Source organism: Streptomyces sp. NPDC034099, from assembly GCF_055575415.1.
Genome location: NZ_JBVISR010000007.1, coordinates 281,940 through 338,753, shown reverse-complemented (window position 1 = coordinate 338,753; position 56,814 = coordinate 281,940). Strand labels below are relative to the sequence as shown.

Annotated in this window: 52 protein-coding genes (2 of these 52 running past the window's edge); 27 read left to right on the top strand and 25 right to left on the bottom strand. The window is 72.7% G+C overall.

Annotation, left to right across the window (positions count from 1 at the left end):
* Window positions 1-2,999, top strand: the 3' portion of a protein-coding gene (locus ACZ56V_RS22210; RefSeq protein ID WP_468944555.1) for a bifunctional glycosyltransferase/CDP-glycerol:glycerophosphate glycerophosphotransferase. 964 nt of this gene lie to the left of the window's left edge; only the last 2,999 of its 3,963 coding nucleotides appear in the window; its start codon lies off the left edge, out of view; its stop codon occupies window positions 2,997-2,999.
* Window positions 3,000-3,067: 68 nt separating this feature from the next.
* Here ACZ56V_RS22210 and ACZ56V_RS22205 read toward each other — a convergent pair whose 3' ends face one another.
* A complete protein-coding gene (locus tag ACZ56V_RS22205) occupies window positions 3,068-3,979 on the bottom strand; it encodes an endonuclease/exonuclease/phosphatase family protein (RefSeq protein WP_468944552.1) in 912 nt (303 codons plus the stop codon).
* A 353-nt stretch (window positions 3,980-4,332) separates the two neighbouring features.
* Here ACZ56V_RS22205 and ACZ56V_RS22200 point away from each other — a divergent pair, with 353 nt between their 5' ends.
* Entirely contained in the window at window positions 4,333-4,611 is a 279-nt protein-coding gene (locus tag ACZ56V_RS22200) for a hypothetical protein (RefSeq protein WP_398913716.1), read from the top strand.
* Between the two features lie 77 nt (window positions 4,612-4,688).
* Complete coding sequence (locus ACZ56V_RS22195) at window positions 4,689-6,176, top strand: hypothetical protein (protein ID WP_398913714.1); 1,488 nt, start codon at window positions 4,689-4,691, stop codon at window positions 6,174-6,176.
* Window positions 6,177-6,270: 94 nt separating this feature from the next.
* On the opposite strand, the gene ACZ56V_RS22190 is transcribed toward ACZ56V_RS22195, so the two are convergent.
* The 5 genes from ACZ56V_RS22190 to ACZ56V_RS22170 form a co-directional block, all read right to left on the bottom strand.
* A complete protein-coding gene (locus ACZ56V_RS22190) occupies window positions 6,271-8,400 on the bottom strand; it encodes a 3-hydroxyacyl-CoA dehydrogenase NAD-binding domain-containing protein (protein ID WP_398913712.1) in 2,130 nt (709 codons plus the stop codon).
* Entirely contained in the window at window positions 8,397-9,614 is a 1,218-nt protein-coding gene (locus ACZ56V_RS22185; RefSeq protein WP_468944547.1) for a thiolase family protein, read from the bottom strand. The genes ACZ56V_RS22190 and ACZ56V_RS22185 overlap by 4 nt, the downstream gene beginning before the upstream one ends.
* Before the next feature lie 246 nt (window positions 9,615-9,860).
* Window positions 9,861-11,147, bottom strand: a complete 1,287-nt coding sequence (locus tag ACZ56V_RS22180) for an HRDC domain-containing protein (RefSeq protein WP_467380793.1) — start codon at window positions 11,145-11,147, stop codon at window positions 9,861-9,863.
* A gap of 176 nt (window positions 11,148-11,323) precedes the next feature.
* Window positions 11,324-11,986, bottom strand: coding sequence for a helix-turn-helix transcriptional regulator (locus ACZ56V_RS22175; RefSeq protein WP_059298226.1), 663 nt, complete (start codon window positions 11,984-11,986; stop codon window positions 11,324-11,326).
* Between the two features lie 292 nt (window positions 11,987-12,278).
* A complete protein-coding gene (locus ACZ56V_RS22170) occupies window positions 12,279-12,968 on the bottom strand; it encodes a DUF3000 domain-containing protein (protein WP_398913708.1) in 690 nt (229 codons plus the stop codon).
* A 195-nt stretch (window positions 12,969-13,163) separates the two neighbouring features.
* Between ACZ56V_RS22170 and hemE the strand changes: the two genes are divergently transcribed.
* Window positions 13,164-14,231 carry a uroporphyrinogen decarboxylase gene (gene hemE / locus ACZ56V_RS22165; protein WP_398913706.1) on the top strand — a complete coding sequence of 356 codons (1,068 nt, stop codon included), beginning with the start codon at window positions 13,164-13,166 and terminating at the stop codon, window positions 14,229-14,231.
* 25 nt (window positions 14,232-14,256) lie between these two features.
* On the opposite strand, the gene ACZ56V_RS22160 is transcribed toward hemE, so the two are convergent.
* Entirely contained in the window at window positions 14,257-15,777 is a 1,521-nt protein-coding gene (locus ACZ56V_RS22160) for a glycoside hydrolase family 3 protein (protein ID WP_468944541.1), read from the bottom strand.
* A gap of 416 nt (window positions 15,778-16,193) precedes the next feature.
* Here ACZ56V_RS22160 and ACZ56V_RS22155 point away from each other — a divergent pair, with 416 nt between their 5' ends.
* The 9 genes from ACZ56V_RS22155 (at window position 16,194) to ACZ56V_RS22115 (ending at window position 25,938) form a co-directional block, all read left to right on the top strand.
* The gene (locus ACZ56V_RS22155) at window positions 16,194-17,276 is read left to right on the top strand and encodes a phytanoyl-CoA dioxygenase family protein (protein WP_398913702.1); all 1,083 of its coding nucleotides are present in this window, start codon (window positions 16,194-16,196) and stop codon (window positions 17,274-17,276) included.
* Window positions 17,258-18,583, top strand: coding sequence for a DUF6271 family protein (locus ACZ56V_RS22150; RefSeq protein WP_468944538.1), 1,326 nt, complete (start codon window positions 17,258-17,260; stop codon window positions 18,581-18,583). Before ACZ56V_RS22155 ends, ACZ56V_RS22150 begins: the two co-directional genes overlap by 19 nt.
* A complete protein-coding gene (locus ACZ56V_RS22145; RefSeq protein ID WP_468944535.1) occupies window positions 18,580-19,788 on the top strand; it encodes a type III PLP-dependent enzyme domain-containing protein in 1,209 nt (402 codons plus the stop codon). Before ACZ56V_RS22150 ends, ACZ56V_RS22145 begins: the two co-directional genes overlap by 4 nt.
* Window positions 19,781-20,350, top strand: a complete 570-nt coding sequence (locus ACZ56V_RS22140) for a GNAT family N-acetyltransferase (RefSeq protein ID WP_468944533.1) — start codon at window positions 19,781-19,783, stop codon at window positions 20,348-20,350. Before ACZ56V_RS22145 ends, ACZ56V_RS22140 begins: the two co-directional genes overlap by 8 nt.
* A 6-nt stretch (window positions 20,351-20,356) precedes the next feature.
* A complete protein-coding gene (locus ACZ56V_RS22135; RefSeq protein WP_467380803.1) occupies window positions 20,357-21,568 on the top strand; it encodes an MFS transporter in 1,212 nt (403 codons plus the stop codon).
* Between the two features lie 89 nt (window positions 21,569-21,657).
* Entirely contained in the window at window positions 21,658-22,503 is an 846-nt protein-coding gene (locus ACZ56V_RS22130) for an RNA polymerase sigma factor SigF (RefSeq protein ID WP_467380805.1), read from the top strand.
* Window positions 22,504-22,595: 92 nt separating this feature from the next.
* Window positions 22,596-23,864 (top strand): PP2C family protein-serine/threonine phosphatase, encoded by a 1,269-nt coding sequence (locus ACZ56V_RS22125; RefSeq protein ID WP_398913691.1) that lies wholly within the window; start codon window positions 22,596-22,598, stop codon window positions 23,862-23,864.
* Complete coding sequence (locus ACZ56V_RS22120) at window positions 23,861-25,498, top strand: sensor histidine kinase (protein ID WP_467380808.1); 1,638 nt, start codon at window positions 23,861-23,863, stop codon at window positions 25,496-25,498. Before ACZ56V_RS22125 ends, ACZ56V_RS22120 begins: the two co-directional genes overlap by 4 nt.
* On the top strand, window positions 25,495-25,938 hold the full coding sequence (locus ACZ56V_RS22115; RefSeq protein ID WP_356372622.1) for a response regulator: 444 nt from the start codon (window positions 25,495-25,497) through the stop codon (window positions 25,936-25,938). Before ACZ56V_RS22120 ends, ACZ56V_RS22115 begins: the two co-directional genes overlap by 4 nt.
* On the opposite strand, the gene ACZ56V_RS22110 is transcribed toward ACZ56V_RS22115, so the two are convergent.
* Window positions 25,932-26,315: a DUF2267 domain-containing protein gene (locus tag ACZ56V_RS22110; RefSeq protein WP_356372624.1), complete on the bottom strand. Its 384-nt coding sequence runs from the start codon at window positions 26,313-26,315 to the stop codon at window positions 25,932-25,934. The two genes, ACZ56V_RS22115 and ACZ56V_RS22110, sit on opposite strands and share 7 nt — an antisense overlap.
* Before the next feature lie 441 nt (window positions 26,316-26,756).
* Between ACZ56V_RS22110 and ACZ56V_RS22105 the strand changes: the two genes are divergently transcribed.
* Window positions 26,757-27,188 (top strand): MarR family transcriptional regulator, encoded by a 432-nt coding sequence (locus ACZ56V_RS22105; protein ID WP_468944526.1) that lies wholly within the window; start codon window positions 26,757-26,759, stop codon window positions 27,186-27,188.
* A gap of 44 nt (window positions 27,189-27,232) precedes the next feature.
* Here ACZ56V_RS22105 and ACZ56V_RS22100 read toward each other — a convergent pair whose 3' ends face one another.
* Complete coding sequence (locus ACZ56V_RS22100; RefSeq protein WP_398913683.1) at window positions 27,233-28,051, bottom strand: rhomboid family intramembrane serine protease; 819 nt, start codon at window positions 28,049-28,051, stop codon at window positions 27,233-27,235.
* Window positions 28,052-28,186: 135 nt separating this feature from the next.
* Here ACZ56V_RS22100 and ACZ56V_RS22095 point away from each other — a divergent pair, with 135 nt between their 5' ends.
* On the top strand, window positions 28,187-28,534 hold the full coding sequence (locus ACZ56V_RS22095; protein ID WP_398913681.1) for a hypothetical protein: 348 nt from the start codon (window positions 28,187-28,189) through the stop codon (window positions 28,532-28,534).
* Window positions 28,535-28,547: 13 nt separating this feature from the next.
* Here the strand turns inward: ACZ56V_RS22095 and ACZ56V_RS22090 are convergent, their stop codons facing one another.
* Together ACZ56V_RS22090 and ACZ56V_RS22085 are read right to left on the bottom strand one after the other, a co-directional pair.
* Window positions 28,548-29,945, bottom strand: a complete 1,398-nt coding sequence (locus ACZ56V_RS22090; RefSeq protein ID WP_468944523.1) for an FAD-dependent oxidoreductase — start codon at window positions 29,943-29,945, stop codon at window positions 28,548-28,550.
* A 27-nt stretch (window positions 29,946-29,972) separates the two neighbouring features.
* Entirely contained in the window at window positions 29,973-30,965 is a 993-nt protein-coding gene (locus ACZ56V_RS22085) for a DUF4349 domain-containing protein (protein ID WP_468944521.1), read from the bottom strand.
* Between the two features lie 157 nt (window positions 30,966-31,122).
* Here ACZ56V_RS22085 and hemG point away from each other — a divergent pair, with 157 nt between their 5' ends.
* Together hemG and hemQ are read left to right on the top strand one after the other, a co-directional pair.
* The gene (hemG, locus tag ACZ56V_RS22080) at window positions 31,123-32,607 is read left to right on the top strand and encodes a protoporphyrinogen oxidase (protein WP_468944518.1); all 1,485 of its coding nucleotides are present in this window, start codon (window positions 31,123-31,125) and stop codon (window positions 32,605-32,607) included.
* Window positions 32,608-32,611: 4 nt separating this feature from the next.
* The gene (gene hemQ / locus ACZ56V_RS22075; protein WP_398913673.1) at window positions 32,612-33,343 is read left to right on the top strand and encodes a hydrogen peroxide-dependent heme synthase; all 732 of its coding nucleotides are present in this window, start codon (window positions 32,612-32,614) and stop codon (window positions 33,341-33,343) included.
* A gap of 126 nt (window positions 33,344-33,469) precedes the next feature.
* Here hemQ and ACZ56V_RS22070 read toward each other — a convergent pair whose 3' ends face one another.
* The 4 genes from ACZ56V_RS22070 to ACZ56V_RS22055 form a co-directional block, all read right to left on the bottom strand.
* Complete coding sequence (locus ACZ56V_RS22070) at window positions 33,470-35,053, bottom strand: alpha/beta hydrolase (RefSeq protein ID WP_468944515.1); 1,584 nt, start codon at window positions 35,051-35,053, stop codon at window positions 33,470-33,472.
* Between the two features lie 115 nt (window positions 35,054-35,168).
* Window positions 35,169-35,966: a TIGR04222 domain-containing membrane protein gene (locus ACZ56V_RS22065; RefSeq protein ID WP_398913670.1), complete on the bottom strand. Its 798-nt coding sequence runs from the start codon at window positions 35,964-35,966 to the stop codon at window positions 35,169-35,171.
* Window positions 35,967-36,082: 116 nt separating this feature from the next.
* Window positions 36,083-37,399, bottom strand: coding sequence for an MbnB/TglH/ChrH family RiPP precursor modification enzyme (locus ACZ56V_RS22060; protein WP_468944679.1), 1,317 nt, complete (start codon window positions 37,397-37,399; stop codon window positions 36,083-36,085).
* Between the two features lie 89 nt (window positions 37,400-37,488).
* Window positions 37,489-38,241, bottom strand: coding sequence for an aminoacyl-tRNA hydrolase (locus ACZ56V_RS22055; protein ID WP_468944511.1), 753 nt, complete (start codon window positions 38,239-38,241; stop codon window positions 37,489-37,491).
* 112 nt (window positions 38,242-38,353) lie between these two features.
* On the opposite strand from ACZ56V_RS22055, the gene ACZ56V_RS22050 reads away from it, so the two are divergent.
* Entirely contained in the window at window positions 38,354-39,208 is an 855-nt protein-coding gene (locus ACZ56V_RS22050) for an ABC transporter ATP-binding protein (RefSeq protein WP_468944508.1), read from the top strand.
* Window positions 39,205-39,879 (top strand): ABC transporter, encoded by a 675-nt coding sequence (locus ACZ56V_RS22045; RefSeq protein ID WP_467380822.1) that lies wholly within the window; start codon window positions 39,205-39,207, stop codon window positions 39,877-39,879. Before ACZ56V_RS22050 ends, ACZ56V_RS22045 begins: the two co-directional genes overlap by 4 nt.
* Here the strand turns inward: ACZ56V_RS22045 and ACZ56V_RS22040 are convergent.
* The 9 genes from ACZ56V_RS22040 to zapE all read right to left on the bottom strand — a co-directional run bounded on the left by ACZ56V_RS22040 (window position 39,871) and on the right by zapE (window position 48,873).
* Entirely contained in the window at window positions 39,871-40,101 is a 231-nt protein-coding gene (locus tag ACZ56V_RS22040) for a hypothetical protein (protein WP_398913662.1), read from the bottom strand. The genes ACZ56V_RS22045 and ACZ56V_RS22040 overlap by 9 nt on opposite strands.
* An 18-nt stretch (window positions 40,102-40,119) precedes the next feature.
* The gene (locus tag ACZ56V_RS22035) at window positions 40,120-40,980 is read right to left on the bottom strand and encodes a polysaccharide deacetylase family protein (protein ID WP_467380825.1); all 861 of its coding nucleotides are present in this window, start codon (window positions 40,978-40,980) and stop codon (window positions 40,120-40,122) included.
* 86 nt (window positions 40,981-41,066) lie between these two features.
* Window positions 41,067-42,590 carry an FAD-dependent oxidoreductase gene (locus ACZ56V_RS22030; protein ID WP_467380827.1) on the bottom strand — a complete coding sequence of 508 codons (1,524 nt, stop codon included), beginning with the start codon at window positions 42,588-42,590 and terminating at the stop codon, window positions 41,067-41,069.
* A gap of 68 nt (window positions 42,591-42,658) precedes the next feature.
* Window positions 42,659-44,041, bottom strand: coding sequence for a PhoX family protein (locus ACZ56V_RS22025; protein ID WP_468944503.1), 1,383 nt, complete (start codon window positions 44,039-44,041; stop codon window positions 42,659-42,661).
* Between the two features lie 88 nt (window positions 44,042-44,129).
* Window positions 44,130-44,906 (bottom strand): slipin family protein, encoded by a 777-nt coding sequence (locus tag ACZ56V_RS22020; protein ID WP_356372230.1) that lies wholly within the window; start codon window positions 44,904-44,906, stop codon window positions 44,130-44,132.
* A gap of 100 nt (window positions 44,907-45,006) precedes the next feature.
* Window positions 45,007-46,497: a SulP family inorganic anion transporter gene (locus ACZ56V_RS22015; RefSeq protein ID WP_468944500.1), complete on the bottom strand. Its 1,491-nt coding sequence runs from the start codon at window positions 46,495-46,497 to the stop codon at window positions 45,007-45,009.
* A gap of 8 nt (window positions 46,498-46,505) precedes the next feature.
* Window positions 46,506-47,087, bottom strand: coding sequence for a carbonic anhydrase (locus ACZ56V_RS22010; protein ID WP_356372228.1), 582 nt, complete (start codon window positions 47,085-47,087; stop codon window positions 46,506-46,508).
* Between the two features lie 78 nt (window positions 47,088-47,165).
* Window positions 47,166-47,564: a hypothetical protein gene (locus ACZ56V_RS22005; RefSeq protein WP_468944497.1), complete on the bottom strand. Its 399-nt coding sequence runs from the start codon at window positions 47,562-47,564 to the stop codon at window positions 47,166-47,168.
* 196 nt (window positions 47,565-47,760) lie between these two features.
* Window positions 47,761-48,873, bottom strand: a complete 1,113-nt coding sequence (gene zapE / locus ACZ56V_RS22000; RefSeq protein ID WP_398913649.1) for a cell division protein ZapE — start codon at window positions 48,871-48,873, stop codon at window positions 47,761-47,763.
* 231 nt (window positions 48,874-49,104) lie between these two features.
* Here zapE and ACZ56V_RS21995 point away from each other — a divergent pair, with 231 nt between their 5' ends.
* The 8 genes from ACZ56V_RS21995 to ACZ56V_RS21960 all read left to right on the top strand — a co-directional run bounded on the left by ACZ56V_RS21995 (window position 49,105) and on the right by ACZ56V_RS21960 (window position 56,244).
* A complete protein-coding gene (locus ACZ56V_RS21995) occupies window positions 49,105-49,902 on the top strand; it encodes a pyrimidine reductase family protein (protein WP_468944494.1) in 798 nt (265 codons plus the stop codon).
* A 217-nt stretch (window positions 49,903-50,119) separates the two neighbouring features.
* Entirely contained in the window at window positions 50,120-50,593 is a 474-nt protein-coding gene (locus ACZ56V_RS21990) for an indole-3-glycerol phosphate synthase (protein ID WP_356372716.1), read from the top strand.
* A 63-nt stretch (window positions 50,594-50,656) separates the two neighbouring features.
* Window positions 50,657-52,045 carry a UDP-N-acetylmuramate--L-alanine ligase gene (gene murC / locus ACZ56V_RS21985; RefSeq protein WP_468944491.1) on the top strand — a complete coding sequence of 463 codons (1,389 nt, stop codon included), beginning with the start codon at window positions 50,657-50,659 and terminating at the stop codon, window positions 52,043-52,045.
* A 13-nt stretch (window positions 52,046-52,058) separates the two neighbouring features.
* Window positions 52,059-52,466, top strand: coding sequence for a peptide-methionine (R)-S-oxide reductase MsrB (gene msrB / locus ACZ56V_RS21980; RefSeq protein ID WP_398913643.1), 408 nt, complete (start codon window positions 52,059-52,061; stop codon window positions 52,464-52,466).
* 227 nt (window positions 52,467-52,693) lie between these two features.
* The gene (locus tag ACZ56V_RS21975) at window positions 52,694-53,848 is read left to right on the top strand and encodes an ABC transporter ATP-binding protein (protein ID WP_468944487.1); all 1,155 of its coding nucleotides are present in this window, start codon (window positions 52,694-52,696) and stop codon (window positions 53,846-53,848) included.
* Window positions 53,845-54,546 (top strand): ABC transporter permease, encoded by a 702-nt coding sequence (locus ACZ56V_RS21970; RefSeq protein WP_468944484.1) that lies wholly within the window; start codon window positions 53,845-53,847, stop codon window positions 54,544-54,546. The genes ACZ56V_RS21975 and ACZ56V_RS21970 overlap by 4 nt, the downstream gene beginning before the upstream one ends.
* Window positions 54,543-55,208: an ABC transporter permease gene (locus ACZ56V_RS21965; protein ID WP_398913638.1), complete on the top strand. Its 666-nt coding sequence runs from the start codon at window positions 54,543-54,545 to the stop codon at window positions 55,206-55,208. Before ACZ56V_RS21970 ends, ACZ56V_RS21965 begins: the two co-directional genes overlap by 4 nt.
* Window positions 55,209-55,281: 73 nt before the next feature.
* Window positions 55,282-56,244 (top strand): ABC transporter substrate-binding protein, encoded by a 963-nt coding sequence (locus ACZ56V_RS21960; protein WP_398913637.1) that lies wholly within the window; start codon window positions 55,282-55,284, stop codon window positions 56,242-56,244.
* Window positions 56,245-56,278: 34 nt separating this feature from the next.
* Here ACZ56V_RS21960 and ACZ56V_RS21955 read toward each other — a convergent pair whose 3' ends face one another.
* On the bottom strand, window positions 56,279-56,814 hold the 3' portion of the coding sequence (locus ACZ56V_RS21955) for a GTP-binding protein (RefSeq protein ID WP_468944480.1). Its footprint extends 76 nt past the window's final position; the window shows 536 of its 612 coding nt (coding positions 77-612); the start codon falls outside the window, past its right edge; its stop codon occupies window positions 56,279-56,281.

The following is a 56,814-nucleotide window of genomic DNA, read 5'->3' as shown; positions in this document are numbered from 1 at the left end:
GGCTGCCCGAGCTCCTCGATGTCATCGAGTTCGAGCGCAAGGGCGGCCCGATGCCCGTCCAGCGCCGATTCCACCGCTACCTCAAGTACCCCCACCTGGGCGACCGCAGCCTCGGACTCGACAAGAAGGCCTACCGGCTCGACAAGGAACTCTCCCTGCACGGTTCGCTCTCCGACGCGGCATGGGACGGCGACCAGCTCCGGCTGACCGGCACCGCGTACGTCCGCTTCATCAACGTGCACAAGAAGCACATGTCGGTGAAGGCCCTGGCCCTGCGGAACAAGAAGCAGAAGCGGATGGTCGTCGCCGCGGCGAAGACCACCTACGCCCCGCAGGCCACCGAGCGGTCCAACCAGAATCGTTACTGCTACGACTGGGCCGGGTTCGAGGCCCGCTTCGACATCAACCGCCTCAAGCGGAAGGGCCAGTGGGTCGAAGGGACCTGGGACGTCGCCACCGGCGTACTCAGCCGAGGACTGTTCCGCTACCGGGGCATCGACCGGGGCGGCGCGGGCACCGCCGCCAATCCGCCCTACCGGTACGTCGACAAGAACACCCGGGTCCTGCCCGTCTTCTTGCAGGGCAAGCTCAAGGTCCGGGTGGAGACAGTGCGTTGCCGGATCACCGGCCACCGCCTCAACGGTGAGCACCTGGAGCTGCGCGGCGTCTACCTCGGTCCCAAGGTGCCCGAGTGGGGCAAGCTGCGGGTGGCCAGCCTGAGCGGGTCCGGACAGGCGGAGGGCAAAGTCTGGTTCACCCCGGGCGGAGAGGGCTGGTGCACCTTCGCGGCCCGGCTCCCGCTGCGTTCCCTGGTACCCGGCTTCCGTGCGGGAGCACAGGCGGGCCAGGAGATCCCGAAGTCCTGGAGCATGGGCAGCAACGGCTGGAAGACCACCTTCCACGTCGAGGGCCGCAAGATGACCATGTATCCGGTCATGGCGGAGGACACCCCCGACGGGCACTACCGCATGCCGCAGAGTCTCCAGACGCGGGAGGGTGACCGAGAGATCGTCGTCCACCGCAACGGCTCGGGCTACCTCGTGCTGTTCGAGCGCGCGACCCTGCCCATGGCGACGGCTCTGGTGTGGCAGGAGGACGGTTCCCTGGTGCTGCACGGCCGCTACGCCGCCGCCGACCGGCTGTCCGCCGAGGAATACCGGGCGGCGCACATCGTGGTCCGCTCGCGTGCGCACGGAGCGGAGCGCACGGTGCCGCTGCAGTGGAACGGAGCCGAGTTCCGCTGCGTCCTCGCCCCCGACGCCATGCGTACCCTGGCCGGTGACATCCCCCTCGCCGCCGGCCGCTGGGACTTCTTCCTCCGCCGTCAGGACCTCTCGGCCGTCGCCAGAGAGGACCGCCTCGAGGACCTGATGGTGAAGATCGACCAGGGGCTCATCCGGGAATTCCCCCGCGAGTACGAGAACAACGAGCGCAGATACGAGGTCCAGGCGGAGGCCTGGGACCGCCTCTCCCTGCTCGTCCACTCCGCCATGCCCGACGAGGCCCGGGGGCCGTACCGTCAGAAGCTGCTGCGTACCAAGGCCTATCCGGCGGCCCGCAAGTCACAGGTGCGGTCCGCGATCCTCTACGACGCCTTCAAGGGCACCCAGTACTCCGACAGCCCCCGCGCTCTGCACGAGGAACTGGTACGACGGCGCGTCCCCCTCGATCACCTGTGGGTGGTCCGCGACGACCAGGTCCAGGTGCCCCCCACGGCGACCCCGGTCCGCATGTGGTCGCCCGAGTGGTACGAGGCGCTCGCCACCAGCGCGTACGTCGTCGCCAACAACCACCTGCCCGACTGGTTCGTCAAGCGCGACGGGCAGATCGTCGTGCAGACCTGGCACGGCACCCCGCTGAAGAAGATCGGCCACGACATCGAGGCCATCCACTTCGCCGACCAGCGCTACCTGGAGCGGGTCGAGAAGGAGGTCCAGAACTGGGACTTCCTGGTCTCGCCCAACAGCTTCTCCACACCCATCCTCAAGCGTGCCTTCGGCTTCCCCGGGGAGATGGTGGAGAGCGGCTATCCGCGCAACGACATCCTCCGAAGATCCGGCACGGCGGACCGCGAGCGGGAGATCCGGCGCCGCATCGGTCTGCCCGAGGGCAAGCGCGTCGTCATGTACGCCCCCACATGGCGTGACGACCAGTTCTACGCGCCCGGCAAGTACAAACTCGACTTCCGCATCGACCTCGAGGACGCCCGTGCCCGCCTCGGCGCCGATCACGTCCTCATGGTCCGCCGCCACCCCAACGTGGTGGACCCGGTGCCGGGCGCCGGAGACGGCTTCGTCTTCGACGTCTCCGACTATCCGGACATGGCCGACCTGTCCCTGATCACCGATGTGATGATCACGGACTACTCGTCCTTGATGTTCGACTACGTCAACACCGGGCGTCCGATTCTCTTCTTCACCTACGACCTGGATCACTACCGGGACACCCTGCGCGGCTTCTACTTCGACTTCGCGAACAGCGCGCCGGGACCGCTGGTGGACACCTCCGAGAAACTGATCACCGCGATCCGTCACATCGACCGGATCCAGTCGGCCTATGCCGAGCGTTACCGGTGGTTCCAGAACGAGTTCTGCGACCTCGACGACGGCTACGCCGCCGCGCGGCTCGCCGACCGGATGCTGCTGGCGGGCGGTGACCTGACGCCGGAGGACGCGCGGGCGCCCCGTGTCGGCACCGTGGACACACGGCGCTCCGCACGCCCGATGACGCCCCTCACGGACAACGGGCAGTGGCACGCCAGCCCCCCGGCCATGACCGGGGCGTACCGGCAGGACGCCGGACCGCAGGGCACGGGACACCAGGGGGCCGGCCCGGGACACCCGGTGCAGCGCAGGGCTTTGGGGCAGGCCGCGCCCCAGCGGCAGTTGCCGCAAGGCGTTCCGCTGGGTTCCGTCCCCCGGCAGCCGGTGGCACAGCAGGGGCGCCCCCGGCCGGTCTCGCCGCCGGAGGGCCGGACGTACGAAGGCGTGATCGTGTGATGGCTTCGGCTCCGGTCCAGGCGGGCCCGCCCGGGTACTCGCCACCGGGGTTCCGCCCGGCCGGCGGGTCAGCCGGTGCGCACCTCGAGCAGGAGTGCCCGGTGGTCGGACGTACCGGTGTTCCGTACCGTGCAGGAGATTCTCGGCAGCCCGGTGAACAGGTAGTCCAGTTTGTGGCCCGAGGCGTGGGTGGGCCGTGCCGGGTACGACGACGGGGAGTTCTGGTCGCACTCCCGGTAGGCGTGGTAGGCGGCGCTCGGCCACACCCAGGCCGCAGGGTTGCGTGCGCCCGGCGGAGCCAGGTTGAAGTCCCCGCCGAAAACGGTCCGTTGCTTCGGAACCGCCGCCACGAGGGCCTTCAACTGGTCGTCGCGGTACTCCCAGGAGGGGTGCGCCGGGTCACCGTCCGGCAGCGTGAGATGGGCGACGCACACCCGTATGTCCGGGCCGGCGACCGTGGCGCAGAGGATTCCGCGCCGCAGTCCGGCGACGGGCTGCGGGGAAGGTACCGCTCTGACCGAGGTCAGGGGGTGGGCCGACAGAACCGCGAATCCCGCGGACCCGCGGCTGTTTCCCGTGCACCGCACCGGAGCGGTCCTTCCCGCCCGGTCGCGGGAGGCGTAGGGCCGGAACGCGAGATGCCAGGAGGAGCCGAGACTCCGCCGCGCGCGTTCGAGATCCCCGGAGCATGTCTCCTGCAGCAGCAGGACACGGGCCCCGTCGGCCGTGACCAGTCGCCGCAGCGCGGACTCCTTGGCGGCCGGGCTGCCGGTTTCCGAGCAGTTCCACTGCCTTACGCCGCACATGTTCCAGGTGGCCACGGTCAGTGTGCCGCCTGCCCCGTGAGCCGGGGCCGGACTCGTCGCGGAGCGCACCACCGGCACCGTGACGACGAGCGCCAGTACCAACGCCGTGATCGCGCCGATGAGTCCGCGTCGCCGGAGGCCGCGCCTCGCCGGTGGCCGGTCTGCCGGAATCATCCGGGCATCATGCCTGGTGAGGTGATCGTTTGCCAAAGCGGCGGACTGCACGGTCCGCCGGCATCCGTCACTCGTCGCGGCGCGGTCCTGGCGGCACCCCTCGTAGTGAACTTCAGGAAACGGGACGCGCACCATGGCTGAATCCGCGAAGAAGGGGCGCGCCGTACTCAAGGGGATAGACGCCTCCGGTCCCGTTCCCGTCGAGTACCGGTTCGCCCACTCCAAGGGCGGCAATCGGCACCTCACGGTGGTGTTCGCCAACCTCTCGTTCGACGGCGGCAACACCTATTACCTCTGCGCGGGCATGGAATTCTCCGTCGAGAAGTCGGTGATCGGACTCGTCCGTGGTGCGGATGCCGGAGGCGCACCAGCGACTGCCCGAGACGGTCCGGTTCGCCGGACTCGCCGCAGGTGCGGTGAGCGTGGGCCTGCGTGAAGGCGGCTACGCCCTGGGGACGTGCCCGGTGGCTGCCGACGGCACCTGGCTGTGGGACGCCGGTGGGGCCTGGCCCGAGGGAGCGCACGTCGTAGAGATCTTCGCCGTTGACGCGGTCGGACAGGAGTCCGCGCCCGTACCGGTGCCCTTCACGGTCGTGCGTGCCCAGGCCGGGGCCGTGACGTACGGGCTCTGACCTCCCCGAGGCCGGTTCCCGTGGGCCGGTGCTTCGGAGCCGGCATTCAGATGGAAGTACAGGAAGTGGAGACCGCAATGCCCAGCCCAGCAAAGAAGGGGCGGGAACTGATCCAGGGCGTCGATGCTTCGGGGACGTTTCCCGTTCAGTACCGCTTCGCCCATGCCAAGGGCGGCAACCGCCACTTGGTGGTCGTCTTCGCCAACTTCGCGGTGCCGGAGGACTACGGGTGGTCGAACGGTGTGTTCGACCCCGTCAGGGCGAACGTGCTCTGGATCAAGGACAGGTTCGACGGCCACAACTCGTACTACCTGTGCAAGGGGATGGACTTCTCGTTGGAGAACTCCGTCGCGGGCCTCATCTTCAGGGTGATGGAGGCCCTGGGCCTCACGCGTGACGACGTCACCATGTGGGGCGGCTCGAAGGGCGGCAGCGCTGCCCTGTACTTCGGTCTGCGCTACGGCTTCCGGAACATCGTCTCGCTCGTTCCCCAGTTCCTGATCGGCACCTACGTCCAGAAGGTGCATCCCAAGGTGGCCACGTTCATGTTGGGGGAGGGCGTGCCCGAGCAGAACGTGCGGGCCGTCGACGCGGTCATTCCCGACCTCGTCCGGTCGGAGGTCAACCGGACCGCGAACATCTATCTGCTGTCGTCGCCGCAGGACGAGCAGTACCCCGAGCAGGTGGAACCGTTCCTCGGGCTTTTCCAGCGCTACGAGAACTTCAACTTCGTCTTCAGCGATTCGCCCTACATCACGGAACACTCGCAGGTCACCAGGCGCAACGTGCCCTTCCTCATGGGGCTGGTGAACATGCTGGCGGACGGCATCGCACCGCGCCTGGGCATGGTGCGCAACGGTTACGAGCAACCCGACCGCGACCGGTCGGGCATCGATGCCTACCTTGCCGCCACGTCCGTGGTGAAGAGCGCCGACGTCTTCCCGCCGCCGCTGGTCACCGGCCCGGCGCAGCACTCCCAGGTCCCCCGCTCCGGGCCGCGCTTCACGGGTACCGCGCAGGGAGCGGAACGGGTCAGTGTGTGGGAGCACGGGCGGTTCCTCGGGCAGACGAACGTCGCGGCGGACGGCACCTGGTCGTGGGAACTGGGCCGGGCCTGGTCGCAGGGCAAGCACCTGGTCCGCATCTTCGGGGTGCACGCCGCGGGATTCCAGACCGAGCGGACGGAAGTTCACTTCACGGCGGTGGAAGGCGCGGCGGCGGTGCCCGCTCCGGGGCCTGCGGGGCAGACGCCGCAGGGCGGCCAGGTGCCGCGGGTGGTCGTCTCGGCGCCCGAGGCGTTGCAGCAGGTGGGTCCGGCGGTCGCCTTCCGAGGGTTCGCCGAGGGTGCCGTAGAGGTCCGCTTCTGGGAGAACGGCGTCCTGCTGGGCGCGGCGGCGGTCGGCTCCGACGGCGGCTGGGCCTGGGACTCGGGCTGGCCCTGGGCGGAGGGCATGCACGCGGTCGAGGTACGCCCGGTCGACGGGAACGGCGTCGAGGGATCACCGGCTCCGGCGCAGTTCGCCGTGCTCACCGCCTCGGCTGCCGCCGGGTACTACCGTCCCTAGCCACACTGACGCACGCGACGGCGGTCGGCTGAAAAGGGGCCTGGGCGGCGCGTTCGCGCCGCCCAGGCCCCTCAGGATCCCCGTCGCTCCGCGGCTACGCCGGAACCGACGCCACCCCCGCCTCCAGGAACCGCTTCCCGTTCACCCGCTCCGAGACGCCCTCGCGGTCCAGGTACGGCGTGATGCCGCCCAGGTGGAAGGGCCAGCCGGCGCCGGTGATCAGGCAGAGGTCGATGTCCTGGGCCTCGGCGACGACGCCCTCGTCGAGCATCAGGCCGATCTCCTGGGCCACCGCGTCCAGGACGCGGGCGCGGACCTGCTCCTCCGTCAGGACGGTGTCGCCCTGCTTCAGCAGTGCGGCGACCTCCGGGTCCAGCTCGGGCTTGCCGCTGTCATAGACGTAGAAGCCGCGCTTGCCCGCCTCGACGACCGCCTTCAGGTTCGGGGAGACCGTGAAGCGCTCGGGGAAGGCCCGGTTGAGGGTCTCCGAGACGTGCAGGCCGATCGCGGGGCCGACCAGCTCCAGGAGGACCAGCGGGGACATCGGCAGGCCGAGGGGCTCCACCGCCTTCTCCGCCACCGGCACCGGGGTGCCCTCGTCGATGACGTTCTGGATCTCGCCCATGAAGCGGGTCAGGATCCGGTTGACCACGAACGCCGGGGCGTCCTTGACCAGGACCGCGGTCTTCTTCAGCTTCTTGGCGACGCCGAACGCCGTGGCCAGCGAGGCCTCGTCGGTCTGCTCGCCGCGGACGATCTCCAGCAGGGGGAGGATCGCGACCGGGTTGAAGAAGTGGAAGCCGACGACCCGCTCGGGGTGCTTGAGCTTCGACGCCATCTCCGAGACGGAGAGGGAGGAGGTGTTCGTGGCCAGGATCGCGTGCGCCGGGGCGACCGCCTCGACCTCCGCGAAGACCTTCTGCTTGACGCCCATCTCCTCGAAGACGGCCTCGATCACGAAGTCCGCGTCCGCGAAGCCCTCGGCCTTGTCCAGGACGCCGGTCACCAGGGCCTTGAGGCGGTTGGCCTTGTCCTGGTTGACGCGGCCCTTGCCGAGCAGCTTGTCGATCTCGGCATGGACGTAGCCCACACCCTTGTCGACGCGCTCCTGGTCGATGTCGGTCAGGACGACCGGGACCTCCAGGCGGCGCAGGAAGAGCAGCGCGAGCTGGGAGGCCATCAGGCCGGCGCCGACGACGCCCACCTTGGTGACCGGGCGGGCCAGCGACTTGTCGGGCGCACCCGCCGGGCGCTTGCCGCGCTTCTGGACCAGGTTGAAGGCGTAGATGCCGGAGCGCAGTTCGCCGCCCATGATGAGGTCGGCGAGGGCCTGGTCCTCGGCGTCGTAGCCCTGCTGGAGGTCACCGTTCTTGGCGGCGGCGATGATGTCCAGGGCGCGGTAGGCGGCCGGGGCCGCGCCGTGCACCTTGGAGTCCGCGATGAAGCGGCCCTTGGCGACGGCCTGGTCCCAGGCCTCGCCGCGGTCGATCGCCGGACGCTCGACGGCGAGTTCGCCCTTGAGGACGGACGCCGTCCAGATCAGCGACTGCTCCAGGAAGTCCGCGCCCTCGAAGATCGCGTCCGCGATGCCGAGTTCGTAGACCTGCTCGCCCTTGAGCTGCTTGTTCTGGTTGAGGCTGTTCTCGATGATCACCGAGACGGCCTTGTCGGCGCCGATCAGGTTCGGCAGCAGCGTGCAGCCGCCCCAGCCGGGCACCAGGCCGAGGAAGACCTCGGGGAGGGAGAAGGCCGGGAGGGCCGCCGACACCGTGCGGTAGGTGCAGTGCAGGCCGATCTCCACACCGCCGCCCATGGCCGCGCCGTTGTAGTACGCGAACGACGGCACCGCCAGGTTCGCCAGGCGCTTGAGGACGTCGTGGCCGCCCTTGCCGATGGCCAGCGCGTCCTCGTGCCGCTTCAGCAGCTCGACGCCCTTGAGGTCGGCGCCGACCGCGAAGATGAACGGCTTGCCGGTGACGCCGACGCCGACGATGTCGCCGTCCGCGGCCTCCTTCTCGACCTGGTCGAGGGCGGCGTCGATGTTCGCCAGCGACTGCGGGCCGAGCGTGGTCGGCTTGGTGTGGTCGTGGCCGTTGTCCAGGGTGATGAGGGCGAAGCGCCCAGCGCCCAGGGGCAGGTCGAAGTGGCGTACGTGCGCCTGCGTGACGACCTCGCCGGGGAACAGCTCGGCCGCACCCTTCAGCAGCTCTGCGGTGGTGCTCACTTGTCCCCCTCGAAGTGCGGGTTCTCCCAGATGACCGTCGCGCCCATGCCGAAGCCGACGCACATGGTGGTCAGGCCGTAGCGGACGTTCGGCTGTTCCTCGAACTGGCGGGCCAGCTGCGTCATCAGGCGGACGCCTGACGAGGCCAGCGGGTGACCGAAGGCGATGGCGCCGCCGTACTGGTTGACGCGCGCGTCGTCGTCGGCGATGCCGTAGTGCTCCAGGAAGGCGAGGACCTGGACGGCGAAGGCCTCGTTGATCTCGAACAGGCCGATGTCGTCGATGGACAGACCGGCCTGGGCCAGGGCCTTCTCCGTCGCCGGGATGGGGCCGTAGCCCATGACCTCCGGCTCGACGCCCGCGAAGGAGTACGCGACCAGGCGCATCTTGACCGGCAGGCCGTTCTCACGGGCGAAGTTCTCGCTCGCGATGAGGGAGGCGGTCGCACCGTCGTTCAGACCGGCCGCGTTGCCCGCGGTGACCCGGCCGTGCACGCGGAACGGCGTCTTCAGGCCCGCCAGGTTCTCCAGCGTGGTGCCGGGACGCATCGGCTCGTCGGCGGTGACCAGGCCCCAGCCCGTCTCACCGGCTTCCTCGTTGGTGCGGCGCACCGAGATCGGCACCAGGTCGGCCTGGATCTGGCCGTTGGCGTAGGCCTTGGCGGCCTTCTCCTGCGAGCGCACGGCGTACTCGTCGGCGCGCTGCTTGGTGATGCTCGGGTAGCGGTCGTGCAGGTTCTCCGCGGTCATGCCCATGAACAGGGCGGACTCGTCGACCAGCTTCTCGCTGACGAACCGCGGGTTCGGGTCCACGCCCTCGCCCATCGGGTGGCGGCCCATGTGCTCGACGCCGCCCGCGATGGCGACGTCGTACGCGCCGAAGGCGACGGAGCCGGCCACGGTGGTGACGGCGGTCAGGGCGCCCGCGCACATGCGGTCGATGGAGTAGCCGGGGACCGAGGTGGGCAGGCCCGCCAGGATGCCGGCGGTGCGGCCGATGGTCAGGCCCTGGTCACCGATCTGCGTGGTCGCGGCGACGGCGACCTCGTCGATCTTCTTGGGGTCGAGACCGGGGTTGCGGCGCAGCAGCTCCCGGATCGCCTTCACGACCAGGTCGTCGGCGCGGGTCTCGTGGTAGATGCCCTTCGGGCCCGCCTTGCCGAACGGGGTGCGGACGCCGTCGACGAAGACGACGTCCCTGACGGTACGAGGCACGATGGCTCTCCTCCAGGGTGCGGGATGGCACTGCTGCGGCACGCATGCACTGAGCGCGCGCTCAGTCCCCATGCTACTTATGAGTAACGTAGCTGCCCAGTCCCCCCGGCGGGAGCGGCGAAGGTCACACCGCTCGTCACGCCACCGGAGGACCGATCACCCGGGCGCCCGCTCCGGGAGCGGCACCCGGACCTTGGCCGGAATCCGCCGCTCCCGCTACGACGCGTCCCGCTACGACGCGTCCCGCTACGACGCGTCCTGGCTCAGCGCCGCCACCAGCACCGGTGTCACCTGCTCCACCTGCCAGGGCCGGGCCCCGTGTCCCGCGAGGGCCGTGCCCACCGACTCGGCGTCGACCGTCGCGGGCGGTTCCCAGCAGACCCGGCGCACCGTGTCCGGCGTGATCAGGTTCTCCTGGGGCATACCGAGGCGCTCGGCCAGCGCCGTCACCGCCGCGCGCGCCGCGGTCAGCCGGGCCGCTGCGGCCGGGTCCTTGTCGGCCCAGGCCCGCGGCGGCGGAGGGCCGGTCACCGGCTGGCCGGGCTGCGGCAGCTGCGACTCGGACAGCGCCCTGGCCCGGTCGACCGACACCTGCCACTGCTCCAGCTGCCTGCGGTTCACCCGCCCGAACCCGTTCAGCGCGGCCAGCGCGTGCGCGTTGGGCGGCAGCGCGAGCGCGGCCTCGACGATGGCCGCGTCCCCGAGGACCTTGCCGGGGGAGACGTCCCGGCGCTGCGCGATCCGGTCCCGGGCCTGCCACAGCTCTCGCACCACGGCGAGCTGACGGCGCCGGCGCACCTTGTGCATGCCGGACGTACGGCGCCACGGGTCCTTGCGCGGCTCGGGCGGCGGGGCCGACGCGATCGCGTGGAACTCCTGGCGGGCCCACTCCAGCTTGCCCTGGCGGTCCAGCTCCTTCTCCAGGGCGTCCCGCAGGTCGACCAGCAGCTCCACGTCGAGCGCGGCGTAGCGCAGCCAGGGCTCGGGCAGCGGGCGCGTCGACCAGTCGACGGCCGAGTGGCCCTTCTCCAGGACGAAGCCCAGGACGTTCTCCACCATCGCGCCCAGGCCCACGCGCGGGAACCCGGCGAGCCGCCCGGCCAGCTCGGTGTCGAAGATGCGGGTGGGCACCATCCCTATTTCCCGCAGGCACGGCAGGTCCTGGGTGGCCGCGTGCAGCACCCACTCCGCGTCGGCGATCGCCGCGCCGAGACCGGAGAGGTCGGGACAGGCCACCGGGTCGATCAGCGCCGTGCCCGCGCCCGCGCGGCGCAGCTGCACCAGGTACGCGCGCTGGCCGTAGCGGTACCCGGAGGCGCGCTCGGCGTCGACGGCGACGGGGCCGCTCCCGGCGGCGAAGGCGGCGGTCACCTCGGCGAGGGCGTCCGCGTCGGCGATCACCGGCGGAATGCCCTCGCGTGGTTCGAGCAAGGGGATCGGCGCCTGACTCACAGAAGATCCGGCGTCGTCCGGAGGGGCGCCTCCGGTGGTTCGCAGTGGACGGTCTGCTGCGGTTTCGTGGGCGTCGGTCACCTGTCAAGGGTATCGGTGGATCGACCGAGCCCGCCGACGGAACGTTCCGTCGGCGGGCTCCGGGGGGTCGTAAACCAGTCAGGTCGGTGAAAGATCCGCTGCGCGGGGCGTGGGTGGGGAGGGGGAACAGGGAGCGTGGGGGAGCGGGTGAAGCGTCGGGAGCGGGGTGGTGGGTGTCAGTGGATGATGCCCGTGCGCAGGGCGACCGCGACCATCCCGGCGCGGTCGCCCGTGCCGAGCTTGCGGGCGATGCGGGCCAGGTGGCTCTTGACGGTCAGGGCGGACAGGCCCATCGAGACGCCGATCGCCTTGTTCGACTGGCCCTCCGCGACCAGCCGCAGCACCTCCACCTCGCGGCCGGAGAGCTCGCGGTAGCCGCCCGGGTGGCTCGGGGCGCCCGGGGGGCGGCGGTGCAGGCGGGCGGCGGCGGCGCCGATGGGGGCGGCGCCGGGCCGGGTGGGGAGCCCGACGTTGGTGCGGGTGCCGGTGACGACGTAGCCCTTGACGCCGCCGGCGAGGGCGTTGCGGACGGCGCCGATGTCGTCGGCGGCGGACAGGGCGAGCCCGTTCGGCCAGCCCGCGGCGCGGGTCTCCGACAGCAGGGTCAGGCCGGAGCCGTCGGGGAGGTGGACTTCGGCGACGCAGATGTCGCGGGGGTTGCCGATGCGGGGACGAGCCTCCGCGACGGACGAGGCCTCGATGACGTCGCGCACACCGAGCGCCCACAGGTGGCGGGTGACGGTGGAACGGACGCGCTGATCGGCCACGACCACCATGGCGGTCGGCTTGTTCGGGCGGTAGGCGACCAGGCTTGCAGGCTGCTCGAGGAGAACGGACACCAGGCCTCCTGGGGTGCGGGGACGGGGCCGGCTCATGGGGGTGAAGCCGGGACGAACCGTGCTTTCAAGGTCACAGTCGTCTTCGGCACCGAACGCGTCCGCCTTTAGAGAATGATCACGATCTGGTGAGTAACAATCCGAGCAATTCGGACACACTGTCGATCATTCGAAGATCGAACGGTTTCGCACTTTGTCGATACGAGCCCGAAAGTGGCCGTGTCGACAAAGTGACGGAACCTCCTCCAGGCGTACGGGCCCCTTCGCCCGGAATGATGAACGGCGGTCGGCGGCGTCAGCGCGACTGCGGGCCGCGCCGCTGCGGCAGCGTCACGATCGAGGCGTCGCCGGGCGCCGCCGGCGGCAGGCCCGCGACCTGGGCCAGCAGATCGCACCACGAGGTCAGGTGCGCCGCGGTGTCCGGGACGCCGCCCAGTCCCTCGCGCGGCGTCCAGGACGCCCGGATCTCGATCTGCGAGGCGGACGGGCGCGCCGAGAGTCCTCCGAAGTAGTGCGAACTCGCACGCGTGACGGTGCCGCTGGGCTCGCCGTACGCCAGCCCGCGCGCCTGGAGTGCGCCGGTCAGCCAGGACCAGCACACGTCCGGCAGCAGCGGATCCGCCGCCATCTCCGGTTCCAGCTCGGCCCGGACCAGCGTCACCAGGCGGAAGGTCCCGTGCCAGGCGTCGTGCCCGGCCGGGTCGTGCAGCAGCACCAGCCGCCCGTCCGCGAGGTCCTCGTCGCCGTCGACGACCGCGGCCTCCAACGCGTAGGCGTGCGGGGCGAGCCGCTGCGGTGCGCGGGTCGCCTCCACCTCGATCTGCGGCCGCAGCCGCGCGGCGCGCAGCGCCTCCACGGCGGCCGTGAAGGCCGGCGGTGCCGTACTCCCGTTGTGACTCCCCTTGTGCCGGGCCTCTTCCTCGGTCCCCTTCGCGTCGTCCATTCCGCCAGCGCCGTCCGACAGTCGTCCCTGAGCCGCAGCCATGCGGGGAACATTAAGCGGAACGGCGGCCCGGCGCAGGGAGGGACACCCGCGTGCGGGCGCGATGTCCGGATCACGCGGCCCGGCGGGGGCGCGCGGGAGCCGCCCCTCCCGTGCTCCGCGGGGTGCCCGGACCGGCTCCGTGAGCCGCCCACCCGTGGTCCGGTGCCGTCCGGGGGACATGCGAGACTTGCCGGTGTGAGTGCCAACCAGAGCCCCGCGGGCCAGCAGCCGACCGCCACGTACGACTCCGCGTTCCTCAAGGCGTGCAGGCGTGAGCCGGTGCCGCACACCCCCGTGTGGTTCATGCGGCAGGCCGGGCGCTCACTGCCGGAGTACCTGAAGGCGCGCGAGGGCATCCCGATGCTCGAGTCCTGCATGCGGCCGGAACTCGTCGCCGAGATCACCCTCCAGCCGGTGCGCCGGCACGGTGTGGACGCGGCGATCTACTTCAGCGACATCGTGGTCCCGCTCAAGGCCATCGGGATCGACCTCGACATCAAGCCAGGTGTCGGCCCGGTCATCGCGAACCCGATCCGCACCCGCGCGGACCTGGCACAGCTGCGCGACCTCACCCCCGAGGACGTCACCTACGTCACCGAGGCCTTCGGCCTGCTCACCCGCGAGCTCGGCGCCACCCCGCTGATCGGTTTCGCGGGCGCGCCCTTCACCCTCGCCAGCTACCTCGTGGAGGGCGGCCCGTCCCGCAACCACGAGCACACCAAGGCCCTCATGTACGGCGACCCGCAGCTGTGGGCCGACCTCCTGGACCGCCTCGCCGGCATCACGGCCGCCTTCCTCAAGGTGCAGATCGACGCGGGCGCGAGCGCCGTCCAGCTCTTCGACTCCTGGGTCGGCGCGCTGTCCCCCGCGGACTACCGCCGCTCGGTGCTGCCCGCCTCCCGCAAGGTCTTCGAGGCCGTTTCCGGGTACGGCGTGCCGCGCATCCACTTCGGCGTCGGCACCGGCGAGCTGCTCGGCCTGCTCGGCGAGGCCGGCGCGGACGTCGTCGGCGTCGACTGGCGCGTCCCGCTGGACGAGGCGGCCCGCCGCGTCGGCCCCGGCAAGGCGCTCCAGGGCAACCTGGACCCGGCGGTCCTCTTCGCCGGCCGGGAGGCGGTCGAGACCAAGACCCGCGAGATCCTGGACGCGGCGGCGGGCCTGGAGGGCCACGTCTTCAACCTCGGTCACGGCGTCCTGCCGACCACCGACCCCGACGCGCTGACCCGCCTCGTGGAGTACGTCCACACCCGGACCGCGGGCTGACGCACTCCCGTCACGGAGGTCCGGCTCAGAGCGCCGACGCGGCCGTCAGGACCTCCGCCGCGGCCACCCCGGAGGCCGCGCTCGCGCCGTGGGTGAAGATCTGGGCCGCCGCGACGGTGGTGGTGCCCGGCAGGCCCATCTCCACCACGATCGCGTCCGGACGGGCGGCGGTCAGGCCGGTCACGGCGCGGCTCATCCAGGTGTGCCGGGCGGCGTCGCGGGCCACGATCACCAACGGGCGCCCCACGGCCGGTTCGAGGGCGCAGCTCTCCAGCGCCACCGTCCCCTCCTCCAGTTCCTGCCCGCGCACCCGTACGGAGGTCGTACCGGGCAGCCGCTCCCGCAGCGGTCCCGCCACGCCCCACGGGGTCTCCTTGCCGATGGCCATGTTGGTCACCGGGGCCAGTTCGACCACGTGCGGCGCGGCGGTCAGCGGCAGCGCGGCCCGCGCGGCGCCGGTGAGCCGCACGGCCCGGCGCGCGGCGACATGCCCGATGCCGTCCCCGGCCGCGTCCCCCGCGGCCCCGGCCGTCCGCAGCCCGGCCGACCAGCGGGCGAACTCCCGTACCCGGCCCGCCGCCTCGGCCAGCCGCTCCTCGGGCAGCTCCCCGCCGGTCACCGCGGCGGTGAGCGCCTTGACCAGCAGCGCGACGGTGGCTTCCTCGGCGCTCTCGCCGCCCACGCAGACGGCGTCCACCCCGGCGGCGACCGCCTTCACGGTGGCGCCGTCGATGCCGTGCCGGCGGGTGACGGCGCCCATCTCGATGGCGTCGCTGACGACCAGGCCGTCGAAGCCCAGCTCCTCGCGGAGCAGGCCGTGCAGGATGCGCCGGCTCAGCGTGGCCGGCAGGTCGGGATCGTAGGCGGGCACCAGCAGGTGGCCGCTCATGACCGCGCGCACACCGGCCGCGACGGCGGCCCGGAACGGGGGCAGCGCCTGGGCGGCGATCTCGTCGCGCCCGGCCGGGTACGCGGGCAGGTCGTGGTGGGAGTCGACGGCGACGTCCCCGTGGCCGGGGAAGTGCTTGGCGCAGGCGGCGACGCCTGACGACTGGAGGCCGCGGATCCACGCGGTGGTGTGGCGCGAGACCACCTCGGGGTCCGAGCCGAAGGAGCGCACGCCGATGATCGGGTTGTCCGGGTTGGAGTTGACGTCCGCGCTCGGCGCGTAGTCGAGGCTCACCCCGGCGGTGCGCAGCTGCCGGCCGAGGTCGGCGGCGACGGCCTCGGTCAGCTCCGCGTCGTCGACGGTGCCCAGGGCGAAGTTGCCCGGCCGGGTCGACCCGGTGGCGGACTCGATGCGGGTGACGTCGCCCGCCTCCTCGTCGATCGCGACGATCAGGTCGGGGTTCTCGGCGCGCAGTCGCGCGGTCAGCCGGGCGACCTGCTCGGTGGAGACGATGTTGCGGGAGAAGAGCACGACGGAGGCCAGTCCGTCGCCGATGTCGCGCAGGATCCAGTCGGGGGCCTCGGTGCCCACGAAACCCGGCTGCAGAACGGAGAGTGCGAGCCGGTGCAACGCGCTGCTGTGCTTGCTTGAGGACATCGGCCGCGCCTTTCGGATGGTTTCTTGGTATAGACCAAGCGGGTGCGCGTTCAGGTTAACCAGACGTGTCAAGGGCGCCCTCGCTGAACTGGGAAGTAACAACTCACCTAGTCGGGCGGGGTGTTGACACCCCGTCCTGGTCTAGTCCATTGTGAGGCGCAAGTTCGGCGAGGGACGGATGTGACACCAGTTTCCGCGCCGAGCACCTGCCGCGGCCGGACTGCGAAGACCGCCGTCGTGGCACCGACTTCCGTACGACGACTTCCGTGACGACCACCCCGGACCTCGCCCCGCTCCCGCCCCGTGCCGCGAGCGGGCCCCGCTGCCACCACCCGACCTCATGTGCGACGGCCCGACCACCGTCGTCCACACCGCCGTCGCCCGCACGGGGCGACGACGAGGATCTGGAGCACCACATGGCGACGCCCGATTCCTACCTCCACCGAGCCCCGTCGGACCTGCCCTACTTCAGCGCGGACGCCGACACCTACCTGGCCCGCACCCAGCTGCGCGACCTCGACAAGACACGTCCGCTGCGGGTGCTGTCCGAGGAGGACTTCGCCCACTGGCAGACGTACGGCTACGTCGTCGTGAAGGAGGCGATACCCGCCGACTCCGCGCGCCGACTGCTCGACTTCGCCTGGGAGTTCCAGGGGCTCGACCCCGAACGCCCCGACACCTGGTACCAGGACCGCGAGTACCGCTCCGACCTGGACCGGGAGCTGCACATCTACGGCTTCGTCGAGGCCTACCACCACCAGCTCATCTGGGACAGCCGCCAGACGCAGCGCGTCTACGACGCCTTCGTCGACGTGTGGGACTGCGAGGAGCTGTGGGTCACCCTGGACCGGCTCAACCTCAACCCGCCCAACGTCGGCAACCGCGACCGCGCCCTGATCGACAAGCCGGACCGCGGCTTCGACATCGAGCTGCACTGGGACGTGGACACCTCCCTCGGCGTCCTGCCGCAGCGCGTCCAGGGCATCATCGCCCTCAACGACACCAAGCCCGACCACGGCGGCTTCCAGTGCTGCCCCGAGCTGTTCCGCCGCTTCGACCGCTGGAAGGCACTCCAGCCGGACGACCGCGACCCCATCCGGCCCGCGATCGACCGCGAGGACATGCCGGTCGTACGGCCCGACCTGGAGGCCGGCGACCTCCTCATCTGGAACGGCCTGCTGGCCCACGGCGTCGCCCCCAACGTCTCCGGCGAGGGCGTGCGCGCGGTGCAGTACCTGTCGATGATGCCCGCGCTGGAGACCCACCGCACCCTGCGCGACTCCCGGATCGACTCCTGGCGCACCCTCGCCACCCCCGACTGGAACGCCACCCTGCTCGGCGACGCCCACCGGCACGAGTCCGAGCGCTACGGTCCCGCCGAACTGACCGAACTCGGCGCCAGGCTGCTGGGCCTGAAGTCCTGGCACCCCGGCACCGGTACCGACGGCAGTGACGAGCACCAGGCCACCGGGGACGGCGCATGCGCAGCATCTGCCTGACCCTCCCCACCAACCGGCACTGCCCGGACACCGTCGCGGCCCTCGGCGAGGAAGCCGCCTACGCCGCCGACCACTTCGACATCGATGTCCACCTCCTGGTCCTCGACTCCTGCCCGCCCGCCGACCGCGCCGCCCACGCCGCCGCGTTGCGGCGACTGCCGGCGCACCCCCGGATCACGGCCCACCACCTCGACGAGGCCGCCCAGCGCGACTTCCTGACCCGGGTCACGGCACGTTCCGGCAGCGCCAAGCCCGACCTGCTCCTCGACCTGATGCTCCCCGACGGACTGTCCTACGGCGCCTGCACCAACCGCGCCTTCCTGATCGCGGCCGCGCTCGGCTGCGAGTCCGTCCACCGCCGGGACTCCGACAGCCGCTACCAGCGCGTGAACGGCCGTACGGTCTTCCCCGTCCACCACGAACTGCTGTCGCTGGGCGAACGCGCCACCGACGCGGTGGCGGGCGTCACCGAGTCGGCGCTGCCGGACCGCCTGATGGAGCGGCGGGTCGCCATGGTGGGCAGCTCCTTCGTGGGCGAACTCTCCGTCGACATCGCGCAGATACGGGACGCCGACCCCGCTGTCTACCGCGACGTCGTCTCCCTGTGGGCACCGCAGGGCTGGTCCGCCGAGCAGAAACGCGCGCTGGCCGAGGAGTCCTTCACCGGCGCGGGCACCGAACCCTTCACGGCGGACCACTCGCTGCTGACGGTGGTCGACCCCATGCGCGTGGACATGTGCAACATCGCCTTCCACGGCCCGACGGTCAGCGAACGCGTGCCGCTGCCGCCCGCCCGGGACACCATCGGCAGCGACTACTTCCTCATCCACCTCGTGCACGACGCCCGGCTGCCGGGCGTGCTGCACAACCGCAACATCGTCAACTACTACACCGGCGAACGCCGGACCGGCCCCGGCTTCCTCGCCTACCAGACGCGCTTCGCCAAGTTCCTGCTGTCGATGCTCTACTTCCACCACGTCTACGACCGCATGGCCGAAGCGGGCGACGCACTGCTGGACGAGCGGGGCCGGGTCCGCCCCGCCGCCGTCGCCGCCCTGGCCCGCGAGAGCACCGGCCTCGACACCGCGGAGAACGTCCGCCGGCTCGACGCCCTCGACACCGCCTACCGGGGGCTAGGCGGCCGGTACGCCGACTTCGCCGGCCTGCTGGCCGGCCGCCGCGCCCGCCTCCTCGACGAGGCACGCGGCGACATGGCGGACTTCGCACTGCTCACGGAGGCGTGGGAGCCGATGGTGGCCGCGGCCCGGGCCACCCCCGTCTCCCCGGCCGCGGGACAGCCGCGGTGAGCGCGGTGACGGCCGCGGACCTCGGCGAACCCCTGGCCGCCGCCCTCCGTGCCGCCACCGAGGACCGGCTCGTGTACGACCTGGCCGGCATCGAGGGGCGCCACGACGCACTGCGCCGCGAACTGCCCGGCGCACAGGTGCGGTTCGCCATGAAGGCCTGCCCGGTCGACGAGGTCCTCGCCGCCCTGGCGCGCCGGGGCGCCGGTGCCGACGCGGCGAGCCCCGGCGAGGTCGAGCAGGCGTTGCGGGCCGGAGTGCCGGTCGGCAGCGTGCACTACGGCAACACCGTGAAGTCCGACCGGAACATCGCCGAGGCGTACCGGCTCGGCGTGCGCACCTTCGCCACCGACAGCCTCCAGGACGTGGCCGCCCTCGCCGCCCACGCACCCGGCGCCCGCGTGTTCTGCCGGGTGGCGACCGGCGGGGCGGGCGCGGTGTGGGGGCTGAGCAACAAGTTCGGCTGCCCGCCCGGCGACGCCGTCCGCGTGCTGGCGGCGGCCCGGGACGCCGGACTGGTACCGGCGGGCCTGTCCGTGCACGTCGGCTCCCAGCAGATGACGGGCGAGGCGTGGCACGGCGCCGTGGAGGATCTGGGCGAGGTGCTGCGCGCACTCGGCCGGCACGGCATCCGCGTCGACCACGTCAACCTCGGCGGCGGCCTGCCCGCGCTCGGCTACCGCGACCGGCGCGGCACCCCCCTCGACCCGCCCCTGGACAAGATCTTCGCGGTGATCAGGGAGGGCATGGACGAGCTGCGCCGGATCCACGGCGGTCCCCTGGACTTCGTCATCGAGCCGGGACGGCACCTCGTCGCCGACCACGGCGCGATCCGCGCCCACGTCGCCCGCCTCACCGAACGCCGGGCCGCCGACGGTGAACGGCGGCACTGGCTGTACCTGAGCTGCGGCAAGTTCAACGGCCTCTACGAGATGGACGCCCTGCAGTACCGGCTGGTCTTCCCGGGCCACCCCGACGGCCCGTACGTCCCGGCCGTGGTCGCCGGTCCCACCTGCGACAGCGACGACGCCTACTCCCACGAGGAGGGGCTGGTCCCGGTGCCGGCCGCGCTGGCCTCGGGCGACCCGGTCTGGGTGCTGTCCTGCGGCGCCTACGCGACCAGCTACACCACCCAGGGCTTCAACGGCTTCGCCCCGCTCCCGTACGCCTTCGCGGGCGGCCCGGAGGGGAGCGGCGCCGATGACTGAGACCGTGCGCATACGCACCCTCGCCGACGGGGACTGGGCCGCGGTGGTGGCGCTGGAGCGGGACGCCTACACCGGCCTCGGCCTGTCGGAGGGCCGGGCCGCGCTGGAGTCCCGGGCGGCGGCGTCGCCGGACACCTGCTTCGTCGTGGACGTCGGCACCCGTACGGCCGGTTACCTGCTCGCGCTGCCCTACCCGCCGCACCACTACCCGGACCTGACGCGGACGGAGGCGGCCCGGGGCGCGTTCGAGACCGGGAACCTCCACCTGCACGACATCGTCGTCGCGCCCGCCCTGCGCCGCAGGGGCCTCGCGCGGCACCTCCTGCACCACCTCACCGCCACCGCACGGGCGCGCGGGGACGCGCGGATCTCCCTGGTCGCCGTGGGCGGCACCGAGGGGTTCTGGTCGGCGCGCGGCTTCGTGGCCGAGCCGGGGGTGGTGCCCGTCGGCGCGTACGGCGACGGCGCCGTCTACATGTCCAGGCCGGTCGCGGCCGCCCGGCAGACCCGGGCCCGCCCGTCCCTCTCCCCGCCCGCCCCCACCCTGCGCGAAGTGAGCTGATGGCGCGTGTCCCGTCTCCACGACCCCTTCCGGCGCGGCCAGTTGGCGATCGCCGCGCTGTTCCTGTCCCTCGGCTTCCAGTACGCCACCTGGGCCGCGCGGATCCCCGCCGTCAAGGCCGACCTCGACCTGAGCGCGGCCGAGGTGGGGGTGCTCCTGATGGCCGCGGGGGTCGGCGCCGCGGTGTCCTTCCCCGCGGTGGCGTGGCTGATGCGCCGGATGGGCTCGCGACGCCTCGCCCTGCTGTCCCAGCTGGGCCTGGCGCTGCTGCTGCTCGCCCTGGCGGCGGCGCCGAACTACCCGGTGGCCCTGCTGGTGATGTGCGCCGACGGCGTCCTCGTGGGCTGCCTGAACGTGGCCATGAACGCGCAGGGCGCGGCCCTGGAGGCACGGCACGAACGCAACACCATGGCGAAGCTGCACGCCGTCTTCAGCGCCGGCTCACTCCTGGCGGCCCTGCTTGCCTCCGGCATGACCGCCGCCACCGGATCGGTCGCGGCACACTTCGGGGTCGCCGTCGTCCTCCTCGCCGCACTGGGCGCCACGGCACGCACCGGTCTGCTCGACGAGGACGCCCCGGCCGACGCGGCAGCCCCCGCCGACGCACCGGCCTCCGCCGACCCGGAACCGGCCCGCCGTCGCTGGACCGTCCCCTCGCGCCTGACCCTGTGGATGTGCTGCGCCATGGTCTTCGGCACGGTCGCCGAGGGCGCCATGAACGACTGGTCCGCCCTGTACCTGAAGGACATCGCCGAGGCGTCGGCGGAACTCGCCCCGCTCGGCATCGCCGTGGTGTCCGGGATGATGGTCGTCGCCCGCCTCTTCGCCGACGGCTGGCGCGGCCGCTGGGGCGACGGTCGGGTCGTCCTGCTGGGCAGCGCCGTGGCCGGTACCGGTCTCGCCGTCGCCCTGGTGAGCGGCGGCGTCGCACCGGCGCTGGCCGGGTTCGCCTGCATGGGCCTGGGCATCGCGGCCGTGACCCCCTGCGTCTACGCCGCCGCCGCCCGGCAGGGCTCGGACGCGCTGACGCTGGTCGCCGCCATGGGCACCACGGGGCTGCTGGCCGGCCCGCCGCTCATCGGCTTCATCGCCGGTGCGAGCAACCTGGCGTGGGGCATGGGCGCCGTGGCCGCGTCGGCGGGCGCCGTCGCGCTGTGCAGCACCCGCATCCGCTGGACCCCGGCCCCCGTCACGCGGAGCGAGGCGAGCCCGGCCTGAGTGCACAGGAATGGATGTCGCCATGCAGGGTAAGCGGCTCTCGTAGCCATCGGCGCCCGACGGGCGTTGACGACTGGGAGGGCACAATCATGACGACCACGACCGCGCAGACGACGGCGGACACCGCGACGGGGATTCCGGAGATCGCGGACCCGTCCAAGGTGGCGCCCAGGGACGCACGGGAGTTGTCGAAGCTGTTCTTCGAGCAGCTGGCGGTCCTGGAGGAGGGCACGCCCGAGTACCAGTACGCGCGCAACACGCTGATCGAGATGAACATGTCCCTGGTCCGCTTCGCGGCCGGCCGGTTCCGCAGCCGCGGGCCGGAGGAGATGGAGGACATCGTCCAGGTCGGCATGATCGGTCTGATCAAGGCCATCGACCGGTTCGAACTGACCCGCGAGGTCGAGTTCACCTCCTTCGCCGTGCCCTACATCTCGGGCGAGATCAAGCGGTTCTTCCGGGACACCTCGTGGGCGGTGCACGTGCCCCGGCGTCTCCAGGAGGCCCGCGTCCAGCTGGCCCGGGCCACCGAGGAGCTGCGCAGCCGGCTGGGCCGCAACCCCACCACCCGGGAGCTGTCGGAGCTGATGAGCCTGCCGGAGGACGAGGTCGTCGAGGCCCGCCTGGCGGCCAACGGCTACAACTCCTCCTCCCTGGAGGCGACCGTCGGCGGCAGTGAGGACGGCGAGTCGGCGCTCGCGGACTTCATCGGTGCCGACGACGCCGCCCTGGCGCTCGTGGAGGACTTCCACGCCCTGGCCCCGATGATCGCCGAGCTGGACGAGCGCGACCGGCAGATCATCCACTGGCGGTTCGTCGAGGAACTGACCCAGAAGGACATCGGCGAGCGCCTCGGCGTCTCCCAGATGCACGTCTCCCGGCTCATCTCCCGCCTGCTGACCCGCCTCCGCAGCGGCATGCTCGACCAGGCATAAGAGGCACGCCGCCCTTGGTCTATCCTTCGTTGGTTGTCGTATGACAATCAGTACGTCGTGGCAGAGGGATGGACCGGGGAGGGATGGGGCCGATGCTGTCGGAAGGGCCTGGGGCTGCCGTCGTTCCGCCACAGTGGGCACCGCCGACGAGTGAGCCGGCGGGCGACGGTGCGGTGTGGGCGTGGCAGGAGCCGGCGGTGCTGCTCATCGAGGACGACGCCGCCGACGCGATGCTGGTCGAGGAACTGGTCGCGGACAGTGCGCCGGGCATGCGGCTGACCTGGGCGCGTTCGCTCGGTGAGGCCCAGGTGGAGCTGGCGAACGGGCGGCCGGACTGTGTCCTGCTCGATCTTCATCTGCCCGACGCGCAGGGGCTCGCGGCACTGGAGCGGGTGCTGCGGGCGGCCGACGGGGTCGCGGTCGTGGTGCTGACGGGCCTGGCGGAGGAGCAGACCGGGCTGGCGGCGGTGGCGGCCGGTGCCCAGGACTACCTCGTCAAGGGCCGCGTCGAGCCCGAGCTGTTCGGCCGGGCGGTGCGCTACGCGATTCAGCGCAAGCAGGCCGAGCAGGCCGCGGCGGCCCTGCAGGCGAGCCAGATGCGGGCGCAGGAGAACTCCCGGCTGGAACGGGGCCTGCTGCCGACACCGCTCCTGCGGTCCGACTGCCGCGTGGAGGTGGTGGCGCGTTACCGTCCGGGGCGCGCGCACGCGCTCCTGGGCGGTGACTTCTACGACGTGGTGCAGTCGGCGGACGGCACGGTGCAGGCGCTGATCGGTGATGTCTCGGGGCATGGCCCGGACGAGGCGGCCCTGGGGGTGGCCCTGCGGATCGCCTGGCGCACCCTGGTCCTCAGTGGTGCCGACACGGCGCGGCAACTGCGCATGCTGGAGGAGATCCTGAGCGCCGAGCGCTCCGGTACGGAGGTCTTCGCCACCTTGACCGTGGTGTCCCTGTCTCCGGACGGGGAGACGGCAGGCGTGACCCGTGCGGGACACCCCGGGCTGCTGCTGCGATCCGGCTCCCGGGTGGAACGGGTGGAAGTACCCGGCGGGCCGGCCCTGGGAATTCTGCCGCCCGGCGAGTTCGCCTGGCCGGTCCACGAGCTGCGGCTTCCGGCCGGGGCGGGCCTGGTGCTGTTCACCGACGGCCTGTTCGAGGGCCGTATCGGTGAGGGCAATGAACGGCTGGGCGAGGAGGGCCTGCTGCGGCTGGCCCGGGACGCGGGGACGCTGCGCCCGGAGGCGTTCGTCGACGCGCTCATCGGGGGGGCCGAGGCACTGGCGGAAGAGGACGGGGGCCTGCTCGACGACGTCGCCGTGGTGCACCTGACCCGAGAACGAGAAACGACCGAGGACCGATGACCACAGCACCCGTCCGACCGACGACCCCGCGGGGGCGCGGGCACGCCCTCACCGTGCAGGGCTGGTTCCTCCTGGTCCTCGCCTTCATGGCCGTCATGGTGGTGGCCGGCACCGCGGTGGGCGCGCACCTGCTCGACCGCACCGCACAGGTCACGGACCAGATGACCGACCAGATACAGCCCGCCCGCGCCGAGGCGTACCGGCTGCAGACGGCGTTGGTGAACCAGGAGACCGGCGCGCGCGGCTACGCCATCACCGCCGACCGCCGGTTCCTCGCTCCCTACACCGAGGGCAAGGAGGACGAGGCGGACTCGGCCGCGCGACTGGGTCGCCTGCTCGCGGGCCGCGAGGAACTGCTCGACGACGCGCAGGCCGTTCGGCGAGCCGCGGCCTCCTGGCGTCGCGACTACGCCGATCCGCTGGTGGCCAGTGTGAGGCCGGGCGATCCGCGCCGTGCCGACAGCCGGGCCGCCGAACGCGGCAAGGAGGCCTTCGACCACATCCGGGCCCTGTTCGAGACGCAGAACCAGCACCTCGCACAGGCCCGGGACGCCGGTCACGCCGAACTGGTCAGGGCGCGCACCCAGCGCAACTGGGTGCTGTCGGCACTGGTGGCCGCCTTCCTGCTCGGCGGCGCGCTCATGGCCGCTCTGATACGCGTCCTGGTGGCGCGTCCTCTGTCCCGGCTGCGCTCGGCCTCCCGCCAGGTCGCGGACGGCGACTTCGACGAGCGCATCGCGGCGCACGGCCCGTCCGACGTGCGCTCGGTCGCCGAGGCCGTCGAGGACATGCGCCGACGCGTGGTCGACGAACTCGGCGCCTCGCAGGAGGCGCGGCAGCGGCTGGTCGAACAGGCCGCCGACCTGGACGCCCACGCCGAGGAACTGCGCCGGTCCAACGCCGAACTGGAACAGTTCGCCTACGTCGCCTCCCACGACCTCCAGGAACCGCTGCGCAAGGTGGCGTCCTTCTGCCAGTTGCTGGAGAAGCGCTACGGCGACAAGCTGGACGAGCGCGGTGTGCAGTACATCGACTTCGCGGTCGACGGCGCCAAGCGCATGCAGGTCCTCATCAACGACCTGCTCACCTTCTCCCGGGTCGGACGACTCAACGACGCCCACGTGTCCGTGCCCCTCGACACGGCCCTGGACAAGGCGCTGGCCAACCTCGCCACCGCCATCGAGGACGCCGGGGCCCGCATCGAGCGCCCGGACAAGCTGCCCGAGATCACCGGCGACCCCACCCTGATCGTGATGCTGTGGCAGAACCTCATCGGCAACGCCGTCAAGTTCCGCCGGCCCGATCAGCCCGCCGAGATCCGCATCACCTGCGACGAGGTCCCCGACCGTACGGAAGGGCCGGCCTGGCAGCTGAGCGTCAGCGACAACGGCATCGGCATCCCCGAAGAGTTCACCGAGAAGGTCTTCGTCATCTTCCAACGCCTGCACGGCCGCGACGCCTACAGCGGAACCGGTATCGGCCTGGCCCTGTGCAAGAAGATCACCGAGCACCACGGCGGCAGGATCTGGATCGACACGGGCTACACCGAGGGCACCCGATTCTGCTTCACCCTGCCCGTCCCCGTCGCGGAGCAGGCCGTACCCACCCCCCTTCTGGAAGGAACCTCCTCGTGAGGAATCCCGCGCAGCCCATCGACGTCCTGCTCGTCGAGGACGACCCCGGTGACGAGTTGATGACCCGTGAGGCGTTCGAGGACAACAAGATCGGCAACACGCTCCACGTCGTCCGCGACGGTGAGGAAGCCCTCGACTTCCTCTACCGCCGCGGCCCCCACGCCGAGGCGCCCCGGCCGGATCTGATCCTGCTGGACCTGAACCTGCCCAAGTACGACGGGCGCCAGGTCCTGGAGAAGATCAAGAACGAGGAGGAGCTCGCGCACATCCCCGTCGTGGTCCTGACCACCTCCGCCGCGGAGGAGGACATCCTGCGCAGCTACAAACTGCACGCCAACGCCTACGTCACCAAGCCCGTCGACCTGGACCAGTTCATCGCCGCCGTCCGTCAGATCGACGACTTCTTCGTCCAGGTCGTCCGCCTCCCGCACCGTCACTGACGGGAGGGGTCCTCGCAGCCGAAGAGGGGCGCGTATCCCGGCGGCAGCTGGGTCAGGATCCGGCGCAGCAGCGGTCGTTCCGCCGTGGCCGCCACCGTCGGCAGGACGGCCATGACCGCCCGGCGTGCCTCGGCCGACGTGCCCGTTCCCACGGCCACCGCGTCGAGGAAGCCGGCCGGGGTCAGCGGCTCGTGTGCCGGGACGGCCTCGGTCAGCCACGGCGTCGTGGGCGGCGGCAGCAGCGACGCCAGGTCGGTCCGGTCGTCCCCCACGAGATGGGACCCCAGGGCCGACAGGACACTGCGCGCGGCGTGCGCCGCGGCGTCGTGCGTCGCGTACGCGCCGCGTCGGCAGATCTCGTCAACAAACGAATCCATCGGATTCTCCCTGTTGCTGATCGTTCGCCCGTTGTCGGGTGCCCCTTCTGATGTCCGCACATTCCGTGAGGAAACGTGCGCACGCCGGATTCGGGCCGGACGGCGGCCCGGTGTACGCCGGTCGGGCGTACGGCTCCGGAACGTCCGTCCGCGCCCACCCGTACGGGTCGTTCCGCTTGAAGGCCCGGCCCTCGACGCTGTTGTGCGGGGCCGCCCCGCGGACAGCACGTTCAGCGGTCACGAATGTGTTCACGAGGAGAAGTCCAATCATGTGCGTGGCATACCGGAATGTGCGGACATGTGCTCACGGCGGAAAGGTCCGGTGACCGAGTCTCTGCGGCCGGAGCGCGCCCCCAGTACGCTGACGGCCGTCCCAGTGTCTGCGAGAGTACGAGCGGGAGTACGACCCGCCCCGGCCCCCAGCCCGACGAGGTCGCACGCGTGACCTCGACGGCCGCGGAACTCCTGGGAGTGCTCTGGGGCCGCACCTCGACGGCTCCCGCCTCGGCCTCCCGACTGCGCGTACTGCTCATCCTCGAACACCACGAGGGCATCGACCTGCGCACCCTTGCCGACTCCCTCGCTTCCACGCCGCCCTCCACCAGCCGGCTGTGCGACCGGCTGCAGGCCATCGGGTTCGTCGACCGCGTGGTGAGTCCGTCCGACCGCCGCGAGGTGCGCCTGCGTCTCAGCGACCGGGGCCGGGACTTCCTCGACGACCTGCGCGCACGCAGGCAGCGCGAACTGCGGGCGGCGCTGGACGGTATGCCCGCGGCCAAGCGGGCCGCGCTACCCGAAGGCCTGGAAGCCTTCTTCGACACCGCGTCAGACCGGATACACCACGAGGCCGCCTCCGAAGCCCGGTCCGCCTGATCCACTTCTGTTTCGGCAGGCGCCTGATCCGGCGCGGCCGGCTCCTACGGGTCCGGTCGGGCCCGGCGGCCGAAGAGGATGCCGCGTGGTTCCGGTGGTGGGGGAGTGCCGCGTTTGAGCGGCCAGGCGAGGAGCATGCCGACCGCGAAACCGACCACGTGGGCCACGTAGGCGACGGTGCCGGCGTCGGACACGCCCTGGCCGCCGGAGTAGAGCGCCTGGAGGACGAACCACAGGCCCAGGACGATCCAGGCGGGCAGCCGCAGCGGCAGGAAGATCAGGAAGGGGACGAGGACCCAGACGCGGGCCCTCGGATACAGCACCAGGTAGGCGCCCAGCACCCCGGCGATCGCGCCCGACGCGCCGATCAGCGGGGCGCCCGAGTCGGCGTTGAGGAGCGCGAAGCCGTAGGTCGCCGCGTAACCGCACACGCCGTAGAACAGCAGGAAGGGGACGTGGCCCATCCGGTCCTCGACGTTGTTGCCGAAGATCCACAGGAAGAGCATGTTGCCCAGCAGGTGCGGCCAGCCGCCGTGCAGGAACATCGCCGTCAGGACGCTCAGCTCCGGCGACTTGTCGTAGCCGGGCGGCGCGACCACGCAGCCGGGCCCCTGCGGGCCGACCCCGACGGCACCCGTGGGCACCAGGCGGGGCATCCGGTGCTGGAGCAGCTCCTGCGGCACCGCCGCCCAGTGGTCCAGGAAGGCCTGGAGGTCACACATCTGCGCGAGGCTGCCGTCGCCCGTCGCCGACCCGGTCATGCCGGGGGTGAACAGGAACACCAGGACGTTCGCGAGGATCAGGGCGTACGTCACCCACGCGGTCCGGCGCGTCGGGTTCACGTCATGGACGGGGATGACCACGAGACACTACTGCCCGCCCGGCGGGCGGTGTACCGGTCCGTCCCGTTGAACGCCCCCGTCCGTGTGTACGTATGCCCTCTCAACCGCCCGCGGTCCGGGGAAGGCGGGGCGCGGGGACGACGTGAGGAACAGGCGATGAACGAACGGGTCACACCGGCTCCGGCGATGCACGCCCTGCCCGACGGCGAGGCCGAGGTCGCCCTCGTGCTGCGGCTGCCCTGGGAGGACGTCGCCCGGCTCGGTCAGGAAGCGGGACGGCTGGCCGCGCAGATGCAGCGGCCGGTGACCCTGGACGAGGCGGTGAGCCACCGGCTGCGCGCCACCCGGGCCGCGACGCACGCCAGGCCGGCCGGTGAGCAGCCGCCCGCCGTGGCGAGTGCCCCGACGCCGGTGACCACCCCGGGCTCGGTGTCCTCCCTGCCGTCCCGGCCCCCGGCCGAGCAGGCCCGGCAGGCCATCGACCGCATCAACGGGACGGGCTGACCGGGCAAGCCCCTCAGCGCTGCTCCTCGACCGCCCGCGCCGCCTTGCGCGCCGCCACCAGCACCGGGTCCCACACCGGGGAGAAGGGCGGCGCGTATCCCAGGTCCAGGGCGGTCATCTGCTCGACCGTCATCCCGGCCGTGAGGGCCACCGCGGCGATGTCGACCCGCTTGCCCGCGCCCTCACGGCCGACGATCTGCACGCCGAGCAGCCGCCCGGTGCGCCGCTCGGCCAGCATCTTCACGGTCATGGGCGAGGCGTCCGGGTAGTAGCCCGCGCGGCTGGTGGACTCGACGGTCGCCGTCACGAACCGCAGCCCCGCCCGGAGCGCGTCCTTCTCCCTGAGGCCGGTCCGCGCGATCTCCAGGTCGCAGACCTTGCTGACCGCCGTGCCGACCACGCCCGGGAAGGTGGCGTAGCCGCCGCCCACGTTGGTGCCGATGACCTGCCCGTGCTTGTTGGCGTGGGTCCCCAGCGGAATGTGCCGCTCCCGGCCGGAGACCAGGTCGAGCACCTCCACGCAGTCGCCGCCCGCCCAGATGTTCTCGTGGCCGCGCACCCGCATCGCCAGATCGGTCAGCAGCCCGCCGTGCGCGCCGAGCGGCAGCCCCGCGGACCCGGCGAGCCCCGTCTCGGGCCGTACCCCGATGCCGAGCACCACCACGTCCGCCGGGAACTCGGCGTCCTCCGTCGCCACCGCCCGGACCCGGCCGTCGTCCCCGGTCAGCACCTTGGTGACCTCGGCGCCGTCGACCATCGTGATGCCGAGACCCTCCATCGCCTCGTGCACCATGCGGCCCATGTCCGGGTCGAGCGTCGACATCGGCTCGCGGCCGCGGTTGACGACCGTCACCTCGTAGCCGCGGTTGATCAGCGCCTCGGCCATCTCCACGCCGATGTACCCGGCGCCGACGACCACCGCGCGACGGCCACGCGTGCGGGCCAGCGTGTCGAGCAGCGCCTGCCCGTCGTCCAGCGTCTGCACCCCGTGCACCCCGGGCGCGTCGACACCCGGCAGCTCCGGCCGGATCGGCCGCGCCCCGGTCCCGATCACGAGCTTGTCGTACGACGTCCAGGACTCGGCCCCGGAATCCACGTCACGCGCGCGGACCCGCCCCCCGGCCACGTCGATCTCCGTGACCTCGGTGCGCATCCTGAGGTCGATGTCCCGGGCGCGGTGCTCCTCGGGCGTGCGCGCGACGAGCTGGTCCCGTTCGGGCACGTCGCCGCCGACCCAGTACGGGATGCCGCACGCCGAGAACGAGCTGAAGTGACCGCGCTCGAACGCCACGATCTCCAGCTCGTCCGGACCCTTCAGCCGACGCGCCTGCGACGCCGCGGACATCCCCGCGGCGTCGCCTCCGACGACGACCAGCCGTTCCCTCGTACCGCCCGCAGCGCTCATGCTCATGCGAACACGCTACGCGGGCGGGGCATTTCACTCCCGCCCGTCGCCCTCCCCGCCGGGGGCCGCCTCCCCACGCGGCGCCGCGGACGCCGGCGCCGGACGGCGCGGCAGCCGGCGGCGTACGACCCGCAGCCACAGCAGTGCGAGCAGCGCCGCCACCGCGGCGAACGGCAGCACGGCGCCGAGCACCACCGCCACCCAGCGCAGCATCGTCACGAAGGCGTCCCAGCCGCCGGCCAGCGCGTCCATGAATCCGGGGTCGTCGTCCTCCTTCTTCTCCTCGTGCTTCACCGGGGTCTCCGACAGGGAGAGGGTGATGGTGGCCAGGCTCGTGCGGTCCTTCAGGGTCGCCTGCCGGGCGAGCAGCGCCTCCAGCTCCGCCTGGCGCGTGCTCAGCTCGCCCTCCAGGGACACCACGTCGCTCAGCTTCGTCGCCCGGTCCATCAGCTCGCGGACCCGGGCCACACTGGCGCGCTGCGACTTGACGCGGCTGTCCACGTCCACCACCTGGTCGGTGACGTCCTCGGCCTTCGCGTCGCGCCGGAGCAGCTTCCCGGCGCCCTCCAGCTCGTCGAGTACGTCCTCGTACCGCTCCACCGGCACGCGCAGTGTCACCTCGGTCCGCTCGTGGCCCTCCGCGTCCCGGGTGGTGGACTCGTCACCCACGTAACCGCCGGCGTTCTCGGTCGCGGTGCGGGCCGCGTCGAGCGCCTCGGACGTGTCCCGGACCTGAACGCTCAGGGAGACGGTGCGGATGAGGTGGGCCGGGGCGAGCTTCGGCGGGGCGCTCGCGTCGGCGCCGTCGGCCCGGCCCGCACCGGCCGCGCCGGTCCCGTCGTCGGCCTGCGAGCCCTCCGCCCGCGCCCCGTCCTGCGGCGCGGCCGCCTTGGCGCCGCCGCCCGAGTCGGAGCCGGCGTCCGCCCCGCTGCAACCGGTCAGGGCCAGCGCCGTGACCAGCAGCAGGCCGGCCGCGGCGCGGGCGGGTGGCACGGATCTTCTCGTCGTTGCTCGTCGTGTCCGCATCGTGGGTACCCCCCGGGGTCGTAGCGACTGATGTCTCTACGACGCACGCGGGGGCTCGTACGACGGCGCGGAACGGTCCCGAAGAGATCACGGTCCGGACTCGCGGGACGGACGGGTGCGCGGAAACGCGGGAACCGGGGTCTGAGACGCTGGGGGCATGAGCGCAAGCGAGACCACGGCGGGCAAGACTCCCCCGGAAGAGGAACCTGGACACGTAGTCGTCGTAGGAGCCGGTATCGCGGGACTGGCCGCCGCCCACCGCCTCCTGGAGGGCGGCGCCCGGGTGACCGTTCTGGAGGCATCCGGCCGCGTCGGCGGCAAGCTGCTGCCCGGCGAGATCGCCGGAGTGCGCGTCGACCTCGGCGCCGAGTCGATGCTGGCCCGCCGTCCGGAGGCCGTCGGCCTGGCCCGCGCCGCCGGACTCGCCGACCGCCTCCAGCCGCCGTCCACCGCGTCGGCCTCCCTGTGGACCCGCGGCGCCCTGCGCCCCATGCCCAAGGGCCACGTCATGGGCGTCCCCGGCACCGCCGCCGCCGTGTCCGGCGTGCTCTCCGAGGAGGGCCTCGCCCGCATCGAGCGCGACGCCGCACTGCCCCGCACCGAGGTCGGCGACGACGTGGCGGTGGGGGAGTACGTCGCCGCGCGGCTGGGCCGCGAGGTCGTCGACCGCCTCGTCGAACCCCTGCTGGGCGGCGTCTACGCGGGCGACGCCTACCGCATCTCCCTGCGCTCGGCCGTGCCCCAGCTCTTCGAGGCTGCCCGCACCCACACCTCCCTCACCGAGGCGGTCCGCGCCCTCCAGGGCCGCACCGCCACCTCCCCGGCGAGCGGCCCGGTGTTCATGGGCATCGAGGGCGGCATCGGCACCCTCCCGCCCGCCGTCGCCGCGTCGGTCCGCGCGCGCGGCGGCGAGATCGTCACCGACGCGCCCGTCACCGAGCTGCGCCGCACCCCGTCCGACGGCTGGCGGATCGTCGCCGGCGACCGGGTGCTGCACGCCGGCGCGGTCGTCGTCGCCGTCCCCGCCCGCCCCGCCGCCGAACTGCTGCGTGCCGAGGCGCCCGCCGCCGCGGCCGAGCTGTCCGCCGTCGAGTACGCCTCGATGGCGCTGATCACGCTCGCCTACCGCCGCTCGGAGGCCGCCGCGCTTCCCGAGGGCAGCGGCTTCCTCGTACCGCCGGTCGACGGGCACACCATCAAGGCGTCCACCTTCGCCTCCCGCAAGTGGGGCTGGATCGCCGACGAGGACCCCGACCTGGTCGTCCTGCGCACCTCGGTCGGCCGGTACGGCGACACGGAGGTCCTCGGCCGCGACGACGCGGGCCTCGTCGCCGTCTCCCGGCACGACCTGGCCGAGGCCACCGGGCTGACCGCCACGCCGGTCGCCACCCGCGTCACCCGCTGGCAGGACGGTCTGCCGCAGTACCCCGTCGGCCACCACGCGCGCGTGGCCCGCGTCCGCGAGCACGTCGCGAAACTCCCGGGCCTCGCGGTGTGCGGCGCGGCCTACGACGGCGTCGGCATCCCGGCCAGCATCGCGAGCGCGTACGCGGCCGTCGACCAGATCCGGGGCGACCTCGCAGGTGTGGAGCAGCTCACGGCCCACCCGGTGCAGAGCCTGCACGGCGGAGCGGGAGAATAGGCCCATGAGTGACGACGCCTCCACCCCCGCGGCCGAGCGCATCCCCAACAAGGGCAAGCTGGCCAAGGACCTCAACGAGGTCATCCGCTACACCCTCTGGTCCGTCTTCAAGCTCAAGGACACCCTCCCCGAGGACCGCGCCGGGTACGCCGACGAGGTCCAGGAGCTGTTCGACCAGCTCGCCGCCAAGGACGTGACGATCCGCGGCACCTACGACCTGTCCGGGCTGCGCGCCGACGCCGACCTGATGATCTGGTGGCACGCCGAGACCGCCGACCAGCTGCAGGAGGCGTACAACCTCTTCCGCCGCACCAGGCTGGGCCGTGCGCTGGAGCCGGTCTGGTCGAACATGGCGCTGCACCGCCCCGCCGAGTTCAACCGCTCGCACATCCCGGCCTTCCTGGCCGACGAGACGCCGCGGAACTACATCAGCGTCTACCCGTTCGTGCGCTCCTACGACTGGTACCTGCTGCCCGACGAGGACCGCCGCCGCATGCTCGCCGACCACGGAAAGATGGCCCGCGGCTACCCGGACGTGCGCGCCAACACGGTCGCCTCCTTCTCGCTGGGCGACTACGAGTGGATCCTCGCCTTCGAGGCCGACGAGCTCCACCGCATCGTCGACCTCATGCGCCACCTGCGCGGCTCCGAGGCCCGCCGCCACGTCCGCGAGGAGATCCCGTTCTACACGGGGCGGCGCAAGGGCATCGGCGAGCTGGTCGCCGGGCTGGCCTGATCAGCCGGCGTGGCTGCGGGTCGGCCGGGGGTCCGGGGGTTGTCCCCCGGGAGATGCAGCACGGGGCGCCGCAAGGGCATCGGCGAGCTGGTCACCGGGCTGGCCTAGTCGAAACCGCCTGATCCGTCAGGCCCTCGGCTTCGGTTCCGGGCGCGGGGCGCACGACGTGTCCCGCGCCGGGAGGCGGCCCTCCAGCAGGTACGCCTCCAGGTGGCCGTTGACGCACGCGTTGGGACCGGCCGCGATGCCGTGCGTCCCCGCGTCCCGCTCGGTCACCAGCACCGAGCCCGCCAGCCGCCGCCGCAGCTCCAGCGCCCCCTCGTAGGGAGTCGCCGCGTCCCGTTCCGCGGCCAGGACCAGCGTCGGCGGCAGCTCGCCCGGCGCGGTGCGCACGTCGAGGGGCCGCTGCCGGGGCGCCCGCCAGTAGGCGCACGGCAGGTTCGTCCAGACGTTGTCCCAGGTCTCGAACGGCGCCCGGCGGGCCAGCCGCGTGTTGTCCCGGTCCCAGACCTCGAAGTCGGTCGGCCAGGGCGCGTCGTTGCACTCCACGGCCGTGTACACGGCGTTGGAGTTCTCCGCCCCGACCGCGCCCTCCTCGGTCCGCGTCCCCGCCTGGTCGACCAGCGGCTGCGGATCACCCTTCAGGTACGCCGACAGCGCCTCCGCGCGGTGCGGCCAGTAGTCGTCGTAGTACCCGGCCTTCAGGAACGCCCCCTGCAACTGCGCGGGGCCCACCGTCCCGCCCGCGGGCTCCTCCGCCAGCCGCGCGCTCGCCTCCTCGTAGCTGTCCTGCACCTTCCTCGCCGTGTCCCCGAGCCCGTACACGGCGTCGTGCTCGGCGACCCACTCCTTGAAGTCGTCCCAGCGGTCCTCGAACGCCTCGGACTGGTCGAGGTTGTTGCGGTACCAGACCTGCTCCGGGTCCGGGTTCACCACCGCGTCGAACACCATCCGCCGTACGTGCGACGGGAACAGCTCGGCGTACAGCGCGCCGAGGTAGGTGCCGTACGACGCGCCCAGGAAGGTGAGGCGCCGCTCGCCCAGCGCGGCGCGGACCACCTCCAGGTCCCGGGCGTTGTTGAGCGAGTGGTAGTGCCGCAGTGCCTCCCCGCCCCGTTCGGCGCAGTCGCGCGCGTACGCCTCGGCCTCGGCGGCGCGCTGCTCCTTGTACGCGTCCGAGGGCCGCGTCGGGGCGGGCCGGGGCCCCTTGAAGAAGTCCCCGGGGTCCTGGCAGGACAGCGGCGCGGAGGGCGCGACCCCGCGCGGGGCGTAGCCGACGAGGTCGTAGGCGGCGGCGATGCGCTTCCACTCGGGCACCATGCCCACCAGCGGGAAGTACAGCCCGGAGGCGCCGGGGCCGCCCGGGTTGAAGAGGAGGGCGCCCTGGCCGGGCACCTCGCGCTTGCCGTCGTCCGGGTCCTTGCGGGTGGCCCGCACCCGGCTGACGGTCAGTTTGATCCGCTTCCCGTCGGGACGGGCGTAGTCCAGCGGCACGGACACGGTGCCGCAGCGGATGCCGCGCGGCAGCTCCGCCGCCTTCGGGCACCTGCCGAACTCGATCCCGGCCGCCGCCGCGCGCCGGGCGGCCACGGCGGTACCGCGCGCCTCGGCGGACCCGGGTCCGGCCGGGGGCACGGACTGGGCCGGGGTGGCGGCGAGGGTGGTCAGCAGCAAGGACCCGGCGGCCGAGTAGAGGGCGGCAGCTCGCATCGCGTATCCCTTCGGTGCACGGTGTGACAGAAGGGATGTTTGGTGCGCCGGCCGGGCGGGGCAAGCACCGCCCGCGGGTGTCGCCGCCGAGTGCCTCCGTGCGCCCCCGGCGCGGTCAGGCGCGGCGCTCCCCGTGGTCCCCGGCGTACTTCTCGCGGTGCGCGAAGGCCGCACGCAGGTCCGGTTCGCCGATCGCGTGGACGCCGCGCACGGCGACCGAGGTGAGGAAGGTCCGGTCGTCGGCCGCGCCGTCGGCCTGCCGGACGAGGGCGCCGACCAGCCGCTGCCCGGCGGGGGAGGCCCAGCGCGCGTACGGGTGGATCTCCATGCGGGTGATGGCGAGGCACCCCAGGGTCAGGGCGAGCGGCAGCGCGAACCAGAGGGCGATGAGGAGACGCGGCTCGGTGGCGGGCAGCGGCAGCGCCAGGGCGACCAGGCCGAGCGCGCACACGGTCACCGCGGCGACCCGCACCCGCCGCACCCCGGCCGCGACGCCACCGGCGCCGCCGTCGGGGACCGCGAGGCCCGCTCCGACCAGCCGGTCGGCCAGGCTCCGCACCGCGTCGGCGGCGGCCGCGGCGGCCCGTACCGGCGCTATCCGCGACTGTCCCCCGGGTCCTATCGCGCCTATGACCGACCGCTCCATGTCGTCCCGGCCGCACGGGTCGACGACGGTCGCCCAGCCGGTGTGCGCGAGCAGCAGCCGGCGCTGGCGCGCCATCGAGACCAGCGTCAGGTCGGCCACCCGCCGCGGGCCGCCGGACAGGAACGCCGCCTCGTACAGCGTCAGCGTGTGCTCACGGACGGCGGCGCGCGGTTCGACGGCCGCCGCGCGCACGGCCGCCAGGCACAGCCGCAGGCAGGCGAGACCGGCGACGGCCCAGGCCGACAGGAGGAAAAGGACCCAGAACATGCCGTACTTCTATGCCAAGGGCTTTCGCCGGCGCCATGCCCTTTTCACATTCCGGGACGCAGTGTTGTGCGTATGTGACGTTCCGTTCGTTGATGTCCCCCGACCCTGTCCCCGGTTCAGCGGCGGAGCAGAACGCGCCTGGTCGCACGGGCCAGCCGGACCCCGGGACGCGCCGAGCGCGGCACCGGTCCCGACCGCTCCAGCCACCACTCCCGCAACTCCCGCCGCACACCCGGGGCCTCGTCCCCGGGCGCCGTCCGCAGCACGTGCGCGACGAAGTCGAGGGCGTCCCGCCGGTAGCCGCCGGTCATCGGACAGCCCTGCGCGTACGCGAGGAAGGCCGGCCGGTACCGCGCGCCCAGGATCACCGGCAGCTCGGGCGCGACTTTCCCGACCACGTCGGCCCGCTTCCCGGCGAGCGCCCGCGCCTGCACGCCCAGCCGCACCCGGTCGAACCCCTCGGGCACGGGCGTCCCCGCGACCAGCGCGGACAGCAGCGCGGCCTGCGCCAGCCCGAGCCGCTGCCGTACGGCGTCGTCGGCGCCGTAGCCCGCGTCGGTACGGGTGCGCGGGGTCCGGGCGGCCGCCCCGCTCCCGGTGGCCGCCGCCCGCCCCTTCTCCACGGCGACGCGGATCGCCTCCACCTCGCCCCGCAGCTCGTCGCCTTCGGGGAAGTTCTCGTCCCGCTCCAGCAGGACGCCCGGCGGTGCGACGCGCGAGGCGAGGTCGGTCAGGATGTCCAGCACCGGCCGCGGTACGGGGTGGGCGTGGCTGTCGTGCCAGACGCCGTCCCGCTCGAAGCCGCCCGCGACATGGACGTACGCGACGGCCTCCAGGGGCAGCTCGCCGAGCGCCCGGGCCGGGTCCTCACCCAGGTTGACGTGGTTGGTGTGCAGGTTCGCCACGTCGATCAGCAGCCGCACACCGGTCCGGTCGGCCAGCTCGTACAGGAACTGCCCCTCCGTCAGTTCCTCGCCCGGCCAGGACACGAGCGCGGCGATGTTCTCCACGGCGAGCGGCACGGGCAGCGCGTCCTGGGCGATGCGCACGTTCTCGCACAGCACGTCGAGGGCGTCCCGGGTACGCGGCACGGGCAGCAGGTGCCCCGCCTCGAGGAGCGGTGTGGCGGTCAGCGCCCCGCCCGCCCGTACGAACGCGATGTGCTCGGTGACCAACGGCGACCCGAGCACCTCGGCCCGCTCGGCCAGCGCCGCCAGCCGCCCCGGGTCCGGCCGGTCCGCGCCGCCGAGCCCGAGCGAGACCCCGTGCGGCACGACGGTCACCCCGCGCTCGCGCAGTCGCAGCAGCGAGTCGGGCAGATGCCCGGGACACAGGTTCTCGGACACGGCCTCGACCCAGTCGATGCCGGGCATCCCCTCCACGACGTCCGCGATCTCCGGCCGCCATCCGATACCGGTGCCCAGCCGCGCCATGCGCTCCATGGTTGCCTCCCCTCCGGCGAACATGTCGGGGGTATCGCCCACCCGGCCCGGGCCGAACCCCGGGCGGGGCATGTTCAGAGCTACATCTGAGGTTCCCGCCGCAGCGCCGGGTGGTCCGCCACCACCGTGCAGGAGCCCGGTGCGATCTCCGTGAACCCGGCGTCGCGGACCACCGGCAGGGCGCCGGTGGTGAGGCCGGGCCAGCGGGCCGGGTCCGCGGTGCGCACCGAGAGCGGGAAGCCCGCGTCGCGCCAGGCCGTCCGCTCGCCGTCCGACAGTTCCCACCAGGCGAGCTGCGCCCCGTGGCCCGCCTGGGCCATCGCCTTGCCCGCCGACATCTCCAGGTCCGGGTTCATCCAGAGCACCGGCGCGGTGGGGTCGGCGTCGGCCGGCGGCTCGGGGTCGTCGAGGTCGGTGCCGGAGACCTGGAGGCGGGCCAGGTCCTTGGGCCAGCCGTCCAGCGGAACGGGCGGGAAGACCCGCACCTCGGCCGTCCTGCCGGTGACCGTGATGCCGGGCAGCGCCTCGGCCCGGCGCCACTCGGCGCCGCGGGCCCGCCGTACGACCTTGCGGATGCGGGCGTCCTGCCAGTCCCGCACCGCCCGCGCCCACTCGCCGTCACCGGTCGACCGCTCGTCGGCGAGCATCACCAGCACCGCACGGGCCGCGGTCTCCAGCGCGTCGGTACGGGGCGGCGGCGCCGCCCGCTCGATGCGCACGACCAGCGGCAGCACGAACTGCGGCGCGAGGTCGCGGTCGCCGGGCTCGGGACGGAAGGGGCTGTCGGGGACGGGAACGGGGGCGGGGACGGGCGTCGTCGGGTCGTTGCTCACGCCCTACAGTCTGCCAAGCCTCCCGCCCGAGCCTGCCAAGTCTCCCGCTGGAGGCCCGCCAAGCCTCTCGTCCGTGCCCGCCGGGCCTCCGGCCCGCGAGAGTATGGCCCCCATGCGACCCGATCTGCGGCTGGACGGCGTGGGACGCCGCTACGGCATCCGCGGCCCCTGGGTGCTGCGCGGGGTCGATCTGGACGTGCCGTCCGGCACCCTCGTCCGCGTCGAGGGTGCCAACGGCACCGGCAAGTCGACGCTGCTCCGCCTGCTCGCCGGGATCGACGCCCCCACCGAGGGCCGCGTCACCGGCCGCCCGCGCACGGCCTACGTCCCCGAACGCTTCCCGCCCGCCCTGCCCTTCACCGCCGCCCGGTACCTCACCCACCTCGGCACCGTCCACGGGCTGTCCCGCCGGGCGGCGGCCCGTGCCGCCGGGCAGTGGCTGGAGCGGCTGGGGGCCGCCGGGTACGCCGACACACAGCTCTCCCGGCTCTCCAAGGGCAGCAGCCAGAAGGTGGCGGTGGCGCAGGCGCTGCTCGCCGAGCCGGAGCTGCTCGTCCTCGACGAGGCGTGGACGGGGCTCGACGTCGACGCGCGGGGGGAGTTGGAGCGGGCGGTCGCCGAACGGACCGCGGCCGGCGGCGCCGTGGTCTTCGTCGACCACGATCCGCGCCGCCTGGCCGGGACGACCGACGCCGTGTACACCGTGCGCGACGGCGCCCTGCACCGAACTACCGGACCGGAACCGGTTCCGGCCGGGCCTCGGGTCGTCGTCCGGGTGCAGGGTTCGCCCGGCGCCGCCCTGCCCGCCGAGGTGCACCGGCTCGCCGCCTCGGCGGAGGAGGATGGCCCCGGTTTCCACACGTTCACCGTCCCCGCCTCGCACTCCGACGTCGTGCTGCGCAGGCTCCTGACGGCCCGGCCGCCCTGGCACGTGGTGGGCGTGCACGACCCGGAGGACCACCGATGACCGCTCTCCTGCGCTACCAGACCGCCCTCCTGCTGCGCTCCCAGCGCTGGCTGCCGCCCGTCGTCCTGTACGCCGCCGCTGTCGGCATCGGCGTGCAGGGCGGGCAGCCGGTCCTCGACTCGCTGGGCTGGGCGGCGGCCGTGCTGCTGCCGGTCGCGGCCTGGCTGGTGCGGATCTGCGTCATGGGAGAGCCGCCCGCCGCGCGGGGGTGTGTGTCGGCGGCGCGCGGTCCCGGGCGGGCCCACCTGGCCGCCGTGCTCGCGGCGCTGGCGGCCGCCGTCGTCCTGGGCTCGGTCGCGACCGTGGTCGTGACGCTGATCAGCGACCCCGCCAGCACCGGTCACGGAACGCGCGTGCCCCCGCTCCCGGCGGCCGGCGCCGGACTGCTCGCGGCGCTCGTCTGCGCCCTGCTCGGCACCGCCGTCGGCGCGCTCACCGCCTGGCCGGTGCTGCGCTCGCCCGGCCGCGCGGTCCCCGCCCTGCTGCTGGCGGCCCTGCTGGCACTGGTGGCGTCGGGGTCCCCGGCGCGGGCGGCGGTCGCCGACCTGGTCACCGGGTCGAAGTCGGGCGCGGTACCGCTGCCGCTGCTGCCGCTGGCCGGGGCGGCGGTCATCGCGGCCGCCGCGATCGCCGCGGCCTGTGCGCTGAGTTCGCGCAGGCCGTCAGCCTGAGCAGGCGGTGCGCTGCGCCTCCTGCCACTCGCAGACCGTGCAGAGCGTGACGCCCTTGTACGCCTCCGGGTACTCCGTCGGTTCCCGGCACAGGACGCATTCCGCGTACGGCGGGCCGTCGGCCCTGGGCGGCCGGGGCGCGGTGCCGATCAGGGAGTAGCCGCCGGGCTCGCAACCGGGGCCGTCGGGGCCGTCGGCGCCCCGGTCGTGTTCGCTGCTCATGCCTCCAGCGTAGGCCCGTCAGCGGTGCCCGTTCGCGGCGCCGATCAGCTCCGAGACCTTCACGAAGCGGTAGCCCTGGCGGCGCAGCTCGGGCACCACCGCCCGGACCACCTCCTCGGTCACCGGGGCGGCGCTGCGCGTGCAGTGCATGACGACGACCGAACCCGGCCGCACCCCGTCGAGCACCTGCCGGGTCACCGCGTCGGCGTCCGTGGCGAAGGCGTCCCCGCTCACCACGTCCCACTGCACGGCGGTGACTCCGGTGGCCGACAGTTCCTTGAGGGCGGCCTTGTCGTAGCAGCCGCCGGGGAAGCGGAAGTACGGCATCGGGTTCGGCACCCCGGCCTTCCCGAAGGCGGTGTACGCCCGTTCCAGGTCCGCGCGCATGCGGTCCTCGGACACGGTCGGCAGGCCGTAGCAGTCGCCGGTGTAGGCGTAGTGGCTGTAGGAGTGGTTGGCGATCTCGAACCGCGGGTCCCGGCCGATGGAGCGGGCCTCGTCCGGGTACTCCTCGGCCCAGCGGCCGGTCATGAACACGGTGGCCGGCACCTTCAGCTTCCGCAGTGTCGCGATCAGTCGAGGGTTGTCGAACCGTTCACCCGACGCCGCGCGCGGCCCCTGGTCGGCGGTCATGTCGGCGTCGAAGGTGAGGGCGACCAGCTTGCCGTCCTTCGTGCCCTCCGTGCGCGGGCCGTGTTCGAAGACCGGCGTGAGGCCCCCGGGGCCGGGAGCGAGGGTGGGCGTCCGGGCGGGGGGCGGCGACGGGGCGGGGGCCGAGGGCGCCGGGCGGGGCGTCTGCTCGGCCCCGCTGGTTCCGCAGGCGGCGAGGGCGGCGCCCAGGGCACAGAGGGCGGCTGCGCGTCGTACGAGAGTGATCACCGTACGAACGTAGGAGTGGGATGTTCGGTTTGTATGACTATGTGGGGTGACGTGCCGCCGTGCTCACCCGCCCGGCCCAGCCGCCGTCAGATGTCCCGCTGCTCCAGCGGCTTGGTCGCCGGGCCCTCCAGCACCTTGCCGTCCGTGTCGAAGCGGGAGCCGTGGCAGGGGCACTCCCAGGCGCGCTCGGCCGCGTTGAAGTCGACCAGGCAGCCCAGGTGGGTGCAGCGCGGCGAGACGGCGTGCAGGGCGCCGGCCTCGTCCCGGTAGACCGCGACCCGGTCGCCGCCCGCCCGGACCACCGCGCCCTCGCCCGGCGGCAGCGCGTCCACCGGCGGCGCGGGCCGCAGCCGGTCGCCGACGAAGTGTTTCGCCACCTCGGCCTGCGTCTTGAGCAGCGCGGGTGCCTCACGCACCGCCGTGCGCAGCCGCCGCGGGTCGTACAGCCCGCTCCAGGCGCACTCCTCGCCGGTGATCTGCGCGGTGAGCAGCCGGCCCGCCATCATGCCGCCGCTCAGTCCCCAGCCGCCGAAGCCGGTGGCGACGTAGGTGTGGTGCGCGCCCGGGTGCAGCGGACCGGCCATCGGCACGGTGTCGGTGGGGTCGATGTCCTGCGTGGCCCAGGCGTGGGTGCGGTCGACGCCGGGGAAGTGCTCGTCCGCCCAGGAGGCCAGGCGGTCGAAGCGCTCGCGGGTGTCACCCGTGCCGGGCGTGAAGTGCTCGCCGGTGACGACGAGCAGGCGGCGGCCCGCGTCGTCCAGGGGCGCCGTACGCACCGAGCGGGTGTTCTCCTCCGGGGTGATGTACATGCCGTCGACGTCGCGGTCCGCCTCGACGGTCCCGGCGACGACCAGCTCGCGGCGCGGGGAGAGGCGGGCGAAGAGCAGCGCCCGGTCGAAGATCGGGTAGTGCGTGGCGACCACGACGTCCCGGGCGGTGACCGTCGCCCCCGCCTCCGTCCTCACCCGGCACGGCTCGCCCTCGTCCAGGCCCTGGACGGTGGTGTCCTCGAAGATCCGGCCGCCGTGCGCCTCCAGGTCCGCGGCGAGCGCCCGCAGGTACTTCAGGGGATGGAACTGGGCCTGCCCGGTCACTTTCACGGCGCCCGCCACCGGGAACGGCAGCCCGGTCTCCGTCACGAACGACGCCGGCAGCCCCGCCTCCTTGGCGGCCGCCGCCTCCGCCCGTACCTCGTCGACGCGGCCTGGATCGCGTACGTAGGTGTACGCGTCGCGTGTCTCCCAGTCGCAGTCGATGCCCAGCTCGGCGACGATCCCGGCGGCGCGCTCGATCGCCTCGGACTGCGAGCGGGCGTACAGGCGGGCGCCCTCGGGGCCGCGGGTGCGGCGCAGCTTGTCGTAGACCAGGGTGTGCTGGGCGGTCAGCTTGGCGCTGGTGTACCCGGTGACACCGGCGGCGACCCGCCCGGCCTCCAGGACCGCCACACTCCGCCCGGCCCGCGCCAGCTCCCAGGCCGTACTGAGCCCCGCGACGCCGGCGCCGATCACGGCGACGTCGACGTCGAGATCCTCGGCGAGCGCGGGGCGGGGCGCGCCGCCCGGTGCCGTCTGAAGCCAGTACGAGCCGTTGACCTGCACGTTCTGAGTCATGCGGCCCGGGTACCCCATGGCCGCGGCTTCAGTGACCGGGCGTGCGCGCCCCGCCTGGGACCCGGCCGCTACCTGCGCCAGGGACCCGTCACCGCGAAGGTGGTGCCGGGCGTGTAGCAGTTGACGTACATCGTGTCGCCGTCGGGGGAGAAGGTGACACCGGCGAACTCACCCCACTCGGGCTCCTCCTCCGTGCCGATGTTCTGCGCGCCGCGGGCCATGGCGTACACCTCGCCGCGCCGGGTCAGGCCGAAGACGTGCTGCGCGCCGTTGCCGTCCTCGCAGACCATGAGGCCGCCGCTGGGGGCGAGGCAGATGTTGTCCGGGGACTCGCCCGGGAGCTGCACGTCGGTGTCCGGACCGAAGACGATCACCAGGGTGAGCCGGCGCCGCTCGGGGTCGTAGCGCCAGATCTGGCCGTAGTGGTCGGCGGCCGACCCCTCGTTGCTGCGGGCGAAGGACGACACGAAGTACACGCTGCGCCCGCCCCAGTAGCAGCCCTCCAGCTTCTGGGCGTGCGTGATGCCCCCCCGGCCGAAGTCCTGGAAGCGGATCGGCGTCTCGGCGGCCAGCGGGTCCGGTACGTCCACCCACTCGATACGGTCGAAGGTGGCGCCGGTCTCCTGGATCGAGGAGAGGTCGGGCACACCGGGCGCGCGCATCGCCTGGAGCCGGCCGCCCGCCCGCAGCGAGCCCCGGCCGCCCAGCGGCTTCTCGGGCAGGAACCGGTAGAAGAGGCCGAACGGCCGGTCGAAGGCGTCCTCCGTCTCGTAGACCACCCCGCGCCTCGGGTCCACGGCGATCGCCTCGTGCTGGAAGCGGCCCATCGCGGTCAGCGGCACCGCGCCGGTGCGGTGCGGGTCGGCCGGGTCGACCTCGAAGATGAAGCCGTGGTCCTTGGTGTATCCGTTGGTGCCGGCCTTGTCCTCGGTCTCCTCGCAGGTCAGCCACGTGTTCCAGGGCGTGTGCCCGCCTGCGCAGTTGACGGCCGTACCGGCGATGGCGACCCGCTCGGACAGGACGTGGTTGCGGGAGTCCAGCTCCAGCGCCGTACAGCCGCCCTTGCCCTCCGGGTCGTACGTCAGGCCCTTGACGGTGGGGACCGGGACCCGTCCGTCGGCGCGGTTCTCGTGGTTGCGGACCAGGCGGGTGTGGCCGTGTCCGCCCGGGAAGGCGGACATGCCGTCGTGGTTGGACGGCACCGGGCCCTCCCCGGAACGCAGGCGGTCGCCCTCGCGGGACAGCACCCGGTAGCGGAAGCCCTTGGGCAGGTCCAGCAGGCCGTCGGGGTCGGGGACCAGGGGGCCGTAGCCGGTGTGGCCCAGGGACTGGGCGGCGGCGGTACCGGCGAAGAGTTCGGACAGGGCGCCGGTGAAGGCGATGCCTGCGCCCAGGGCTCCGGTGCGGGCGAGCACCTGGCGGCGGGTCGCCGCGCTGTGGGACGTGGACATGGGGAAACCTTCCTGCTGGCGGACAGGACTGTGACCCGCCGTGTCTATCACCTGCCAGGAGTCCCGGGAACCACGCGCGTAGCTCGTGTCACCGCTCGACCGGGTGCTCCTGCGCCTTTTCCAGGAAGCGCAGCAGCTCCACGGGGAAGGGCAGCACCAGGGTGGAGTTCTTCTCGGCGGCCACCGCCACGACCGTCTGGAGCAGCCGCAGTTGCAGGGCCGCGGGCGTCTCGGACATCTGCCGGGCCGCCTCCGCGAGCACCTTCGACGCCTGCAGTTCGGCGTCCGCGTTGATCACCCGGGCGCGCCGCTCCCGGTCGGCCTCGGCCTGGCGGGCCATCGAGCGCTTCATGGTGTCCGGCAGGGAGACGTCCTTGATCTCGACCCGGTCGATCTGCACGCCCCAGCCGACCGCGGGGCTGTCGATCATCAGCTCCAGCCCCTGGTTCAGCTTCTCCCGGTCCGACAGCAGGTCGTCCAGGTCGCTCTTGCCGATGATGGACCGCAGCGACGTCTGGGCCATCTGCGAGACGGCGAACCGGTAGTCCTCCACCCGCACCAGCGCGTTGGCCGCGTCCACGACCTTGAAGTACACGACCGCGTCCACCCGCACGGTGACGTTGTCGCGGGTGATGCCCTCCTGCGCGGGCACGGGCAGCGTGACGATCTGCAGGTTCACCTTGTGCAGCCGGTCCACGAACGGCACGATCATCGTGAACCCGGGGCCGCGTTCCTCCCCCGCCAGCCGTCCGAGCCGGAAGACCACCCCGCGTTCGTACTGCCTAACGACCCGCGCCGCCGCGGCGACGTAGAGGACGCCCGCGCTGCCGACGGCGGCGGCCGCGGTCAGAAGCTCCTGGACCATGGCGGCCTCCTCACTCGGAGGACGGTTTTTCACCCTTTATGTCACGATAGGCCCGCCGCCGGTCCCGGGGCCATGCCCGGGAACCGGCGGCGGGTTCCGGCTACACCCCCGCCTTCTCCGGTTCGGTGACCTTCACCGGGTCCGTGCCGGTGGCGCTGTGCCGTTCGGCCCAGTTCTCCAGGGCCGTGCGGCAGGCGTGGTCCAGATGGTGCAGCCCGGACAGGTCCAGCTCGACCGGGCGGTCCTGCGGCAGCGCCTCCAGGCCCTCCAGGATCTTCGGCAGCCGCAGGAAGGTCGCGTTGCCGGTCAGATGGGCCTGGACGGGGCCCGCGCCCTTGTCGACGATCTCCAGCTTGAGGTGCGAGGCCTCCCAGGCGGTCTTGACCACGGACAGGGCCAGACCGATCAGCACGCCCTCGAACATGTTGACCGCGACGATCGAGACGGCCGTGACCACCAGGATCAGCGCCTCGCCCCGGTGGTCGCGCCACAGCGGCAGGATGCTGCGGAACGGGATCAGCTTCCAGCCCGCGTGGACCAGGATGCCCGCCAGCGCGGGCAGCGGGATCAGGCCCAGCACGGACGGCAGCAGCGCCGCGAACAGCAGCAGCCACACACCGTGCAGCACCCGGGACGCCTTGGTGCGGGCGCCCGCGGCCACGTTGGCGGAGCTGCGCACGATGACCGCGGTCATCGGCAGCGCGCCGAGCACACCGCACACGGTGTTGCCCGCTCCCTGCGCCATCAGCTCCTTGTCGTACTCGGTGCGCGGCCCGTCGTGCAGCCGGTCCACCGCCGCGGCGCTGAACAGGCTCTCCGCCGAGGCGATCAGCGTGAAGGCGACGATCGTGCCGAGCAGGCCCACGCTCGCCAGCTCGCCGAAGGCGCCGGCGCCGGGCGGCTGGATCACGTCCAGCAGACCGCTCACCTCGACGGTCGCGACCGACAGTCCCAACGCCGCCGTGACCGCGGTGGCCAGACCGACCGCGGCCAGCGCCCCCGGCACGGTCTGCGCCCGCTTCGGCAGCCGCTTCCACAGCACCATCACCGCGACGGTGCCCGCGCCCAGGGCGAGCGAGGTCAGCGCCTCGCTGCTGCCCAGCGCTTCGGCGGCGGCCCCGGGCAGCCCGGTGAGCTTGTCGATGCCGGAGGCGGGCGCCTCGAGACCGGCGGCCGAGTAGAGCTGGCCGGCGATGAGCACCAGGCCGATGCCGGCCAGCATGCCCTCGACGACCGACAGGGAGATCGCCCGGAACCAGCGCCCCAGCTTCAGGGCGCCCATCACGAGCTGGATGATCCCGGTGGCGAGCACGATCACGCCGAGCGCGGGCAGTCCGTACTGGTCGACCGCGCCGAAGACCAGCACGGTCAGCCCGGCGGCCGGGCCGGAGACCTGGAGGCTGCTGCCCGGCAGGAATCCGGTGACCAGGCCGCCCACGATGCCGGTGACCAGGCCCAGTTCGGCCGGGACACCGGAGGCGACGGCCACGCCCACGCACAGCGGGAGCGCGACCAGGAACACGACGAGGGACGCGGTGAGGTCCTGCCGCCAGTGCGGGAACCTCCGGTTCTGATCGGCTATGAGGGACATGCCGGCGCTCACAGCGTCTCGAACGCGTCGGTGTCCGCGCGGTGCGCGCGCACGAGGCCGGTGTGGACCTCGTAGTACCAGCCGTGCAGCCGCAGCCGGCCGTCCGCCAGCCGCTGTTCGACGCAGGGGTAGGAGCGCAGGCGCAGCAGTTGCGCCAGTACGTGGTGCTGCACGGCCCCGGCGACCGTCGGGTCGGCGGGATCGCAGGGCTCCGGCTCGTCCGCCGCGTGCGCCAGCCAGTCGCGCACGGCGGGTACGGCGGTCAGGTCGTCGCCGCGCACCAGCGCGCCGACGGCGCCGCAGTGCGAGTGGCCGCAGACCACGATGTCGGCGACGCCGAGGACCTGGACGGCGTACTCGATGGTGGCCGCCTCGCCGGAGGGGCGCTCGGAGGCGTAGGGCGGGACGATGTTGCCGGCGGTGCGCAGCTCGAAGAGCTGACCGGGCCGGGCTCCGGTGATCAGGGCCGGTACGACCCGGGAGTCGGAGCAGGTGATGAACAGGACTTCGGGCGACTGGCCTTCGGCGTGCCCGGCGAACTCCTCAGGGCGCTGTCCGAACGTACGGGCGTTGTCGATGAGGGGTTGCATGATGAGGTATTCCTCCTGGCGCGCCGTGGGGGCGCGTCGGACGGGTGGGACAGAGGTGGGGGATGTGCCGGCGGTCCGTCAGCAGCGGAAGACCTGAAGTGCCGCGGGCGAGTGGTCCGGCGCGGATCTCGGCCGGTGCGCGGTCGCCAGGGCGGACATGAGGGGCGCGGTCGCCGCGGGGTCGCGCTGTCGCGCGCACGGGCGCTCGGGGGCGTCGGGCTGGGGCACGGCGGTGGTGCGGTGCCGGTCGCGGACCCCCGCGGAACCGTTCGGGTTCCCGGAGCGGCCGGTGTCGTGGCAGGTGACGGTCTCGTCGTGGGGGGCCGTGCCGGAGGGGGTTCCGGGGTGGGTGTTGGCCACGGCATCACGGCTCGTGTGCGCGGATGCGAAGGATGAGCCGGGTGCGAAGACCGCCAGGGCGAGCAGGACGGCGGCGAGGAGCGGAAACACGGTCCGGGCCGTCGTAGCACGCGACATACGCCCCCCTCCAGGCAGTTCGCGCCGATGGCGCGCTCCGGTACACGGTCAAAGCAAGGTCAACGCATGGTCAATGCGTGGTCAAGAAACACGTTAACCCTGCAAAGGGCTTTGCAGGGTTAACGTGGCGTTACGAGCCGGAAGAGAGCCTGAAATCGGCGGGTGGGTTGGCGGGAATGGACCGCTCCGGCCGCCCTCAGGGCGTGTCGACCAGGCGCGCGGCGTCCCGGGCCAGCGCGGTGAGCCGGGAGATCGCCCGGAAGTACTTCTTGCGGTAGCCGCCGTTCAGCATCTCCTCGCTGAACAGCCGGTCGAAGGGCAGCCCGGAGGCCAGGACGGGCACCTCGCGGTCGTAGAGCCGGTCCGCGAGCACCACGAGCCTGAGCGCCGTCGACTGGTCGGGCACCGGGCGCACCCCGGTGAGGCACACGGCCGTCAGACCGTCGGTCAGGGCACCGTAACGGCTGGGGTGGACGCGGGCGAGGTGGTCGAGGAGGGCGGGGAAGCCGTCCAGGGAAGCACCCTCGGTGGCCCGCGCCGCACGGGTCACCTGCTCGTCGGAGTACGGCGCCGGGGCCTCGGGCAGACCGCGGTGGCGGTAGTCCTCGCCGTCGATGCGCAGGGCGCGGAAGTGGGCGGACAGGCCCTGGATCTCGCGCAGGAAGTCGGCCGCCGCGAACCGGCCCTCGCCGAGCTTGCCCGGCAGTGTGTTGGAGGTGGCGGCGAGCGCCACGCCGGCCTCCACCAGCCGGGCGAGCAGGCTGGAGACGAGGACGGTGTCGCCGGGGTCGTCGAGCTCGAACTCGTCGATGCACAGCAGGCGGTGCCCGGACAGGGTCCGCACGGTCTGCTGGAAGCCGAGGGCGCCGACGAGGTTGGTCAGCTCCACGAAGGTGCCGAACGCCTTGCGGGAGGGCTCGGCGGGGGTGGCGTGCCACAGGGAGGCCAGCAGGTGCGTCTTGCCGACGCCGTAGCCGCCGTCGAGGTACACGCCGCGGGGTCCGGCCGGGGTCTTCGGTGCCTTGCCCCGGCCGAGCCCGAAGAAGCCGCGCCTGCCGGTGGCCGCGCCGGGCGCCTCGCCCAGCCCGCCCGCGAAGTCCTCCAGGACCCGGACGGCCTCGCTCTGGCTGGGCTGGTTCGGGTCCGGGATGTACGTGCCGAAGCGGACGGAGTCGAAACGGGGCGGTGGCACCATCTCGGCGACCAGACGGTCCGCGGGGACGTGGGGCTCGCGGGCGCACAGGGAGACCGTGGCCGGAGCCGTCCCGGTTATCGGGGCGGGCACGGAGGCGGGGGAGGAGGACGACACGGTACTCAATGGTAGGGCCTGCCCGGCGGGACTCCCCGCCGCCCGGACCGCGGGCGCCGGGTGCGGGCGGGAGTGGCGCGGGTGCCGGGGTGCGGTGCAGCGCGGTGCGGGTGGGGGCGCCGTGGTGCGGGCCGGGGTGCAGCGCGGTGCGGGTGGGGGCGCCGTGTGGTGGGGGCGGCAGGGCGCCGGCCTGCGGGGTTGGGGGGTCGGCCGCGTGGAACACTGCACCCCATGCGACGCCTGTTCCCCGTCCCCGCCGCCGTGACCGATCCGACCGTCGGCCCGGGCGGCTCCGAGACCGACCGGGAGTGGAGCCTGGCCGAGCTGGCCGCCGCCTACGCCTACCCCGAGCCGGACGGGGACCGGGAGACCTGGCTGCGGGCCAACATGGTCTCCACCCTCGACGGCGCCGCCCAGCACGACGGCCGCTCCCAGCCCATCTCCAGCGCGACCGACATGCGTGTCTTCGGCACCCTGCGCGCACTGGCGGACGTGGTGATCGCCGGTGCCGAGACCGTACGGCAGGAGGGGTACCGGCCGGCCCGCGTGCGGGCCGACTTCGCCGAGGCGCGGCGGGCGGCCGGTCAGGCACCCGTGCCGGCGATCGCGGTGGTCAGCGCGAGCCTGGAGCTGGACTTCTCCCGTCCGCTGTTCACCTCCCCGCTCGTGCCCACCCTCGTGCTGACCGGAGCCGCCGCGGCCCCGGACCGGATCGCGGCCGCCGAGCGGGCCGGGGCCCGGGTGGTGATCGCGGGGGACGGCGTCGGCGTGGACCCGGCCCGCGCCCTCGGGGCGCTCGCGGAGCTGGGGCACACCCGGCTGCTGACCGAGGGCGGCCCGCGGCTGCTGGGGCAGTTCGTCACGGCCGGGGTGCTCGACGAGCTGTGCCTGACGGTCTCCCCGATGCTGACCGCGGGGGACGCGCAGCGGATCGCGGGCGGACCGGCGGTCGAGGTCCCGCGGCGGTTCGTCCTGGCGTCCCTGCTGGAGGAGGAAGGTTTCCTCTTCAGCCGTTACCGGCGTGACTAGGGCGATCCCGAGCAGGTGTGGACGGCGGCGACCGGACAGGTGTTCGATCGTTACCGCACATCCGGGAATCGGCGGAATCTTCCGTTCCGTTTAGCCCGTGCCGGGCACACTGATTCCGGCAGTACCTGTGCGATCACGGGGCAGGATGGTTTCCGCAGGGTCTGGTACGGCCTACGGAGGGTGGGCCCACGGGCCCTCCAAGGAGAAGGGGCGCCTGGTGTTCACAAGCGTTTTGATGATCGAGAAGGCCCTGACGTCCGCCGACGTGGAGTTCGTCACGACCTTGCACGGGGACGAGCAGGTCGGCTTCCACGTGCTGCTCCAGCCGCGCGGCGATCAGGCGGACCGGCTGCTGCGGGCCATCGACGACGTCGCGCTCGGCGAGCTGGACGACGCCGTACGGGAGGGGGAGACCCCGGAGGGCCAGGAGGCGCAGAGCGTCGGGGAGCGGGCGCTGGAGGTGTCCCTCACGGCCCTGCGCGCGTCCGGCGCCCAGGCCGAGGGCCGGCTGATCGAGGACCACCCGCTGGACGAGCTCAAGTCCGTGGTCATGGAGGTCGCCGCCGACGAGGTGATCGTCCTGACCGACCCCCACTACGTGGAGGAGTTCTTCCACCGGGACTGGGCCTCCCGGGCCCGGCACAAGGTCGGCGTACCGGTCCTGAAACTCTTCTCCCACAGCAAGGCATAGGCTGGTGCCGCGCCCCCGCCGAGGGGGCGCGCCCACCGACGGATCACCCTGGGAGAACAGCGCATGGCACCCGGCCTTCCCACCGCCATGGACCGACCGCACTTCATCGGCATCGGCGGAGCCGGGATGTCGGGCATCGCCAAGATCCTCGCCCAGCGCGGCGCCGAGGTGGCGGGCAGTGACGCCAAGGACTCCGCGACCGCCGGGGCGCTGCGCGCCCTGGGCGCCACGGTGCACATCGGGCACGCGGCACGGCACCTCGCCGACGACGCGAGCTGCGTGGTCGTGTCCTCGGCCATCCGCGAGGACAATCCGGAGCTGGCCCGCGCCGCCGAGCTGGGCATCCCGGTCGTGCACCGCTCTGACGCCCTCGCCGCCCTGATGGACGGCCTGCGCCCGATCGCCGTGGCCGGCACCCACGGCAAGACCACCACCACCTCGATGCTGGCGGTCTCCCTGTCCGAGCTGGGTCTGAACCCGTCGTACGCGATCGGCGGCGACCTGGACGCGCCCGGCTCCAACGCCCTGCACGGCGACGGGGAGATCTTCGTCGCCGAGGCGGACGAAAGCGACCGCAGCTTCCACAAGTACGCCCCCGAGGTCGCCATCGTCCTCAACGTCGAGCTGGACCACCACGCCAACTACGCGTCGATGGACGAGATCTACGAGTCCTTCGAGTCCTTCGCCGCGAAGATCGTCCCCGGCGGCACCCTGGTGATCGCGGCCGACCACGAGGGCGCCCGGGAGCTGACGCGCAGGCTGGCCGGTTCGGTGCGGACGGTGACGTACGGGGAGTCCGAGGACGCCGACGTGCGCATCCTGTCCGTCGTCCCGCAGGGGCTCAAGAGCGAGGTCACCGTCGTCCTGGACGGTGCCGAGCTGACCTTCACCGTCTCCGTCCCCGGCCGCCACTACGCCCACAACGCCGTCGCCGCCCTCGCCGCGGGCGCGGCCCTCGGCGTCCCCGCCGCCGAGCTGGCCCCCGCGCTGGCCGCGTACACGGGTGTCAAGCGGCGCCTCCAGCTCAAGGGCGAGGCGGCCGGCGTCCAGGTCGTCGACTCCTACGCGCATCACCCCACCGAGATGACGGCCGACCTGGAGGCCATGCGCGCCGCCGTCGGCGACGCCCGCATCCTGGTCCTCTTCCAGCCGCACCTCTTCTCCCGCACCCAGGAGCTGGGCAAGGAGATGGGCCAGGCACTGTCCCTCGCGGACGCCTCGGTCGTCCTCGACATCTACCCGGCCCGCGAGGACCCGATCCCGGGCATCACCAGCGAGCTGATCATCGAGGCGGCCCGCGCGGCGGGCGCGGACGTCACGCCGGTCCACGACAAGGACGCCGCGCCCGCGCTGGTCGCGGGAATGGCGAAGGCCGGTGATCTCGTTCTCACCATGGGCGCGGGCGACGTCACCGACCTCGGACCGCGCATCCTGGACGAGCTGTCGAAGTAAGGGGCTGAGACTCATGTCGTACGACGTCGAGAAGCCGGACGAGCAGTGGCGGGCGGAGCTGGCCCCGGCCGAGTACGCCGTGCTGCGCGAGGCCGCCACGGAGCCGGCCTTCACCGGTGAGTACACCGACACCAAGACCGAGGGCGTCTACTCCTGCCGCGCCTGCGGTGCGGAGCTGTTCACCTCCACGACCAAGTTCGAGTCCCACTGCGGCTGGCCGTCCTTCTACGACCCGAAGGACACCGACGCGGTCGAGCTGATCGAGGACCGCTCCCACGGGATGCTGCGCACCGAGGTGCGCTGCGCCCGGTGCGGTTCGCACCTCGGACACGTCTTCGAGGGCGAGGGCTACCCGACCCCGACCGACCAGCGGTACTGCATCAACAGCATCTCCCTGCGGCTGGAGCCGAAGGCGGGCTGAGCCCGACCGGGCCGGCACGCGGCGGCCGGGAGCGTCACGGTGGACACCGTCGCTCCCGGCCGCCGCCGTCGGCCGGGTTTCCGGTGTGAACGCCGGAGCAGCGGGAAGGAGTCGCCCCGGAGCAACGGGGGCCCCGCGGACCAGCCGTCTACACTCGACCGGCGACGGCCCCACCGACCGCGGCCGGAGCGGGCAGCTTCTGCCAGACCCGAAGGGTATTCGGCGTTTTGATACGGATGGACTCAGTCACCAAGCGGTACCCGGACGGCACCGTCGCGGTCGACCGGCTGTCACTGGACATACCCGACCGCTCGATCACGGTCCTCGTCGGCCCCTCGGGCTGCGGCAAGACGACCACCCTGCGGATGATCAACAGAATGGTCGAGCCCAGCGAGGGAACGATCCTGCTCGACGGCGAGGACCTCCAGCAGCAGCCCGTCACCACGCTGCGCCGGTCGATGGGGTACGTCATCCAGAACGCCGGGCTCTTCCAGCACCGGACGATCCTCGACAACATCGCCACCGTGCCCCGCATGATCGGCTGGGGCAAGCAGAAGTCCCGCGAGCGGGCCGCCGAGCTGATGGAACGGGTGGGGCTCGACACCTCGCTCGCCAAGCGGTACCCCTACCAGCTCTCCGGCGGCCAGCAGCAGCGCGTCGGCGTGGCCCGGGCGCTCGCCGCCGATCCGCCGGTGCTGCTCATGGACGAGCCGTTCTCCGCCGTCGACCCCGTCGTCCGCAAGGGACTCCAGGACGAACTCCTGCGCATCCAGGACGAACTGGGCAAGACCATCGTCTTCGTCACCCACGACATCGACGAGGCCATCAAACTCGGCACCATGGTCGCGGTGATGCGCACCGGCGGCCGGCTCGCCCAGTTCGCACCGCCCGCCGAGCTGCTGTCCGACCCCGCGGACGACTTCGTCGAGGACTTCCTCGGCGCCGACCGCGGCATCCGGCGGCTCTCCTTCTTCCCCTCCGCCGCCCTGGAGCTGAGCACCGGACCGGTCGTGCGGGCCGACGCCACCGCCGAGCAGCTCGCCGGAGCCGACGGCGCCGGCCACCTGCTGGTGACCGACGCGGACGACCGGCCGCTGGGCTGGGCCGAGCCGGGCGACCTCGCCGCGGGGGACCTCGCCTCCGGGCGGCTGCTGTCCCACGGGCGGCCGTTCGTGCCGGGCACCGACTCGCTGCGGGCCGCGCTCGACTGCGCCGTGCTCTCGCCCACCGGCTGGGCCGTCGCCGTGGACGGTGACGGGCGGGTGACCGGCGTCGTCTCCCAGCAGACCATCGCGGAGGCGATCCGCTCCGCCCATGGCGCGGCGGACCCCGGCGACGCGCGGACCGAGGAGCCCGCCGACGTCGCGAAGGTCGCCCCGTGAACGGCTTCTTCGACATACCGAGCGACCTCGGCCACACCTACTTCGGCCTGATCGGGCTGCACCTGCGCGAGGCGCTGCTGCCGGTCCTGGCCGGGCTGCTCGCCGCGCTGCCCCTCGCCCAGCTGTGCGTGCGCTTCCGCTGGCTGTACCCGCCGGTGCTCGGTGTGACCACCGTCTTCTACGCCATCCCCTCGCTGGCCGTCTTCGTGGTCCTCATCGACTACACCGGCCAGACCGAACTGACCGTGATGATCCCGCTGGCCGTGTACAGCCTGGTGGTGCTCGTCCCGGCGATCGTCGACGGCGTGCGGTCGGTGCCCGAGGAGACGCTGGCCGCGTCCACGGCCATGGGCTTCGGGCCCGTACGGCGCTATCTCCAGGTGCAGTTGCCGATCGCCGTGCCCGCCATCCTCGCCGGGCTGCGAGTGGCCGTGTCGGCGAGCATCTCCCTGGTCAGCGTCGGCGCCCTCATCGGCAACCAGGGCGCCCTCGGCAACCTGCTCGCGGACGCCCAGAAGTACGGCCGTCCCGAGCTGGCGGTGAACTCCGTCCTCACCACCGCCGTCCTGGCCATCCTGTGCGACGCGCTCCTCGTCCTGGCCCGGAACCTGCTGACCCCGTGGCTGCCGCGGGGCAGGCGGCAACGCCCGAAGGAAGCCGCCGCGCGGCCCGAGCCGGAGGAGGCCGCGGCCCGGTGAACGTACTCCACTTCGTCAACGCCTTCTTCAGCGACAGCGCCCACTGGCACGGCTACGACGGCATCCCCGGACGCCTGCTGGAACACGTCCAGTACACGCTGATGGCCCTCGGTCTCGCGGCTGCCATCGGGTTGCCCGCCGGGCTGCTGACCGGGCACACCGGACGCGGCGGCAACGCCGTCGCCTTCGTCGCCACCGCCGCCCGCGCCCTGCCCAGCTTCGGACTGCTGGTGCTGATCGCCGTCGCCGTCGGCATCGGTCTGCTGCCCGTGATGATCCCGCTGGTCGTGCTCGCGATCCCGCCGATCCTGGTGACCACCTACGAGGCCGTCCGCTCCGTCGACCCCTCACCGGTGGACGCCGCGCGCGGCATGGGCATGCGCGAGACGGACATCCTCTTCCGGGTCGAACTGCCCGTGGCCCTCCCGCTGGTGCTCAGCGGGCTGCGCTCCGCCGCCATCCAGGTCGTGTCGACGGCGACCATCGCCGCCTACGTCAGCCTCGGCGGGCTCGGCCGCTACATCATCGACGGCCTCTACCAGCGCGACTACGAGAAAGTGGTCGGCGGCGCCACGCTGGTCGCCCTCATGGCGCTCGTCACCCTCGCGGTGTTCTGGGCGGTCGGGCGGCTGGCCGTGTCACCGGGGGTGCGCAGACGATGACGGCCACCGAGGTGAAGAAACCGTAACCAGGCCGTTCTTGACTGAGCGGCGACCGGATCGTTTGGATCGACGAATGACTTTCACCGCGAAGAGCAGCAGGTCCAGGACCAGGCACACCGGCGCGGCGGCCCTCGCGCTCGCCGCCGCCGCGGCGCTGCTCGCGGGCTGTTCCTCCGACTCCGACGACACCTCCGACAACCCCCTCGCGGGTGACAAGGCGGAGGCCGGCACCGTCGTCGTCGGCTCGAACAACTTCGCCGAGAGCACCCTGCTCGCCGACATCTACGGGGAGGCGCTCAAGGCCAAGGGCCTCAAGGTCACCTACCAGCACAACATAGGCAGCCGCGAGACGACGTACGGCCTGCTGAAGAACGGTTCCGTCACGGTGCTGCCGGAGTACAACGGCTCGCTGCTGGCCTACCTCGACCCGAAGGCCCGGCAGCAGTCCGTCGAGGCGGTGAACGAGGCGGCGAAGGCCAAGCTGGACAAGAAGCTGACGCTGCTGGAGTCGTCACCGGCCGAGAACAAGGACTCGGTGAGCGTCAACGCCGAGACCGCGAAGAAGCACGGCCTCACCGCCGAGTCGACCCTCGCCGACCTCAAGGACGTCGCACCGGACCTGGTGATCGGCGGCTCGCCCGAGTTCCAGACGCGTCAGCAGGGGCTCAAGGGCCTGGAGTCGGTGTACGGCCTGAAGTTCAAGTCCTTCAAGGCGCTCGACGCGGGCGGTCCGCTGACCCAGTCGGCGCTGACCAAGAACACCGTGCAGGCGGCGGACGTCTTCACCACCGACCCGACCATCATCAAGGAGAAGTTCGTCGTCCTGAAGGACCCGGAGAACCTCTTCGGCCACGCGAACGTGACCCCGCTGGTCGCCAAGGACGGACTGAACAAGGAGGGCGTGGCCGCGCTGAACGCGGTCTCCGCCAAGCTGGACACCGAGACGCTCCTCGACCTGGACGCACAGGTCCAGCTGGACAAGAAGGACCCGCTGGACGTGGCCAAGGCGTGGCTGAAGTCCGCGGGTCTCGTCTGACGGACGCCCGGGGGCCACGCCCGAAGACGACGCGCTACGACGCCGCGGCCCCGGTCGCGGCGTCGATCAGCTGGTCGATCAGGGCGAGGAGGACGTCCCGGCTGGAGGTCCGCTCCCGCGCGTCGCACAGCAGCACCTGCACGTGCTCCGGCAGCGCGAGGGCCTCGCGGATCTCCGCGGCCGGGTACGGGTGCCGGCCGTGGAAGCCGTTGACCGCGACGACGAACGGAATGCCCCGCCGCTCGAAGAAGTCGATCGCGGCGAAGCTCGACTCGGGCCTGCGGACGTCGACCAGGACCACCGCACCGAGCGCACCGATCGCCAGGTCGTCCCACATGAACCAGAAACGCTGCTGACCGGGCGTACCGAAGAGGTACAGCACCACGTCCCGGCCGATGGTGATCCGGCCGAAGTCCAGGGCCACGGTCGTGGCCCGCTTCTCCTCGATGCCGTTGAGGTCGTCGACGTCCAGCCCCGCCGCGGTCAGCGGTTCCTCGGTGCGCAGCGGGGCTATCTCGCTGACCGACCCGACCATGGTGGTCTTGCCGACGCCGAAACCACCGGCGATGA

Bases quoted from the DNA above. Each gene is read 5' to 3' on its own strand.
- ACZ56V_RS22015 (WP_468944500.1), bottom strand. From the start codon at position 46,497: ATGTCCCTCATAGCCGATCAGAACCGGAGGTTCCCGCACTGGCGGCAG.
- ACZ56V_RS22020 (WP_356372230.1), bottom strand. From the start codon at position 44,906: ATGGTCCAGGAGCTTCTGACCGCGGCCGCCGCCGTCGGCAGCGCGGGC.
- ACZ56V_RS22130 (WP_467380805.1), top strand. From the start codon at position 21,658: ATGACGACCACGACCGCGCAGACGACGGCGGACACCGCGACGGGGATT.
- ACZ56V_RS22170 (WP_398913708.1), bottom strand. From the start codon at position 12,968: ATGGCTGCGGCTCAGGGACGACTGTCGGACGGCGCTGGCGGAATGGAC.
- ACZ56V_RS22060 (WP_468944679.1), bottom strand. From the start codon at position 37,399: ATGGCGCGGCTGGGCACCGGTATCGGATGGCGGCCGGAGATCGCGGAC.
- hemQ (WP_398913673.1), top strand. From the start codon at position 32,612: ATGAGTGACGACGCCTCCACCCCCGCGGCCGAGCGCATCCCCAACAAG.
- ACZ56V_RS22095 (WP_398913681.1), top strand. From the start codon at position 28,187: ATGAACGAACGGGTCACACCGGCTCCGGCGATGCACGCCCTGCCCGAC.
- ACZ56V_RS22150 (WP_468944538.1), top strand. From the start codon at position 17,258: ATGCGCAGCATCTGCCTGACCCTCCCCACCAACCGGCACTGCCCGGAC.
- ACZ56V_RS22025 (WP_468944503.1), bottom strand. From the start codon at position 44,041: ATGTCCACGTCCCACAGCGCGGCGACCCGCCGCCAGGTGCTCGCCCGC.
- ACZ56V_RS22030 (WP_467380827.1), bottom strand. From the start codon at position 42,590: ATGACTCAGAACGTGCAGGTCAACGGCTCGTACTGGCTTCAGACGGCA.
- ACZ56V_RS21960 (WP_398913637.1), top strand. From the start codon at position 55,282: ATGACTTTCACCGCGAAGAGCAGCAGGTCCAGGACCAGGCACACCGGC.
- ACZ56V_RS22200 (WP_398913716.1), top strand. From the start codon at position 4,333: ATGCCGGAGGCGCACCAGCGACTGCCCGAGACGGTCCGGTTCGCCGGA.
- ACZ56V_RS22140 (WP_468944533.1), top strand. From the start codon at position 19,781: ATGACTGAGACCGTGCGCATACGCACCCTCGCCGACGGGGACTGGGCC.
- ACZ56V_RS22110 (WP_356372624.1), bottom strand. From the start codon at position 26,315: ATGGATTCGTTTGTTGACGAGATCTGCCGACGCGGCGCGTACGCGACG.
- hemG (WP_468944518.1), top strand. From the start codon at position 31,123: ATGAGCGCAAGCGAGACCACGGCGGGCAAGACTCCCCCGGAAGAGGAA.
- ACZ56V_RS22065 (WP_398913670.1), bottom strand. From the start codon at position 35,966: ATGTTCTGGGTCCTTTTCCTCCTGTCGGCCTGGGCCGTCGCCGGTCTC.
- ACZ56V_RS22085 (WP_468944521.1), bottom strand. From the start codon at position 30,965: ATGCGGACACGACGAGCAACGACGAGAAGATCCGTGCCACCCGCCCGC.
- msrB (WP_398913643.1), top strand. From the start codon at position 52,059: ATGTCGTACGACGTCGAGAAGCCGGACGAGCAGTGGCGGGCGGAGCTG.
- ACZ56V_RS22045 (WP_467380822.1), top strand. From the start codon at position 39,205: ATGACCGCTCTCCTGCGCTACCAGACCGCCCTCCTGCTGCGCTCCCAG.
- ACZ56V_RS22195 (WP_398913714.1), top strand. From the start codon at position 4,689: ATGCCCAGCCCAGCAAAGAAGGGGCGGGAACTGATCCAGGGCGTCGAT.
- ACZ56V_RS22160 (WP_468944541.1), bottom strand. From the start codon at position 15,777: ATGTCCTCAAGCAAGCACAGCAGCGCGTTGCACCGGCTCGCACTCTCC.
- ACZ56V_RS22010 (WP_356372228.1), bottom strand. From the start codon at position 47,087: ATGCAACCCCTCATCGACAACGCCCGTACGTTCGGACAGCGCCCTGAG.
- ACZ56V_RS22090 (WP_468944523.1), bottom strand. From the start codon at position 29,945: ATGAGCATGAGCGCTGCGGGCGGTACGAGGGAACGGCTGGTCGTCGTC.
- ACZ56V_RS22125 (WP_398913691.1), top strand. From the start codon at position 22,596: ATGCTGTCGGAAGGGCCTGGGGCTGCCGTCGTTCCGCCACAGTGGGCA.
- ACZ56V_RS22205 (WP_468944552.1), bottom strand. From the start codon at position 3,979: ATGATTCCGGCAGACCGGCCACCGGCGAGGCGCGGCCTCCGGCGACGC.
- ACZ56V_RS22070 (WP_468944515.1), bottom strand. From the start codon at position 35,053: ATGCGAGCTGCCGCCCTCTACTCGGCCGCCGGGTCCTTGCTGCTGACC.
- ACZ56V_RS21995 (WP_468944494.1), top strand. From the start codon at position 49,105: ATGCGACGCCTGTTCCCCGTCCCCGCCGCCGTGACCGATCCGACCGTC.
- ACZ56V_RS22155 (WP_398913702.1), top strand. From the start codon at position 16,194: ATGGCGACGCCCGATTCCTACCTCCACCGAGCCCCGTCGGACCTGCCC.
- ACZ56V_RS22120 (WP_467380808.1), top strand. From the start codon at position 23,861: ATGACCACAGCACCCGTCCGACCGACGACCCCGCGGGGGCGCGGGCAC.
- ACZ56V_RS22005 (WP_468944497.1), bottom strand. From the start codon at position 47,564: ATGTCGCGTGCTACGACGGCCCGGACCGTGTTTCCGCTCCTCGCCGCC.
- ACZ56V_RS22040 (WP_398913662.1), bottom strand. From the start codon at position 40,101: ATGAGCAGCGAACACGACCGGGGCGCCGACGGCCCCGACGGCCCCGGT.
- murC (WP_468944491.1), top strand. From the start codon at position 50,657: ATGGCACCCGGCCTTCCCACCGCCATGGACCGACCGCACTTCATCGGC.
- ACZ56V_RS22050 (WP_468944508.1), top strand. From the start codon at position 38,354: ATGCGACCCGATCTGCGGCTGGACGGCGTGGGACGCCGCTACGGCATC.